Origin of the sequence: Bradyrhizobium daqingense (assembly GCF_021044685.1) — a bacterium.
GTDB lineage: Bacteria > Pseudomonadota > Alphaproteobacteria > Rhizobiales > Xanthobacteraceae > Bradyrhizobium > Bradyrhizobium daqingense.
This window is the reverse complement of record NZ_CP088014.1, coordinates 965,974-1,022,911: the sequence shown is the minus strand read 5'-3', so window position 1 is coordinate 1,022,911 and position 56,938 is coordinate 965,974. Positions and strand designations below refer to the sequence as shown.

At 64.5% G+C, this 56,938-nt stretch carries 49 protein-coding genes, 1 tRNA gene, 2 pseudogenes and 1 riboswitch (2 of these 53 running past the window's edge); of the genes and pseudogenes, 30 read left to right on the top strand and 22 right to left on the bottom strand.

Annotated elements, in window-relative coordinates:
- Nucleotides 1-554: the 5' portion of an adenylate/guanylate cyclase domain-containing protein gene (locus LPJ38_RS04690; RefSeq protein WP_167520332.1), read on the bottom strand. The gene continues 541 nt to the left of window position 1, outside the view; only the first 554 of its 1,095 coding nucleotides appear in the window; the start codon lies at nt 552-554; its stop codon lies off the left edge, out of view.
- Nucleotides 555-666: 112 nt separating this feature from the next.
- Here LPJ38_RS04690 and LPJ38_RS04685 point away from each other — a divergent pair.
- Nucleotides 667-1,113 (top strand): annotated as a pseudogene (locus LPJ38_RS04685) (SRPBCC family protein); the annotation flags it as partial.
- A gap of 14 nt (nt 1,114-1,127) precedes the next feature.
- On the opposite strand, the gene LPJ38_RS04680 reads toward LPJ38_RS04685, so the two are convergent.
- Nucleotides 1,128-2,294 carry a DNA topoisomerase IB gene (locus LPJ38_RS04680; RefSeq protein WP_145630338.1) on the bottom strand — a complete coding sequence of 389 codons (1,167 nt, stop codon included), beginning with the start codon at nt 2,292-2,294 and terminating at the stop codon, nt 1,128-1,130.
- 394 nt (nt 2,295-2,688) lie between these two features.
- Between LPJ38_RS04680 and acs the strand changes: the two genes are divergently transcribed.
- Both acs and LPJ38_RS04670 read left to right on the top strand, forming a co-directional pair.
- Nucleotides 2,689-4,635, top strand: coding sequence for an acetate--CoA ligase (gene acs / locus LPJ38_RS04675; RefSeq protein ID WP_167520333.1), 1,947 nt, complete (start codon nt 2,689-2,691; stop codon nt 4,633-4,635).
- 428 nt (nt 4,636-5,063) lie between these two features.
- The gene (locus LPJ38_RS04670; RefSeq protein ID WP_145630339.1) at nt 5,064-5,579 is read left to right on the top strand and encodes a L,D-transpeptidase; all 516 of its coding nucleotides are present in this window, start codon (nt 5,064-5,066) and stop codon (nt 5,577-5,579) included.
- A 53-nt stretch (nt 5,580-5,632) separates the two neighbouring features.
- Here LPJ38_RS04670 and LPJ38_RS04665 read toward each other — a convergent pair whose 3' ends face one another.
- Both LPJ38_RS04665 and LPJ38_RS04660 read right to left on the bottom strand, forming a co-directional pair.
- Nucleotides 5,633-6,232 carry a thermonuclease family protein gene (locus LPJ38_RS04665; RefSeq protein ID WP_145630340.1) on the bottom strand — a complete coding sequence of 200 codons (600 nt, stop codon included), beginning with the start codon at nt 6,230-6,232 and terminating at the stop codon, nt 5,633-5,635.
- 44 nt (nt 6,233-6,276) lie between these two features.
- The gene (locus LPJ38_RS04660) at nt 6,277-6,474 is read right to left on the bottom strand and encodes a DUF1674 domain-containing protein (RefSeq protein WP_145630341.1); all 198 of its coding nucleotides are present in this window, start codon (nt 6,472-6,474) and stop codon (nt 6,277-6,279) included.
- 187 nt (nt 6,475-6,661) lie between these two features.
- On the opposite strand from LPJ38_RS04660, the gene LPJ38_RS04655 reads away from it, so the two are divergent.
- The 3 genes from LPJ38_RS04655 (at nt 6,662) to purH (ending at nt 11,639) form a co-directional block, all read left to right on the top strand.
- Nucleotides 6,662-8,008: an RsmB/NOP family class I SAM-dependent RNA methyltransferase gene (locus LPJ38_RS04655; RefSeq protein ID WP_145630342.1), complete on the top strand. Its 1,347-nt coding sequence runs from the start codon at nt 6,662-6,664 to the stop codon at nt 8,006-8,008.
- 155 nt (nt 8,009-8,163) lie between these two features.
- Nucleotides 8,164-9,882, top strand: a complete 1,719-nt coding sequence (locus tag LPJ38_RS04650; protein ID WP_167520334.1) for a heparinase II/III family protein — start codon at nt 8,164-8,166, stop codon at nt 9,880-9,882.
- Between the two features lie 58 nt (nt 9,883-9,940).
- A riboswitch (ZMP/ZTP riboswitch) is annotated at nt 9,941-10,022 on the top strand.
- Between the two features lie 24 nt (nt 10,023-10,046).
- Entirely contained in the window at nt 10,047-11,639 is a 1,593-nt protein-coding gene (gene purH, locus LPJ38_RS04645; RefSeq protein ID WP_145630344.1) for a bifunctional phosphoribosylaminoimidazolecarboxamide formyltransferase/IMP cyclohydrolase, read from the top strand.
- 154 nt (nt 11,640-11,793) lie between these two features.
- Here the strand turns inward: purH and LPJ38_RS04640 are convergent, their stop codons facing one another.
- Entirely contained in the window at nt 11,794-13,179 is a 1,386-nt protein-coding gene (locus LPJ38_RS04640; RefSeq protein WP_145630345.1) for an MFS transporter, read from the bottom strand.
- Between the two features lie 116 nt (nt 13,180-13,295).
- Between LPJ38_RS04640 and ggt the strand changes: the two genes are divergently transcribed.
- Together ggt and LPJ38_RS04630 are read left to right on the top strand one after the other, a co-directional pair.
- Complete coding sequence (ggt, locus tag LPJ38_RS04635; protein WP_145630346.1) at nt 13,296-15,044, top strand: gamma-glutamyltransferase; 1,749 nt, start codon at nt 13,296-13,298, stop codon at nt 15,042-15,044.
- A gap of 98 nt (nt 15,045-15,142) precedes the next feature.
- Nucleotides 15,143-16,438, top strand: coding sequence for an MFS transporter (locus tag LPJ38_RS04630; RefSeq protein WP_145630347.1), 1,296 nt, complete (start codon nt 15,143-15,145; stop codon nt 16,436-16,438).
- A 1-nt stretch (nt 16,439) separates the two neighbouring features.
- Here LPJ38_RS04630 and LPJ38_RS04625 read toward each other — a convergent pair whose 3' ends face one another.
- Nucleotides 16,440-17,105: a glutathione S-transferase family protein gene (locus LPJ38_RS04625; protein ID WP_145630348.1), complete on the bottom strand. Its 666-nt coding sequence runs from the start codon at nt 17,103-17,105 to the stop codon at nt 16,440-16,442.
- Nucleotides 17,106-17,250: 145 nt separating this feature from the next.
- Between LPJ38_RS04625 and LPJ38_RS04620 the strand changes: the two genes are divergently transcribed.
- The 3 genes from LPJ38_RS04620 to panE all read left to right on the top strand — a co-directional run bounded on the left by LPJ38_RS04620 (nt 17,251) and on the right by panE (nt 19,677).
- On the top strand, nt 17,251-17,847 hold the full coding sequence (locus tag LPJ38_RS04620; RefSeq protein WP_145630349.1) for a DUF2239 family protein: 597 nt from the start codon (nt 17,251-17,253) through the stop codon (nt 17,845-17,847).
- A 199-nt stretch (nt 17,848-18,046) separates the two neighbouring features.
- Nucleotides 18,047-18,655, top strand: coding sequence for a 2-hydroxychromene-2-carboxylate isomerase (locus tag LPJ38_RS04615; protein WP_167520336.1), 609 nt, complete (start codon nt 18,047-18,049; stop codon nt 18,653-18,655).
- 98 nt (nt 18,656-18,753) lie between these two features.
- Complete coding sequence (gene panE, locus LPJ38_RS04610) at nt 18,754-19,677, top strand: 2-dehydropantoate 2-reductase (protein ID WP_145630351.1); 924 nt, start codon at nt 18,754-18,756, stop codon at nt 19,675-19,677.
- Between the two features lie 51 nt (nt 19,678-19,728).
- Here panE and LPJ38_RS04605 read toward each other — a convergent pair whose 3' ends face one another.
- The 4 genes and pseudogenes from LPJ38_RS04605 to LPJ38_RS04590 form a co-directional block, all read right to left on the bottom strand.
- Complete coding sequence (locus LPJ38_RS04605) at nt 19,729-20,322, bottom strand: c-type cytochrome (protein WP_145630352.1); 594 nt, start codon at nt 20,320-20,322, stop codon at nt 19,729-19,731.
- Nucleotides 20,323-20,514: 192 nt separating this feature from the next.
- On the bottom strand, nt 20,515-21,783 hold the full coding sequence (locus LPJ38_RS04600) for a PQQ-dependent sugar dehydrogenase (RefSeq protein ID WP_145630353.1): 1,269 nt from the start codon (nt 21,781-21,783) through the stop codon (nt 20,515-20,517).
- A 373-nt stretch (nt 21,784-22,156) separates the two neighbouring features.
- A pseudogene (locus tag LPJ38_RS04595) lies at nt 22,157-23,132 on the bottom strand (NAD-dependent epimerase/dehydratase family protein).
- Nucleotides 23,133-23,223: 91 nt separating this feature from the next.
- Nucleotides 23,224-23,298, bottom strand: a tRNA-Gly gene (locus tag LPJ38_RS04590).
- 271 nt (nt 23,299-23,569) lie between these two features.
- Here LPJ38_RS04590 and trxA point away from each other — a divergent pair.
- Together trxA and LPJ38_RS04580 are read left to right on the top strand one after the other, a co-directional pair.
- Entirely contained in the window at nt 23,570-24,493 is a 924-nt protein-coding gene (gene trxA, locus LPJ38_RS04585) for a thioredoxin (protein WP_145630355.1), read from the top strand.
- A gap of 86 nt (nt 24,494-24,579) precedes the next feature.
- Nucleotides 24,580-25,257: an LON peptidase substrate-binding domain-containing protein gene (locus LPJ38_RS04580; protein WP_008539506.1), complete on the top strand. Its 678-nt coding sequence runs from the start codon at nt 24,580-24,582 to the stop codon at nt 25,255-25,257.
- 4 nt (nt 25,258-25,261) lie between these two features.
- Here LPJ38_RS04580 and LPJ38_RS04575 read toward each other — a convergent pair whose 3' ends face one another.
- The 4 genes from LPJ38_RS04575 to LPJ38_RS37905 form a co-directional block, all read right to left on the bottom strand.
- On the bottom strand, nt 25,262-27,763 hold the full coding sequence (locus tag LPJ38_RS04575; RefSeq protein ID WP_145630356.1) for an EAL domain-containing protein: 2,502 nt from the start codon (nt 27,761-27,763) through the stop codon (nt 25,262-25,264).
- A 187-nt stretch (nt 27,764-27,950) separates the two neighbouring features.
- Nucleotides 27,951-28,541, bottom strand: a complete 591-nt coding sequence (locus tag LPJ38_RS04570; protein WP_167520362.1) for a cytochrome b/b6 domain-containing protein — start codon at nt 28,539-28,541, stop codon at nt 27,951-27,953.
- A gap of 64 nt (nt 28,542-28,605) precedes the next feature.
- Nucleotides 28,606-28,884, bottom strand: coding sequence for a PepSY domain-containing protein (locus tag LPJ38_RS04565; RefSeq protein WP_167520337.1), 279 nt, complete (start codon nt 28,882-28,884; stop codon nt 28,606-28,608).
- Nucleotides 28,885-29,089: 205 nt separating this feature from the next.
- Nucleotides 29,090-29,218 (bottom strand): hypothetical protein, encoded by a 129-nt coding sequence (locus LPJ38_RS37905; protein WP_283811459.1) that lies wholly within the window; start codon nt 29,216-29,218, stop codon nt 29,090-29,092.
- 121 nt (nt 29,219-29,339) lie between these two features.
- On the opposite strand from LPJ38_RS37905, the gene LPJ38_RS04560 reads away from it, so the two are divergent.
- A complete protein-coding gene (locus LPJ38_RS04560) occupies nt 29,340-29,537 on the top strand; it encodes a Trm112 family protein (RefSeq protein ID WP_007598651.1) in 198 nt (65 codons plus the stop codon).
- 68 nt (nt 29,538-29,605) lie between these two features.
- Here LPJ38_RS04560 and LPJ38_RS04555 read toward each other — a convergent pair whose 3' ends face one another.
- Nucleotides 29,606-30,826 carry a ubiquinone biosynthesis hydroxylase gene (locus LPJ38_RS04555; RefSeq protein ID WP_145630359.1) on the bottom strand — a complete coding sequence of 407 codons (1,221 nt, stop codon included), beginning with the start codon at nt 30,824-30,826 and terminating at the stop codon, nt 29,606-29,608.
- Between the two features lie 120 nt (nt 30,827-30,946).
- Here LPJ38_RS04555 and tesB point away from each other — a divergent pair, with 120 nt between their 5' ends.
- On the top strand, nt 30,947-31,810 hold the full coding sequence (tesB, locus tag LPJ38_RS04550; RefSeq protein WP_145630360.1) for an acyl-CoA thioesterase II: 864 nt from the start codon (nt 30,947-30,949) through the stop codon (nt 31,808-31,810).
- On the opposite strand, the gene LPJ38_RS04545 is transcribed toward tesB, so the two are convergent.
- Entirely contained in the window at nt 31,807-32,670 is an 864-nt protein-coding gene (locus LPJ38_RS04545; protein ID WP_145630361.1) for a DUF4339 domain-containing protein, read from the bottom strand. The genes tesB and LPJ38_RS04545 overlap by 4 nt on opposite strands.
- A 33-nt stretch (nt 32,671-32,703) precedes the next feature.
- On the bottom strand, nt 32,704-33,612 hold the full coding sequence (locus LPJ38_RS04540) for a DUF4339 domain-containing protein (protein ID WP_145630362.1): 909 nt from the start codon (nt 33,610-33,612) through the stop codon (nt 32,704-32,706).
- 246 nt (nt 33,613-33,858) lie between these two features.
- On the opposite strand from LPJ38_RS04540, the gene LPJ38_RS04535 reads away from it, so the two are divergent.
- From LPJ38_RS04535 to xth, 9 genes are all read left to right on the top strand, one after another.
- Complete coding sequence (locus LPJ38_RS04535) at nt 33,859-34,197, top strand: P-II family nitrogen regulator (RefSeq protein WP_060734419.1); 339 nt, start codon at nt 33,859-33,861, stop codon at nt 34,195-34,197.
- Between the two features lie 72 nt (nt 34,198-34,269).
- On the top strand, nt 34,270-35,571 hold the full coding sequence (locus LPJ38_RS04530; protein ID WP_145630363.1) for an ammonium transporter: 1,302 nt from the start codon (nt 34,270-34,272) through the stop codon (nt 35,569-35,571).
- A gap of 308 nt (nt 35,572-35,879) precedes the next feature.
- Complete coding sequence (locus LPJ38_RS04525) at nt 35,880-36,218, top strand: P-II family nitrogen regulator (protein ID WP_008142813.1); 339 nt, start codon at nt 35,880-35,882, stop codon at nt 36,216-36,218.
- Between the two features lie 38 nt (nt 36,219-36,256).
- Entirely contained in the window at nt 36,257-37,705 is a 1,449-nt protein-coding gene (locus LPJ38_RS04520) for an ammonium transporter (protein WP_145630364.1), read from the top strand.
- A 217-nt stretch (nt 37,706-37,922) separates the two neighbouring features.
- Nucleotides 37,923-39,521 (top strand): caspase family protein, encoded by a 1,599-nt coding sequence (locus tag LPJ38_RS04515; protein WP_145630365.1) that lies wholly within the window; start codon nt 37,923-37,925, stop codon nt 39,519-39,521.
- Between the two features lie 447 nt (nt 39,522-39,968).
- Nucleotides 39,969-41,183: an aminotransferase class I/II-fold pyridoxal phosphate-dependent enzyme gene (locus tag LPJ38_RS04510; RefSeq protein WP_145630366.1), complete on the top strand. Its 1,215-nt coding sequence runs from the start codon at nt 39,969-39,971 to the stop codon at nt 41,181-41,183.
- 9 nt (nt 41,184-41,192) lie between these two features.
- Nucleotides 41,193-43,673: a DNA translocase FtsK gene (locus tag LPJ38_RS04505; protein ID WP_145630367.1), complete on the top strand. Its 2,481-nt coding sequence runs from the start codon at nt 41,193-41,195 to the stop codon at nt 43,671-43,673.
- A gap of 156 nt (nt 43,674-43,829) precedes the next feature.
- Nucleotides 43,830-44,585 (top strand): outer membrane lipoprotein carrier protein LolA, encoded by a 756-nt coding sequence (locus LPJ38_RS04500; RefSeq protein WP_145630613.1) that lies wholly within the window; start codon nt 43,830-43,832, stop codon nt 44,583-44,585.
- A 130-nt stretch (nt 44,586-44,715) separates the two neighbouring features.
- A complete protein-coding gene (gene xth, locus LPJ38_RS04495; RefSeq protein WP_145630368.1) occupies nt 44,716-45,531 on the top strand; it encodes an exodeoxyribonuclease III in 816 nt (271 codons plus the stop codon).
- Between the two features lie 111 nt (nt 45,532-45,642).
- Here the strand turns inward: xth and LPJ38_RS04490 are convergent, their stop codons facing one another.
- Complete coding sequence (locus tag LPJ38_RS04490; RefSeq protein ID WP_145630369.1) at nt 45,643-46,086, bottom strand: cyclic nucleotide-binding domain-containing protein; 444 nt, start codon at nt 46,084-46,086, stop codon at nt 45,643-45,645.
- 58 nt (nt 46,087-46,144) lie between these two features.
- Entirely contained in the window at nt 46,145-46,831 is a 687-nt protein-coding gene (locus LPJ38_RS04485; RefSeq protein WP_007598630.1) for a response regulator transcription factor, read from the bottom strand.
- Between the two features lie 202 nt (nt 46,832-47,033).
- Between LPJ38_RS04485 and LPJ38_RS04480 the strand changes: the two genes are divergently transcribed.
- On the top strand, nt 47,034-47,603 hold the full coding sequence (locus LPJ38_RS04480; protein WP_167520363.1) for a L,D-transpeptidase family protein: 570 nt from the start codon (nt 47,034-47,036) through the stop codon (nt 47,601-47,603).
- A gap of 6 nt (nt 47,604-47,609) precedes the next feature.
- A complete protein-coding gene (locus LPJ38_RS04475; protein ID WP_145630371.1) occupies nt 47,610-48,395 on the top strand; it encodes a 2-keto-4-pentenoate hydratase in 786 nt (261 codons plus the stop codon).
- 146 nt (nt 48,396-48,541) lie between these two features.
- Here LPJ38_RS04475 and LPJ38_RS04470 read toward each other — a convergent pair whose 3' ends face one another.
- Nucleotides 48,542-49,231 carry a YggS family pyridoxal phosphate-dependent enzyme gene (locus tag LPJ38_RS04470; protein WP_145630372.1) on the bottom strand — a complete coding sequence of 230 codons (690 nt, stop codon included), beginning with the start codon at nt 49,229-49,231 and terminating at the stop codon, nt 48,542-48,544.
- A 109-nt stretch (nt 49,232-49,340) separates the two neighbouring features.
- Between LPJ38_RS04470 and LPJ38_RS04465 the strand changes: the two genes are divergently transcribed.
- Nucleotides 49,341-51,041: a diguanylate cyclase domain-containing protein gene (locus LPJ38_RS04465; protein WP_167520338.1), complete on the top strand. Its 1,701-nt coding sequence runs from the start codon at nt 49,341-49,343 to the stop codon at nt 51,039-51,041.
- Between the two features lie 36 nt (nt 51,042-51,077).
- Here the strand turns inward: LPJ38_RS04465 and LPJ38_RS04460 are convergent, their stop codons facing one another.
- Nucleotides 51,078-52,124 (bottom strand): GGDEF domain-containing protein, encoded by a 1,047-nt coding sequence (locus LPJ38_RS04460; protein WP_208750508.1) that lies wholly within the window; start codon nt 52,122-52,124, stop codon nt 51,078-51,080.
- Between the two features lie 185 nt (nt 52,125-52,309).
- Between LPJ38_RS04460 and leuS the strand changes: the two genes are divergently transcribed.
- The 3 genes from leuS (at nt 52,310) to holA (ending at nt 56,635) form a co-directional block, all read left to right on the top strand.
- Nucleotides 52,310-54,934, top strand: coding sequence for a leucine--tRNA ligase (gene leuS / locus LPJ38_RS04455; protein WP_145630373.1), 2,625 nt, complete (start codon nt 52,310-52,312; stop codon nt 54,932-54,934).
- Nucleotides 54,921-55,472, top strand: coding sequence for an LPS assembly lipoprotein LptE (lptE, locus tag LPJ38_RS04450; RefSeq protein WP_145630374.1), 552 nt, complete (start codon nt 54,921-54,923; stop codon nt 55,470-55,472). The genes leuS and lptE overlap by 14 nt, the downstream gene beginning before the upstream one ends.
- Before the next feature lie 134 nt (nt 55,473-55,606).
- Nucleotides 55,607-56,635: a DNA polymerase III subunit delta gene (holA, locus tag LPJ38_RS04445; RefSeq protein WP_145630375.1), complete on the top strand. Its 1,029-nt coding sequence runs from the start codon at nt 55,607-55,609 to the stop codon at nt 56,633-56,635.
- A 163-nt stretch (nt 56,636-56,798) separates the two neighbouring features.
- On the opposite strand, the gene LPJ38_RS04440 is transcribed toward holA, so the two are convergent.
- Nucleotides 56,799-56,938, bottom strand: the 3' end of a protein-coding gene (locus LPJ38_RS04440) for a ParB/RepB/Spo0J family partition protein (RefSeq protein ID WP_167520339.1). 748 nt of this gene lie beyond the right edge of the window; 140 of the gene's 888 nt are visible here — the last part of the coding sequence; its start codon lies off the right edge, out of view; it ends in the stop codon at nt 56,799-56,801.

Below are 56,938 nucleotides of genomic sequence, written 5' to 3'. Positions count from 1 at the left end.
AAATCGGCATAGAGCAGCGCCGCCTGAATGGTCTCGCCGAGATCGCGCCGCAGAGGCGCCGCGAGCACCCGTTCCGCGCTGCGCTTGCCGAGATAAGCATCCAGCGCCGCCCGCAACGTGGCGCGCCCGGCGAGCACCGCGAGGGGCGTTGCGGCAAATCGCGCCGCCTGACGCAACTGCTCGATCTCGCTTGCGGTGAACGGCCTCGGCCCGATCCAGCCGAGCTGCGGCCCGTCAGGTCGTCCGACGATGTCTTCGTGCACCTCGCCGCCCGCAATGTCGCGCAACCAACGACGGCCAGCATCGTCGGGCGGATCGGGCGCGGGGCCACCCGGTGCAAAGCCGAGCGCTTCGATCACCCGGCCGTTATCGGCACGCCACAACCAGGTCCGCTTTGCGATCAGCGGGTGCGGCACCTCCAGCGTCAAGGCGCCCGCCGCGAGCGGCACGCCGTCGGCGACCAGATGTGCGCCGAGTGCCGCAAGCAGACGGTCCGCCCCAGGACTGTCTGAGGCAGCATCGACAAGCCAGGCCAGCGTCGGAGAGAGCTGCATGGCCCGATCATGACGAAGGCACGCCGCCTTTGTCACGGGCAATCCTTGACGCGCCGCGCCACCACCGCCATGTCCGGGTGTCTGTTCAGGGATGATGGCCCAAGGATCGCAAATGACCGAACCCTTCATAGTGCGGCGCGAGACCCAGATTGCCGCCCCACGCGCCACCGTTTTCGCTTACCTGACCGACCCGGAGAAAATCCTGAGCTGGATGGGTTCCGACGCGACCACTGAGCCGCATCCCGGCGGACTGTACCTGCTCAAGGGCGTTGGCCCGCGCGGCCGCATCGCCCGCGGCGCTTTCCGCGAGGTCGTGCCGGTGCATCGCCTGGCCTACACATTCGGCTGGGAGGGTGGCCAGGAAGTGCCGCCCGGCTCGAGCTTGATCGAGATCGACCTGATCGAGCAGGACGGCGGCACGCTGCTGCGGATGACCCATAGCGGCCTGCCGACCGAGGAACAGGCCGCTGCGCATGCAAAGGGATGGGCGCATTATCTGGAACGGCTCACGAGCGCAGCCGCCGGCGGCGATCCCGGTCCCGACAGGGGCTTGTCAGACGTAGCAACGGGAGATCACACTGCCGCGGTCGCCACCACCTGCGCCAGCAGCTGCTCGCGCCGCGCTTGCGAGCGCTGGCCCTTCATGGTCGCGGCGAAGCGTTCGAGGATGCCGTCCTCGAAGGCGGTGACGATGGTGTCGTGGACGTAGCTCTTGCGGCAGATCGCCGGCGTGTTGGAGAGCTGGTCGGCGGCGGCACGGATCGCGTCCAGCACCTGCTTCTTGCGGCCGCGCTGGCTGGTCGCCGGCGTGATCCGCGACAGCGATTCCACGACGACGGCGGACGCCATCAGCGTGCGGAAATCCTTCAGCGAGATCTTGATGCCGGCGATCTCGCGCAAGAACGCGTTCACCTGCGTGGTGTTGACCGCGCGCACGATGCCGTAGGCGTCGCGATACTGGAACATGCGTTTGCCGGGCACGCCCTGCAAAATGCCGATTGCGCGCACCAGCTTGGCGGCATCGCACTCCTTGCGCACGGCCTTGCCGCCCTTCGCCTTGAAGGTCAGCACGAAGCAATCGTCTTCCAGCGTCACGTTGGACTTGAGCAGCGTGGTGGCGCCGCGGGTGCCGTTGAGACGAGCATAGGATTCATTGCCGGGGCGGATTGCCGTGCGGGCGATCAGCTCGATCACGGCCGAAAGCGCGAATTCACGCGTCGGCTCGTCACCCGACAGGAATGCCGAGACCTTGCGCCGGATCTTCGGCAACGCGCCCACGAGCTTCTCCAGGCGATGCGCCTTGCGATGCTCGCGAACCTTCTCCCAGTCGGCATGATAGCGATATTGCAGCCGGCCCGCGGCATCGCGTCCCACGGCCTGCAGATGCGAGCTCGGATCGGCGGAGTAGCGCACCTCGCGATAGGCCGGCGGCACCGCCATGGCGTGCAGCCGGCGGATGGTGCGGGCGTCGCGGATATGGGCGCCGTTGGGTCGCACGAAGGAATAGCCCTTGCCACGCCTGATGCGGCGAATGGTCAGCTCGTTCTGGTCGCCGAGCCGCAGGCCGAGCTCCTTGGCGAGCGCCTCGACCGTCGCCGGCGCCCCGTCGAAGGTTTTTTTGGGGCTGGGACGCCTGAAACCGGCCGGCTTGGGCCATTGTCCGAGGGCTTTGGCGAGGGCAATGGCCGCAGGATCGGCTGAAGCGGGCCGCATCGTCCCGAGATTCTGCTGATCCATCATAGTCTTATGCCTAGCCCTGTCTGTTACCGTTCAATGCCGCTGTTCTAATTTTTGTTCCAAGAGGTCTCTCCGGACCCGGGTTGGCCATTTAGGGTGTTCCGAACCGCATTGCGAGTCCCGAATCAGTGAGAGACGGTTTCTAAATACCGTTTCGGTCGCATGGGCCCCCTGCGGAGGCGAATCCGCCAATCTGGGTAAATTCCGACAGGGGCCCGCCCTGTTTCAGATCTGCGACAGTCGCGCCAGGCGGGCTCGATCCGCCGCATGGCCGGCAGCCCGCCGAAGGTCCAGCTTGTGCTCCTTGTCGGGTCCGGTTAGCCCGACGCATAATCGTTCGACGATCAAGTCGGTACGCCAGAAGCCTGTGCTGGGCTTGCCGTATGTGGAGGGAAACATGTCCGAGAAGATCTACGACGTACCCGCAGAGTGGGCGAAGCGCGCCTGGGTCGACCAAGCCAAGTACAAGGACATGTATGCGCGCTCGATCTCGGACCCGAGCCGTTTCTGGGCGGAGCAGGCCAAGCGCATCGACTGGATGCACGCGCCGACAAAGATCGAGAACGTCTCGTTCGCGCCCGGCAACATCTCGATCAAATGGTTCGAGGACGGCGTCCTCAACGTCGCCTGGAACTGCATCGACCGGCATCTCGCCAAGCGCGCCAACCAGACCGCAATCATCTGGGAGGGCGACGATCCCTCGCAGTCCAAGCACATCACCTATAAGGAACTGCACGACGAAGTATGCCGGATGGCCAACATCCTGCGCACCCGCAACGTCAAGAAGGGCGACCGCGTCACCATCTACCTGCCGATGATCCCGGAAGCCGCCTATGCGATGCTGGCCTGCGCGCGGATCGGCGCGATCCATTCCGTGGTGTTCGCCGGCTTCTCGCCCGACAGCCTCGCCCAGCGCATCAACGACTGCCAATCCAAGGTGATCATCACCGCGGATGAAGGCCTGCGCGGCGGCAAGAAGGTGCCGCTGAAGGCCAATGTCGACGCGGCGCTGGCAAAGGCAGACGGCGTCGATTGGGTCGTCGTGGTCAAGCGCACCGGCAGCAAGATCGACATGAACCCGACGCGCGACCTCTGGTATCATGAGGCAGCGAAGATGGTGACGACCGAATGCCCGGTCGAGCACATGCATGCCGAGGATCCGCTGTTCATCCTCTATACCTCGGGCTCCACCGGCCAGCCCAAGGGCGTGCTGCACACCTCCGGCGGCTATCTCGTGTTTGCCTCGATGACTCATCAATACGTCTTCGATTATCACGACGGCGACATCTACTGGTGCACCGCCGACGTCGGCTGGGTCACCGGCCACAGCTACATCCTCTATGGACCGCTGGCGAACGGCGCGACCACGCTGATGTTCGAAGGCGTGCCGAATTACCCCGATAATTCCAGATTCTGGAACGTCATCGACAAGCACAAGGTCAACATCTTCTACACCGCGCCGACCGCGATCCGCGCGCTGATGCAGGCCGGCGACGATCCCGTGAAGAAGACCTCGCGCGCCTCGCTCCGCCTGCTCGGCTCCGTCGGCGAGCCGATCAACCCGGAAGCCTGGGAGTGGTATCACCGCGTCGTCGGCGACGATCGCTGCCCGATCGTCGACACCTGGTGGCAGACCGAGACCGGCGGCATCCTGATCACGCCGCTGCCGGGCGCAACCAAGCTGAAGCCGGGCTCGGCAACGCAGCCGTTCTTCGGCGTCGTGCCCGAGATCGTCGATGCCGACGGCAAGGTGCTGGAAGGCGAGACATCAGGCAATCTCTGTCTCACGCGCTCATGGCCGGGCCAGATGCGCACGGTCTATGGCGATCACGCCCGCTTCGAGCAGACCTATTTCTCGACCTACAAGGGCAAGTATTTCACCGGCGACGGCTGCCGGCGCGACGCCGACGGTTATTACTGGATCACCGGCCGCGTCGACGACGTCATCAACGTCTCCGGCCACCGCATGGGTACCGCGGAGGTCGAGAGCGCGCTGGTCGCGCACGAGAAGGTGTCGGAAGCCGCCGTGGTCGGCTTCCCGCACGACATCAAGGGCCAGGGCATCTACGCCTATGTCACCCTGATGGCCGGCGTGCAGCCGACCGACGAGCTGCGCAAGGAGCTGGTGACCTGGGTGCGCAAGGAGATCGGTCCGATCGCCTCGCCCGACCAGATCCAGTTCGCCCCGGGCCTGCCCAAGACCCGTTCCGGCAAGATCATGCGCCGCATCCTGCGCAAGATCGCCGAGGACGAGCCGGGCAGCCTTGGCGATACCTCGACGCTCGCCGATCCCGCCGTGGTCGATGACCTCGTCAAGAACCGGCAGAACAAGAAGTCGGCGTAAGGCTCCGATCTCGTGCCCCGGACGCAGCGCAGCGCTACTTCAGCGGTGCACTGCTGAGTCGGGGCCCATCTAACGACAAAACGTGTGGCTTCTGGGTCCCGGCTCTGCGCAGCAGCGTTTCGCTGCAGCGCGTCCGGGACATGAGACCTGTCTTCGCGTCAGCGCTCCCCTACGACAACGGCCATTCACATCCTCACGCGTTTGTCAGCGGGCGCCTCGTCACGCCTGCATCTTTGCCGCCCAGTGTTGTTTTCAGGTCATTTACTTTATTACGAACATTTCCTTTGTTCCCCCTGCTGGCGGCCCCTTGGCGGCGCGCGTGGAAACCATCTGGTTAACGGGCGCGGTCAAGAATGTCGGGGTGCGCAGCGATTGCCGGGTTCTGCGTCAATTTTTGAACGATCCGTTTGGGGCGAGGGGAAGCATCGATGTCGATGAGGATTGCGGTGGCATTGGCCGCCACTATCGGAGCTGGGGTCTTGATGTCGACCGTCGCCGAGGCGCGGCCGGAGCTGGTGGGAGCGCACCTGGCCGACTATTCGCCGGGCACTATCGTGGTCAAGACGAGCGAGCGGCGGCTCTATCTCATCCTCGATAACGGCCATGCCGTGCGTTATCCGGTCGGCGTCGGCAAGTCCGGCAAGCAATGGGCCGGCACAACGAAGATCGACGGCAAGTATCTCAACCCGGCCTGGGCGCCACCCGCCGAGGTGAAGCGCGACAAGCCGAACATTCCCGACATGATCCCGGGGGGCTCGCCGCGCAACCCGATGGGCGTTGCGGCAATGACGCTGGCCGGCGGCGAATATGCGATCCACGGCACCAACGTGCCGGGCTCGATCGGCGGCTTCGTCTCCTATGGCTGCATCCGCATGCTCAACGACGACATCACCGATCTCTACGGCCGCGTCTCCGTTGGCACGACGGTGGTCGTGACACGCTGATCGCCGGGATCGCGAGGGGTGTGAAAGCTGCGTGTTGCCACGCGGCTTTTTTGTTACCAAAAGCGCCAGCCGCGTGCGCACCAGCCGTCGCGATGGCCGCCATTGTAGCTGCGCACGTAACCGCCTGCGAGCAGCGTGGCCGCGACATTGGGGGTGCGTTTGGTTGAAACGTCGGCAAGAACGCGGCCGTATTTGTCTTGACCAAGATTGTGTATCGTCACGCCTCCCTGGTTCAGCAAATTGTGCAAGGCATCGCCAGCGGCTTCGGCTTTCTCCAGCTCAGCCTGGCAGGATGCTTTCATCTCGGGCGCGTCGATGCCCCGCAGACGGATGCGCGCCACGAGGTCACGGCCGTCGCGCTGATGCACGCGAGCAAGGAACGTATCGCCGTCGACCGTGCGAACGACATCGACGGGTTGACGCACATCGGAATTGCCGGACTGCTGCAGGATGATTTCGGCATCGCGCGACTGGCCATCATCCGCATGCGGAATCGGCCAGTGGGTGCCGTGGCGAAAGCCGAGCACGATGGCCGTCACGACGCCGACCACGAATATCCATGGCAACAGACCGGAGAAGCGACGGCCAAACGGCGATCCGCTGTAGGAAAACCGATGTGGCCGAGAGGGATGGCTTGGGTCAAAGCGCGGCATCCCGCGCACGCTAGGGCTGAGTCGGCCGAACCTGCAAGAGAGCTTTAAAAGTCCGACGCGATGCCCTTGCGCTCCCAATCGCCGTAGCGGGTTGGCTCGGGCCCCTTTGGTCCCTGCAGTTCCCTGGGTGCCGCCTCGGCATGTGCTGCAGCCGCAGCCCGTCGCGCTTCGGCTTCAGCCAAGGCGCGCTGAGCGGCCGGCGGGAGCTGCTTGCGATCGGAAATAGTGGGCTGGTCACTCATGTCGGCGCTCCTAGCGCAAGATCATCCGTGGTGCGAGGTCCAATTTACGCATTGCTGAAATGGGCATGGCGGGCTGCAATCGCGAGAGGCCTTCTTACATTTGGCATATTCGCGTGCCACAAATGAGCCGGTTAAGGCATGCGCCCATCGCGGCGGAACTGCCGCTCGCTCAGAACCTTGCTTCCGCATGCCATCTCAACGTTTCGCTCCTCCATCCGAAGTGCCGGGTCTTGCGGCGCGCCGGATTGCCGCCGACATCGTCGACGGTGTGCTGCACAAGCACCGCACGCTTGACGATCAGCTCGACGGCGGCGGCGCCCATCCCGGATTGAAGACACTGGCCGACCGCGACCGCGCGCTGATGCGCCGCTTGGTCGCCACTGTGCTGCGCCGGCTCGGCACGCTCGGCCATGTGCTGTCCCGTCTGCTCGACAAGGGCATTCCCTCCGACGCTCCGCGCGCGCAGAGCGCGCTTCTGATCGGCGCTGCGCAGATCCTCTGGATGGACGTACCCGATCACGCCGCCGTCGATCTTTCCGTCCGCCTCGTGCAATCCGACCGGCGCGCCGCGCGTTATGCCGGCCTCGTCAATGCCGTGCTGCGCCGCTGCGCGCGCGAGGGCAAGGCCCTGGTCGAGGAAGTTGCCGCGCAATCGCTGGACCTGCCGCCATGGCTGCTCGCACGCTGGAGCACGCATTATGGCGAGGCGACCGCAAGAGACATGGCGCTCGCGCTCGGCCACGAGCCGTCGCTCGACCTCACCGTGAAGTCGGATGCTGCACAATGGGCCAGCCGCCTGCATGGCGAGACGTTGCCGACCGGAACGGTGCGGATGCTGCTGCACGGCTCGGTGACGATGCTGCCGGGCTTCGCCGAGGGACAATGGTGGGTGCAGGACGCGGCCGCCGCGCTGCCGGCCCGGCTGTTCGGCGACATCAAGGGCAAGTCCATCGCCGATCTCTGCGCCGCCCCGGGCGGCAAGACCGCGCAGCTGGCGCTGTCAGGCGCGCATGTCACGGCGATCGACCGCTCGCCCGCCCGGGTGGCGCGGCTGCGCGAAAACCTCGGGCGATTGTCGCTCCAGGCCGAGACTGCCGTCGCTGACGCCGTGGAATGGGCCGGCCCTGCCGAGGCTTTCGACGGTATCTTGATCGATGCGCCCTGCACCTCGACCGGCACGATTCGGCGTCATCCCGATGTGGCCTGGCTCCGGCAGGAATCCGACATCGCCGCCCTGACCGCGCTCCAGCAGCGGCTGCTGCAAAAATCCGTCTCGCTGCTCAAACCCGGAGGGACGCTGGTCTATTGCACCTGTTCGCTGGAACCCGAAGAGGGCGAGCACGCCATCGCCGCGCTGCTGGCGGCAGAGCCCGCGCTTCGCCGCGTCCCGATCGAGGCGTCGGAGGTCGCGGGTCTCGACGAAATCCTCACCAGAGAAGGCGATCTGCGTACCCTGCCCAGCCATCTGCCGAACGCCGATCCAAAGCTCGGCGGGCTCGACGGATTTTATGCGGCCCGGCTCGTTAAATCCTGATTTTGCACTGGATTTTGCAAGCGCGACGCTGATTCGCGCCGTTCAAGGTGGTGTCAGCCGTCCGATTTTGGGATTAATAAGGATTCGTCGGAATCCTCTCCCCATCAAGGCAAGGCGTGTCGGTCGCTCAACGCAGACGTATCTCGACGCTGGTCATGAACCGCTTCGCGCGGAACATGCTCGCGCGCGCGAGCGGCGGGTCCATCGCGGTGTCGCGGGTCTGGCCGAGCCGCACCGACCGGCTGATCATCGCACCGCATGATTTGCGCACCGCGGATGCGACCCGCGCCGCCGAGATCTATGCCGGCCGCTTCGTCTTCGCCGGCAAGATCGTCAATTGCCATGGCCGCTCGATCTTCGATCTCGAACCGCCGTCGGAGGATTGGGAGGTCGCACTGCTCGGCTTCGGCTGGCTGCGGCACCTTCGCGCCGCCGACACCGCGCTGACGCGGGCCAATGCGCGCGCGCTGGTCGAGGACTGGATCTCGAATCCCGCCAACAAGCGCCGTCCGGTCGCACGGCGCGCCGACGTGCTGGCACGGCGCGTGATCTCGCTGTTGTCCCAGGCACCTCTGGTGCTCAACGACACCGACAACAAGTTCTACCGCCGGTACCTGCGCGCGCTCGCACGCGAGATCCGCTTCCTGCGCTACACGATGGTCAACATTCCCGATGGCGTGCCGAAGCTGCAGGTGCTGATCGCGCTGTGCTACGCGGCGCTGTGCCTCGCCAACCAGGCGCGCCACATCCGCAGCGCCTCCAAGAAGCTCTCCGACGAATTGCAGCGGCAGATCCTGCCCGACGGCGGACACATCTCGCGCAACCCGGGCGCGCTGATCGACCTCCTGATCGACCTGTTGCCGCTGCGGCAGACCTTTGCCGCGCGCAACATCGCGCCGCCGCCGGCGCTGCTCAACGCGATCGACCGCATGATGCCGATGCTGCGCTTCTTCCGGCACGGCGACGGCAATTTCGCGCTGTTCAACGGCATGAGCGCGACGCCGTCCGACCTGCTCGCGACGCTGCTCGCCTATGACGACACCCACGGCGCGCCGATGGCGAACATGCCGCATACCGGCTTCCAGCGCCTCGATGCCGGCCAGACCACCGTGATCATCGACACCGGGCCGCCGCCGCCGGCCGGCGTCAGCCACGACGCCCATGCCGGCTGCCTGTCGTTCGAACTGTCCTCCGGAATCAGCCGCATCGTCACCAATTGCGGCATGCCGACCACGGGCCGCGACAATTGGAGGCCGTTCGCGCGCGGCACCGCGGCGCATTCGACGCTGACCTATCACGAGACCTCCTCATGCCAGTTCGTGGAGATGTCGGCGATGAAGCGGCTGCTGCACGGCGCGCCTGTCACAAGCGGTCCCGTCGAGGTCGAGAGCTATCGCGAAATCGTGCAGAACGGCACGCTGCTGACGGCCTCGCATGACGGCTATCTCTCGAAATTCGGCGCGATCCATCGCCGCGTGCTGATGATCGCCAATGACGGCGCGCGCATCGACGGTGAGGATACGCTGTCGCCCCCGCAGGGCGGGCGCTTCAAGGGTGCGGATGCCGATTTCGCTCTGCGCTTCCATCTGCATCCGGCGGTGAAGGCGAGCCGTCTCTCGGATGCCCGCGGCGTCATGCTGGTGCTGCCGAACCGTGACGTCTGGACCTTTGAAGCCTTGGACGACAAGGTCGACCTCGAGGACAGCGTGTTCCTGGCCGGCAATGACGGGCCGCGCCGCACCGCGCAGATCGTGATCCGGCAGGACGCGCGGCAGGCGCCCTCGATCCGCTGGAGCTTCGTGCGTTCCACGGCCTCGCCGGCGGTCACCAATGCCCGACGAAATGCGCGGCGCGAGCCGGAATTGCCGCTGTAGACGCAGGTCTGCCAATCTTGTCCGGCGTTGTGAAACCGGCCGAAAGCTGCTATCGAGCACGCGCTCGCGCGACTGGCGACCTTGGATGGAGCACCATCGGGAAGCGCGACACATATCCGCCGCGCGCCTGGGCATAGACACTCCCTTAGCAGAGGATCTTGCTCATGACTGACCATCCCCGCCGCGTCACCCGTGCCCTGCTTTCCGTTTCCGACAAGACCGGCCTGATCGAGTTCGCCAAGACGCTGGCCGCGCACGATGTCGAGCTGATCTCGACCGGCGGCACCGCGAAAGCGATCGCGGCGGCCGGCCTCAAGGTGAAGGACGTCTCCGACCTCACCGGCTTCCCCGAGATGATGGACGGCCGGGTCAAGACGCTGCATCCCAAGGTGCATGGTGGCCTGCTCGCGATCCGCGACAACAAGGAGCATGCCGAGGCGATGAAGGCGCACGGCATCGCGCCGATCGACCTGCTCGTCGTCAACCTCTATCCGTTCGAGGCGACCGTCGACAAAGGCGCCGGCTTCGAGGATTGCATCGAGAACATCGACATCGGCGGTCCCGCGATGATCCGCGCCGCCGCCAAGAACCATGACGATGTCACCGTCGTGGTCGAGGCAGAGGACTACAAGGCCGTGCTCGACGAACTTGCCGCCAACAACGGTGCGACGACGCTGAAGCTGCGCCGGCGGCTGGCCGCAAAGGCCTATGCCCGCACCGGCGCTTATGACGCTGCCATCTCGAACTGGTTCAGCCGCCAGCTCGAAATCGACGCGCCCGATTTCCGCGCCTTCGGCGGCCGGCTGATCCAATCGCTGCGGTACGGCGAGAACCCGCACCAGACCGCGGCGTTCTACGCGACGCCCGACAAGCGCCCGGGCGTCTCCACCGCGCGCCAGCTGCAGGGCAAGGAGCTGTCCTACAACAACATCAACGACACCGACGCGGCCTATGAATGTATCGGCGAGTTCGATGCCGCGCGCACCGCAGCCTGCGTCATCGTCAAGCACGCCAATCCCTGCGGCGTGGCAGAAGGCGCAAACCTCGTGGACGCCTATCGCAAGGCGCTCGCCTGCGATTCCACCTCCGCCTTCGGCGGGATCATCGCGATGAACCGTCCGCTCGACGCCGACACCGCGCGCGAGATCACGAAGATCTTCACCGAAGTGATCATCGCACCGGACGCCAGCGAAGAAGCCACCTCCATCATCGGAGGGAAGAAGAACCTGCGCCTGCTGCTCGCCGGCAGCCTGCCCGATCCGCGCGCGCCCGGCCTCACCGCCAAGACGGTCGCCGGCGGCCTGCTGGTGCAGAGCCGCGACAACGCCGTGGTCGACGACATGACCTTCAAGGTCGTGACCAAGCGGGCGCCCACGGATGCCGAGATGCGCGACCTGAAATTCGCGTTCCGTGTGGCAAAACACGTCAAGTCCAACACCATCATCTACGCCAAGGATCTCGCTACCGTCGGCATCGGCGCGGGCCAGATGAGCCGCGTCGACTCAGCGCGGATCGCGGCGCGCAAGGCACAGGATGCGGCGAGTGAGCTGAAGCTCGCCGAGCCCCTGACCAAGGGCTCGGTGGTAGCCTCGGATGCGTTCTTCCCCTTCGCCGACGGCATGCTCGCCTGCATCGAGGCCGGCGCCACCGCCGTGGTGCAGCCCGGCGGCTCGATGCGCGACGACGAGGTGATCAAGGCCGCCGACGAGCACGGCATCGCCATGGTGTTCACGGGAACGCGGCACTTCAGGCATTGAGCCGACCGGCTTAATGGCTGCAGAGCGATGTCGATCCCACCGACGTCGTCATGCGAGCGCAGCGAAGCAATCCAGAATCTTCCCGCAGACAAAGTCTGGATTGCTTCGTCCGCTTCGCTCCTCGCAATGACGGCGGCGAAACCGTGTAGTGCGGCTACTCCCGCACCCGCATCAACAGCCCCAATCCCGCAACGAAGAACACCACCAGCACGGCCATGCCGGCCTTCTGGCTCGCCGTTGCCGCGGTGATCATGCCGATCAGGAGCGGGCCGATGAAGGACGTCACCTTGCCGGTCAAGGCGAACAGGCCGAAGTACTGGGCAATGCGGTCCTTCGGTGCCAGCCGGATCAACAGCGTGCGAGAGGCGGCTTGCAATGGGCCGCCGGCCGCGCCGATCAGGCAGCCCAGCACGAGATAGGCGCGCTCCGCGGCGCTCGCGAACAGGCCTGCACCCGGCTGCGGCGGCGCGACCTTGACGAACAATACGCTGTCCTTGTCGACCAGCAGGATTGCCGCCACCGACAGCAGCAGGATCAGCAGGCTACCGGCGATCACACGCCGCGGCCCGAGACGGTCATCGATCTTGCCGCCGAGCCAGGCGCCGAACGCGCCGGCAATCGCGAGCATGATGCCGAACGTGCCGATCTGGATCGTGTGCCAGCCGAACGTGCCGGCGGCATAGATGCCGCCGAAGGCAAACAGCGACACCAGCCCGTCGGTGTAGATCATGTTGGCGAGCAGGAACGCCGCGAGCGACTTTTGCTTCGGCAGGCTGCTGATCGATTTCTTCAGCTCGGCCAGCCCTTCGCGCAGGGCCTTGCCCAGCGGACGCTTGGCCGGATAATCCGGCGTAAACAGGAACATCGGCGTCACGAAGATGATGAACCAGAGCGCGGTCAACGGCCCCGCGGCACGATCGCCCTGACGCGTGATGGGATCGAGCCCGAACAGCGGCGTGAAGCCGAGCAGCGTGCGGCCGGTCTCGGGATTGGCAGCGAGCAGTCCGAGCACGATGATCAGGCTGACGATGCCGCCGATGTAGCCCGTCGCCCAGCCAGTGCCGGAGAGGCGGCCGATCCGTTCCGGCGGCACCAGGGTCGGCATCATCGCATTGTTGAAGAGCGTGGCGAATTCCGCACCGACGCTGGCGAGCGCAACTGCGGTGAGCAGCAGCGGAATGATGGTGACATCGCCGGGCTTGCCGATCCACAGCGTGCATGACGCCAGCACCAGCACCGCGCCAAAACCCGCGATCCACGGTTTCCTGCGACCCGAAGCGTCCGCGATGGCGCCGAGCACCGGCGACAACAGCGCGATCGCAAGGCCCGCGGCCGCCATCGCAAAGCCCCACAAGGATTGGCCGGCGGCGGGATTTGGCGCGATGGCCGTCGCGAAGTAGGGCGCGAACACGAAGGTCGTGATCAGCGTGAAGTAGGGCTGCGCGGCCCAATCGAAGAAGATCCAGCTGACGACGGCGGCGCGCGGCGGATAAGTACGCCGCGCGCTAGCCATGCGCGCATCCGGGGCAATCGTCGTCATCACACAGTCCTCATCACGAACAGTTTTGCCTCTCTCGGGGCAAACCGTATAGCATTGCAGTGACGGCTGTGAACTGCCCCAAGGGACTGCCTGAAAGGCACGACGGGAATTTTGAAATGTCGTCATATTTGACACGGCGGACATTGTTGGCCGTCATCGCCACGCTGGCGCTCGGCCTCGTGCCCGCGACGGCCCAGGATGCACGGCGGGGCTATGTCCCGGCCGCGCGCGACGCGGTGCGTGCCGTCGCCGCCGAGCACGGCATGGTGGTGGCGCAGGAGAAGATTTCCGCACAGGTCGGCGCCGACATCCTGCGGCGGGGCGGAAATGCCGTCGACGCCGCCGTCGCCACCGGCTTTGCGATGGCCGTGACCTATCCGCGCGCCGGCAATATCGGCGGCGGCGGCTTCATGGTGATCCATTCCGCCGATCGTAACGAAGACATCACGATCGACTATCGCGAGACCGCACCGGCCGCGACCACGCCGCAAATCTTCCTCGGCCCCGATGGCAAGCCTGACGTGACGAAGTCGCGAGATTCTGCGCTCGGCATCGGCGTGCCCGGCACCGTCGCAGGTCTTGCGCTCGCACTGGAGAAATACGGCTCGGGCCGATTCACGCTGACGCAACTGCTCGAGCCCGCAATCGCGCTCGCCCGCGACGGCTTCGTCGTTAGCGATGACTTGGCCGATACGCTGCCGAGCTGGCACCGGCGGCTGGCGCGCTGGCCGTCCTCGGCCAAGATCTTCTCGCGCCCCGACGGCACGCCGCTTGTTCAAGGTGACAGGCTGGTGCAAGCCGATCTCGCTGCAACGCTGTCGGCCGTCGCCGCACAGGGGCCGCGCGGCTTCTACGAGGGACCGGTTGCGGAACAGCTCGCCAAGGCCGTGACTGACGCCGGCGGCATCATGACGCCGGCCGACCTCAAGACTTATCAAGCGGTGATCCGCGCACCGGTGCGCGGGACCTATCGCGGCTACGACATCGTCTCGATGCCGCTGCCCTCGTCCGGCGGCGTGGTGCTGGTGGAGACACTCAACATCCTCGAAGGCTTTCAGCTCGCCGATCTCAAGCAGGGATCGGCGGCCTCGCTACATCTTTTGATCGAGGCCATGAAGCGCGCCTATGCGGACCGCGCGCGCTATCTCGGCGATCCTGCCTTCGTCAAAGCACCGATCGAAACGCTGACCGCGAAGGACTATGCCGCCAAGCTGCGCGCCGGCATTTCCACAGATCGCGCCACGCCGTCGAAGGAGCTCGTATCTGCCGCCACCACGCCGCGCGAAGGCAGCAACACCACCCATTTCTCCGTCGTCGACGGCCGCGGCAACGCCGTCAGCAACACCTATACGCTGAACTTCAGCTATGGCGTCGGCCTCGTCGCGGACGGCACCGGCGTGCTGCTCAACAACGAGCTCGACGATTTCACCGCCGCGGTCGGCGCTTCCAATGCCTACGGCCTCGTCGGCTTCGAGGCCAATCTGCCTGGGCCCGGAAAACGCCCGCTGTCCTCGATGTCGCCGACCATCGTGCTGAGGGACGGCAAACCGGTACTGGTGACGGGCTCGCCCGGGGGCAGCCGCATCATCTCGACGGTGCTGCAGGTGATCGTGAACGTCCTCGACTACAGGATGGACGTTGCCGCCGCCGTCGCCACGCCGCGGCTGCATCACCAATGGCTGCCCGACGAGGTGCGGGTCGAGAGCGGTTTTCCCAGCGATGTGCTAGGCGAGCTGAAGGCGATGGGACACGTCATCGTCGAGCCAATGGGGCAGACCTCGGCCAATTCGATCCTCGTGACGTCAAGCGGGCCGCTCGGCGCGGCCGATCCGCGGACGCGCGGCGCGGAGGCTTCGGGACAGTAGCCGCGTTGTTTGCATGGCACGGGAGCGCGGGCCCGCTAGCTCTCGCCGCCACGCGTGCTACCAAAGCTCTCATAAGAAACTGCCGGGAAAAAAAGCACATGACCACAGCCGATCCGAACCAGCGCATCGAGCGCGCGGAGATCGAGGACACCAGCCTTCTCGCATTCTATCGCGACATGAACATGCCGGAGCGCCGGACGTTCTGGGCCTGCGCGGCGGGCTGGGCGCTCGACGGCATGGATTTCATGATCTACCCGCTGGTGATCGGCACCATCATCGCGCTTTGGAAGGTCGACGCCGCCTCGGCCGGTCTCGCCGGCACCGTGACGCTGCTGGCCTCCGCCATCGGCGGCTGGCTCGGCGGCTATCTCTCCGACCATATCGGACGGGTGAGGACGCTGCAGATCACCATCATCTGGTTCTCGTTCTTCTCGCTGGTCTGTGCGGTCGTGCAGAATTTCGACCAGCTCCTGATCGCGCGCGCCTTGCTCGGCCTCGGCTTCGGCGGAGAGTGGGCCGCCGGCGCGGTGCTGATGGGCGAGGCGATCCGGCCGCAATATCGCGGGCGCGCCGTCGGATCGGTGCAGTCGGGCTGGGCCGTCGGCTGGGGCCTTGCGGTGCTGTCGCAGGCGATCCTGTTCTCGGCCTTGCCGGCGGAATCGGCGTGGCGCTGGATGTTCGTGATCGGCGCATTGCCGGCGCTGCTCGTATTCTACATCCGCCGCTCGGTCACCGAGCCGGAAATCTCCGCCCAGGCCCGCGCCAAGCAGGCCGCGAGCGGCGATCGTCCGGCGCTCTGGGAGATCTTCTCCGGCCCGATCCTGAAGACCACGATCCTGGCGTCGCTGATGGCGACGGGCTGCCAGGGCGGCTATTACGCCGTCACCTTCTGGGTGCCGCAGTTCCTGACCAAGGAGCGGCACCTGTCGATCGTCGGCTCGACCGGCTATCTCGCGACGCTGATCATCGGCTCGTTCATCGGCTATCTCGTCGGCGCCTGGCTCGCCGACCGGATCGGCCGGCGCAATCTGTTCCTGATCTTCTCGATCGGCGCCATGGCCGTCGTGCTGCTGTACACGCAGCTGCCGCTCACCAACGAGATCCTCTGGGTGCTCGGCTTCCCGCTCGGCTTCTTCGCCTCAGGCTATTTCTCGGGAATCGGCGCCTTCCTCACCGAGCTCTATCCGACGCGGCTGCGCGGCTCGGGCCAGGGCTTCTGCTATAATTTCGGCCGCGGAATCGGCGCGCTGTTTCCGTTCCTGGTTGGTGCTCTGTCAGCGACGACGTCCCTTGCGAACGCCATCGCGATCTTCGCCGTGGTCGCCTATGCGGTGTTCTTCATCGCGGCCTTCGCCCTGCCGGAGACGCGCGGGCGCGTGCTGCACGCGGATTGACTCACCGTCCCACCTGATACGGCCCGCCCTTTTCGAGCGCTCTGGTATAGGCCGGGCGCGCGTGGATGCGCTCAAGAAATGCCATTGCCTTGGGATGGCCCTGTTCCAGCCCGCCGCGGGCCTGGGCTGCTTCCAACGGAAAGCTCATCTGGATGTCGGCGGCGGTGAACTCGTTGCCGGCGAACCACGCGCTCTTCGCGAGCTCGCCTTCCCAATAGTCCATGTGCTGCTTGAGCTGCGGATTGACCAACGCCGTGAGAGCCTGGTTGCAAACCTTGCGCACCAGCGGCCGAAGCAGCGCCGGCGCGCGCTTCGGCATCAGCGTAAACAGCAGCTTGAGGAGCAGCGGCTGCATCGCCGAGCCTTCTGCATAGTGCAGCCAGTAGGTGTAGCGCAGCCGCTCCGGCGTGTTCGGCGGCGGGATCAGCCGGCCGTTGCCGTAAGTTGCGATGAGATATTCGATGATCGCGCCCGACTCGGCGATGGTGTTGCCGTTGTCGGTGATGACGGGCGACTTGCCGAGCGGGTGGATCGCACGCAGCTCCTTCGGTGCGCGCATGTCCGGCTGGCGCTGATAGCGCACGATCTCATAGGGCACGCCCAACTCCTCGAGCAGCCACAGCACGCGCTGCGAGCGGGAATTGTTGAGGTGATGAACGGTCAGCATCGGTAGATCCCCAGATAGGCTTGGTCAGCCGCGCGTTGGTGCCAGCCCGGGAACGCAATGTCGAGCCATCGGTGCAGATATTTTCACCCGGGTATATTGACGTTTCAAATTTACCCGGGTATTAAGGGACTTTGCAACACTAAATATGGCAATGATTTCAATGCATAGAACATTCACCGCCTTCCAGGGACAGCGTCGCCTCGTGTCCGGGGCGGCCGGCGAGGTCGCGCTCATCGTCAAGCGGGTGGCGCCACGACCGGACGGGGCCATCATCATCTTCGAGGACGCCACGGGCCGATCGATCGATTTCGATCTGCGCGGCGGCGACCGCGAGGTGCTGGCGCGCCTGGCCACGCTTGTCCCGCCGCAGGTTGAAGAGAGCACGCCGCCGAGCGAGCCGCGCGGCCGCGGCCGGCCGAAGCTCGGCGTGGTCGCGCGCGAGGTGACCTTGCTGCCGCGGCACTGGGAGTGGCTCAACGCGCAGGCCGGCGGCGCCTCGGTGGCGCTGCGCAAGCTGGTCGACGAGGCCAGGCGCGCCAGCGGCGACAAGGACCGTGAGCGGCAGGCACGCGATGCGGCCTATCACTTCATGTCGACCATGGCCGGCAACTTGCCGCAGTTCGAGGAAGCCTCGCGCGCGCTGTTCGCAGACGACCGGCGGCGCTTCACCGGGCTGATCGCGGACTGGCCGACCGACATCCGCGATCACATCGTCAAGCTCGCCTACAGCGACCGCGCCTAGGCGCGCCTTCACACGACCCATCGAGAGCCGCGCATTGCGCGGCAACGATTTTGCACGCCTGATGAAAGGCAAAATTGGCGCAAGCATACGATCGCGCATCTGATCAGACCGTCAGAGTATTATGACCATCATTAAACGGTGGACCTATGACGCGCGCTGCGCCACAATGAGTGAAAAGCGCCGCAAGGGAGATTCCGACTTGACCCGCACCGCCCCGCAATTCCTGTTCGATTTCGGCAGCCCGAATGCCTATCTCAGCCATCTGGCGATCCCGGCAATCGAGCAGCGCATCGGCGTCAGGTTCGAGTATGTTCCAATCCTGCTCGGCGGCATCTTCAAATCCACCAACAACAAGTCGCCGGCCGAGTCGCTCGCCGGCATCAAGAACAAGCGCGAGTTCCAGCAGATCGAGACCGAACGCTTCATCAAGCGCTTCAAGGTTCAGCCCTATGTCTGGAACCCGCACTTCCCCGTCAACACGCTGAACCTGATGCGCACGGCGATCGCGGCGCAGATCGAGGGCGTATTCGAAAAATATGTCGAGGCCGCCTTCCATCACATGTGGCGCGAGCCCAAGAAGATGGACGATCCCGAGATCGCGGCTAAGGCGCTGGCGTCCTCCGGGCTCGATGCACAAAAGCTGTTCGCCCGCGCGCAGGAACCAGAGGTGAAGGGCAAGCTGATCAAGAACACCGAGGAAGCAGTGGCGCGCGGCGCCTTTGGCTCGCCGACCTTCTTCGTCGGTGACGAGATGTTCTTCGGCAAGGAGCAGCTCCGCGACGTCGAGGAGATGGTGTCGGGAAAGTGAAGCTCGCAAGTGGCGCGTAGCGAATAGCGAGTGGAAATCTTGCTTACTATTCGCTACTCCCTATTCGCCATTCGCCAGGATTAGAACGGAGCTTCTTCATGCGTATCCTCGTGGTCGGCGCCGGCGCCATCGGCGGCTATTTTGGTGGCAGGCTGTTGCAGGCCGGCCGCGACGTCACCTTCCTGGTCCGGCCGCGCCGCGCCGGCGAGCTGGCGAGCGCCGGCCTCGTCATCAAGAGCCCGAACGGCGATGTGACCTTGAAGAACCCGCCGACGCTTCAGGCCGACGCGATCAAGGACAAGTTCGACGTCGTGCTGCTCAGCTGCAAGGCGTTCGACCTCGACGACGCCATCACGTCGTTCGCAGCCGCGGTCGGGCCGAACACCGCGATCCTCCCCATGCTGAACGGCATGAAGCATCTCGACATCCTGGACGCCAAATTCGGCAACGAGCGCGTGCTGGGCGGGCTCTGCGCCATCGCCGCAACGCTCAACGAGCAGCGCGAGGTGGTGCAGTTGCAGCCGATGCAGTCGATCAATTACGGCGAACGCGATGGCAAGCTGTCCGACCGCGCCAAGGCCATCGACGAGGCCTTCAGGAGCGGCATCAATGGCGCCACCGCCAGCCAGAACATCATGCAGGACATGTGGGAGAAATGGGTCTTCCTGTCCTCGCTCGCGGCCAGCACCAGCCTGATGCGTACCTCGGTCGGCAACATCCTCGCGGCGCCCGGCGGCCGGGATTTCCTGCTGGGCATGCTGGACGAGACCAGCGCGATCGCAGCTGCGTCGGGCTATCCGCCGGGCGGACCGTTCTTCGAGCGGGTGAAGGGCAATCTGACCGCCGAGGGCTCGCCGATGACGGCGTCGATGTTCCGCGACATCAAAGCGGGCCTGCCGGTCGAAGCCGATCACGTCATCGGCGATCTCATCGCACGTGCGGACGCTGCCAAGGTGCCGGTGCCGAAGCTGCGCATCGCCTATACGCATCTGAAGGCGTATGAGAAGCAGCGGGCGGGGTAGCGGCCAGCTACATTCTCAGCTGTCGTCCCGGGGCGCGCACAGCACGGCGCGCTACTTCAGATGCGCCAGATAGTGCGAGACGGCGGTGATTTCCTCTTCGCTCATGTGATAGGCGACGTCGGCCATCGCCGCGACGCCGCCGCCCACGCGCTGGCCCGCCTTGTAGTCGCGCAGCGCCTTGACGAGATATTCCTCGCGCTGGCCCGCGAGCCGTGCAACCGCCTTGGTGCCGGCATAAGTGTCCAGATGGCACGATGCGCAGCGGCGACCGACGGCGACCTGCGCGCCCTTCTTCGACAGATCGGGGTCGTCGTCCTCCGGGCCCTTCGGCGGCGTCAGCTGCGCGAAGTAAGCGCCGAAATTGCGGATGTCCTCGTTGCTGATCCCTTCAACGATCGGCTGCATCTGGTCGTTCTTGCGCGAGCCGGCGCGGAAGAACACGAGCTGCCATTGCAGGAATTGATCGGGCTGGCCGGCCAGCGAGGGAATGTTTTCGGTCTGCGAGATGCCGTTCTCGCCGTGGCAGCCGGAACAGACGGAAGCCTTCTCCTTGATCGCGGCATTGTCGGCGGCCTGGGCTGGGATGGATGCGATCGCGGCGAGCGACAGCGCGCCGATTGCGTACGAAGAAAACTGCCGGCGCATGAGGAAAACCCGTTCTGTCGACTGCGTCATTCCGGAGCGCGCACCCTGCGCGAGCCCGCAATCCATAATCCCTGTTCGTGGTTATGGGTTCCGGACTTGCGCAAGTTGCGCGCAATCCGGAACGACAATGTGGAGCTTCAAAATGAAAAGGCTGCGGCCGTCACCCGGTCGCAGCCTCTTCGTTACGTCGCGTTACTTCTTGCTGTAGCTGATGCGATAGATCGCGCCGGCCCAGTCGTCGGCAACGAGGATCGATCCGTCCTTGTCGAGCAGGATGTCGTTGGGACGGCCGAGATAACCTTGGTCGCCTTCGAGCCAGCCGGAGGCGAAGACCTCCCGCTTGGGATTCTTGCCGTCGGGCCCGACGATCACGCGCACGATGCGCGCGCCCTGGTACTTGTGACGATTCCAGGAGCCGTGCTCGGCGATCAGGATGTTGTTCTTGTAATCGGCAGGGAATTGGTTGCCGGTGTAGAACTTCATGCCGAGCGGAGCGACATGCGCGCCGAGATTCAGCACTGGCGGCGTGAACTCGGAGCATTTGTGACCCATGGCGAACTTGTCGTCCGGCAGGTTGCCCTGATGGCAGTAGGGATAGCCGAAATGCTCGCCGATCCGGTTGATCATGTTCAGCTTGTCCGAGGGCAGGTCATCGCTGATCCAGTCTCGGGCATTCTCGGTGAACCAGAGCTTGCCAGTGCGCGGATCGACATCGCCGCCGACCGAGTTGCGAACGCCGAGCGCCCAGATTTCGGCGTTGCCGGTCTTGGGATCGACGCGCCTGATCTGCGACACGCTGGTCGGCGGAATGCCGATGTTGAAGGGCGGTCCGAACGGCAGGAAGAACCAGCCTTCCTTGTCGACCGCGATATACTTCCAGCCATGCGCGGCGTAGGACGGCATGTCGTCATAGACGACCTTGCCATCGCCAAGCTTGTCGAGGTTGGCTTCGGCGTTGTCGTAGCGGATCAGCTTGTCGACGGCGATGACGTAGAGCGCGCCGTCCCTGAAGGCGAGACCGGTGGGCATGTTGAGGCCCTTGAGGACGGTCTTGACCTCCTTCTTTCCGTTGTTGTCCTTGATGGCATAGACGTTGCCGAGGCCGAACGAACCGACGAACAGCGTGCCCTTGTCACCCCACGCCATCTGCCGCGCGGCCAGCACGCCCGAGGCGTAGACCTCGATCTTGAAGCCCGCCGGCAGCTTGATCTTCTTGACGATGTTGGCGAGCTCGGCGTCGGAAGCGCCGGTCGGCGGGCCCGAGGGCGGCGCCAGGCCCTTTTGCGCCTCGGTCTCGTCGCCGAGGAACCAGTCGTCCGGCGGATGGGTCCAGAACTCCTTGGTGCTGGAGTCGTACTTCTTCAGCGGCTTGCTCTTGTCCTGCGCATGGCCAGAGCTGGCCCCTGCGAGAAGGGCCACGGCTGCAAGCGCCAACACGGATCGATGGAACATCGATGTCATCGCGTCACTCCCCTAAGGCAGCCGTCAGGGCTGCGATTTATTCTATTTTGCTCGTCGAGAGGCGAGGTTGTATCCGTCGGGACGACGGACCCAAAAAGGTTAGCACATCCGCGCACCGTGAGAAGCGCCCCGCGTCCGTCGCGATTGCGCTCAATAAAAATTGAGACGGAACGTCAACGGGCGAGCGCGGTGACGACGGCGCTCTCGCTGCAACGCGGAATCAAATTCACGCGTGGATCGCTTTGGACGGCATGGGGCTCCAGACCAAAATGCGAAAACAACCCCATGCACAGTAGAACGGGCTCTCGCCGGCTTGCGCGCGGTGACGCGGGACAGGCACTTGATGCATCGAGCAAAATGACCGCAGCGACGCTCAACGAGCGACGGGGTAGGGCTCGTCGTCGAATGTCGTGTCGTGATAGCCCTTCGACCCGACCTCGCGCGCCAGCGTGCTGCGGAAATCTCGCCCGCCGCGAAGGCAGCTCAGCACATGCGCGAAGTCGAATTCGGGGCGCCAGCCCAGCTCGCACCGCGCCCGCGCATTGACATAGACACGGTCGATTGCGGGGAAGAGGTGCCAGCCGCGCAACGCATAGAGCTGCGCACAATCCGGATAGAGCTCGCGGACGACATCGGCGGCATCGCGCGCGAGCGCCGCAAGATGGCGCTGTTCGAACGGGCTCGTGGCCGAGACGATGTAGCGGGCGAACCCGATTCTCGGCGCGCGCTCGGCGGCGAGCAGATGGGCGCTCACCGCATCTGCGACGTCCAGCCGGCGATACAGCAGCTCGTTGGCCTGCGCGTTGTCCAGTGTGTAAGCGGACCGCATCGCGGGATCATCGTCATCCTCGGGAAAGAAGCGCGAGGTCCGCAGCACAACGATCGGCAAGGCGCGCTCGCGAAAGAACAGCTCGCAGAGCGTCTCGGCCATCAGCTTGGTCGTGCCGTAGATGTTCTTCGGTACTGACGAGAGCTCCTCGGTGACCCACACCGCCGCCTGTCCCGCTTGGGGGCGAAGCTGCGAGCCGAATGCGCTGGTCGTGCTGGTGAAGACGAAGCTCTTCACGCCGGCGGAAGCTGCAGCCTCGAGCAGATTGAGCGTCCCCGAAACGTTGGTGTCGACGAAATTGGGTCGCCACATGCGGCTTGTGCAGCGTGGCAGTGTGGATCACAGCCGTGACGCCCTCCATCTGGAGCCGCACGAAGCCGGGATCGACGATGGAGCCGACGGCGTCGGTGAAGGGCGAGGGCTTCAGATCGACCCCGCGTACAGGCGACCCGCGCCCATGCAGGGTGCGGATAATGGCTTCACCGAGATGGCCGGCACTGCCGGTGACCAGGATTGTCATTGCAGGCCCAGTAGAGGAGACGCGAACCAGCCGCCCGCGGCGTGGAAAACCACGACCCGATCCGGTTTGGCTGGATGCTCTGGGAAAAAACTGGAGCGGGCGAAGGGGCTCGAACCCTCGACCCCGACCTTGGCAAGGTCGTGCTCTACCACTGAGCTACACCCGCATCCTGTGTCGGTCGCGTGACGCGCCGGCAACGGCTGTCGTATGCCAAAAGCGGGAGGGGAATGCAACAGCTACCGGCAGCATCAATTCGTATTCGCAGGCCCCATATGGACCTGAATGCGACCAAATCGCCCGAAACGGCCCCGGAACAGGCGAATCGGCCGTGATGGATTGAAATTCGGCCCATTCGGCCCAATTTAGGAGCCGACACCAAGCATAGCCGGCACCGACGTGCTAAAGAGCCGCCATTCCAGACATGACGAGGGGATCCCGTGACGATCATCGACCAGGGTAACGGAGCAGCGGGCCCGGCCGCCGCCGATCTGATCAAGGACACCACCACCCAGTCCTTCATGAAGGACGTCATCGAGGAATCGAAGCGCCAGCCGGTGCTGATCGACTTCTGGGCGGAGTGGTGCGGACCCTGCAAGCAGCTCACCCCGATCCTTGAAAAGGCGGTCAAGGCCGCCAAGGGCAAGGTCAAGCTGGTCAAGATGAACATCGATCAGCACCCGGCGATCCCGGGTCAGATGGGCATCCAGTCGATCCCGGCCGTCATTGCCTTCGTCAATGGCCAGCCGGCCGACGGCTTCATGGGCGCGGTGCCGGAGAGCCAGCTCAACGCCTTCATCGATAAGCTGACCAAGGGCGTGACCGCGCCGGGCGAGCCCAACATCGCCGAGATCCTGCAAGAGGCCGAGGCCGTGCTCGCCGAGGGCGATCCGGCTGCGGCAGCCCAGATCTATGCCGAGGTGCTGCAGCATGATTCGACCAATATCGCGGCGCTGGCAGGCCTTGCGAAGTGCTACGCCGTCTCCGGCGCGATGGAGCAGGCCAAGCAGACGCTCGCCATGGTGCCGGAATCCAAGCGCAACGACCCCGCGGTGAAAGCTGTGCAGGCCGCGATCGACCTTGCCGAGCAGGCGGAGGCGCTGGGGCCGGTGGCCGAGCTGGAACAGAAAGTCGCCGCAAACCCGCTCGATCATCAGGCCCGATTCGACCTTGCCACCGCGCTCAACGCGCAAGGCAACCGCGCCGCAGCCACCGAGCAGCTGCTCGAGATCGTCAAGCGCGACCGCAAGTGGAACGACGATGGCGCCCGCAAGCAGCTGGTGCAGTTCTTCGAGGCCTGGGGCGGCACCGATGATGCAACCGTCGAGGGACGCAAGCGTTTGTCGACCATCCTGTTTTCGTAGAGGCCCTCTTTTGGGCATGATCTGTTCGGAAGATCGCTTCAGACCTTTCGGGATCATGCGCTAGCAAAGCCAGGGGGACCGGGCTGATGCCGATCAACATCGAATATCGCGGGCCCGCCGACCTGCCGGAGATCATTCCGGTGTTTCCGCTGCCGGGCGCGCTGCTGCTGCCCCGCGGCCAGATGCCGCTCAACATCTTCGAGCCGCGCTATCTGTCGATGGTCGACGATTCCTTCCGCGATGGCCATCGCCTGATCGGCATGATCCAGCCGGATGTGGCGCACTCGCCGAAGAATTCCGACAAGCCGGCGCTGTTTCGCGTCGGCTGCGTCGGCCGTATCACCCAGCTCGCCGAATCCGGCGACGGCCGCTACATCCTCGAGCTCACCGGCGTCTCACGCTTCAAGGTGGTCGAGGAGCTCGAGGTCCTCACCGCCTACCGGCAATGCAAGGTGGATTTCTTCGCTTTCGTCGACGATTTCACTGCGCGCATGGGCGAAGACCAGGTCGACCGCGAGGCGCTGCTGGCGGTGCTGGCAGACTTCCTGAAAGCCAACAATCTCAAGGTCGACTGGGAGGGCGTCGAGAGTGCGCCCAACGAGGCGCTGGTTAACGCGCTGGCGATGATGTCGCCCTATGGCCCCGCCGAGAAGCAGGCCATGCTGGAAGCGCCCGACTTGAAGACCCGCGCCGAGATCCTGATCGCGGTCACCGAGATGGATCTCGCCAAGAAACGCACCAGCGGCGATCCGCCGCTGCAGTAAGGATTCAAGCAGCACACACCGCGGCTTCAGCCTTCCGCTGCGCCTGTTGCGCGATACTGGAGGCCTGCATGGGCCGACTGAAATAGTAGCCCTGCGCCTCGACGCAGCCCTCTTCACGCAAAATGGCCAGCTGCTCGGCGGTTTCGACGCCTTCGGCGGTCGTCATCTTGCCGAGGCTGACGGCGAAGGCCACCACGGCACGGGCGATCCGACGCGCCTCTTCCCTTTTGCTGGCGAGCTCGCTGACGAAGCTGCGGTCGATCTTGACCTTGTCGAACGGGAATTTCTGCAAGAAGCTCAGCGACGAATAGCCCGTGCCGAAATCGTCTAGGGCAATTCGCACGCCGAGCTCGCGCAGCTGTCCGAGTGCTGCGAACACCGCTTCGCTGTCATGCATGATGACCGTCTCGGTGACCTCGAGTTCGAGCCTGTGCGGCTCGATCCCTGACGTCGCCAGGGCGCCGACAATGATGGAAACGAGCTCCTTGCTCCTGAACTGAGCGGGCGACAGGTTGATTGCGATGGTCAGATCGGACGGCCACTTGGCGGCCTCGGCGCAGGCTGCCCTCAAGACCCATTCGCCGATGGGCAGGATCAAGCCGGTTTCCTCCGCGAGCGGAATGAACTCGCCGGGCAGGACCATTCCGCGCTCGGGGTGGTGCCACCGCAATAGCGCCTCATAGCCGCTGGTTCGTCCGCCTTCCACACGCACGATCGGCTGGAAGTGAAGTTCGAATTCCCCTCGCGCCAGCGCTTTGCGCATATCCTTTTCCAGGTTGCGGCGGACATGCATGAGGTGGTCCAGCTCCGGCTCGAAGAAACGGAATGCGCCGCGTCCGCCGCCCTTTGCCGCATAGAGGGCGAGATCGGCGCTCTTGAGGATGAGGTCGGAATCGGCGCCATCGCAGGGCGCAATGGCGATGCCGATGCTGGCTCCCACCGTGACTTGATGATCGCCGAGGTCGAAGGGCTCGCAGAGTGAGGCCTTGATCGTCTCCGCGAGACACGTCGCCTCCACGATCGGATCCGTCACGTAATCCACGACGGCGAACTCGTCGCCGCCCAAACGGGCGATCAAAGTCATGTCCCTGCCGCATTCGCGCAGGCGCGTCGCGACCGCGCGCAGCAGCGCGTCGCCTGCTGGATGCCCAAGCGTGTCGTTGACCTCCTTGAAGCGATCGAGATCAAGCATGAGGACCGCCAGATGGAGGTCTCCATTGCGCGTATTGGCAAGGGCCTGATCCAGACGCGCCCTCAGCAGCACGCGATTCGGCAGCTCCGTCAGTGCATCGTGCTGCGCCATATAGGTGATCTTGGCCTCGGACAGTCGCTGCTCGGTGACGTCGAGATGCGTGGCTACCCAGCCACCGCCAGCCATCGGCTGTCTCGTCACGCAGATCAGCCGACCATCAGCGAACTCGTCGACCCGGCTCGAAACCGTATCGACGGACAGGGCGTCCAGCTTCGCGATCAGCTGTTCGGCGGCTATGTCGCTGGTGTCGCCCTTGAGCGTTCCGCTTGTGACACGATGCCTGATGATCTCGCAGTGCGACGTTCCTGCGCGCAGCAGTTCCGGCGGCAGACGATACAGATTGGCGTAGCGCTCGTTGCATATGACGAGCCGCTTATCGGCATCGAACATGCAAAGGCCTTCGACCATGTGGTTGATCGCCGTATCCAGCCGCAGCGTCTGCTCCTGCAATTCCTGCTGCGAACCTTCGAGCTGCCGCCTTGCATCCGAAAGCTGGCTGATGATCTCCTCGAACTTGGCGGTTCTGCTGGCCAGGCGGCGATCGGCCAGCACGCCGATCAGGCTCATCCCCAGCACGGACAGCGCGACACCTGCGATCGCAAGTGCGAGCACGGCCGGAGACAGCGACAGCGCGCCCGTTGCACGCGTTGGATCGGGCATGATCTGCACCGCACCCATCGCCGTGAAGTGGTGCGACACGATGGCAAGCGTCAGCAGCACTGCCGCCGCCAGCGTTCCGCGATAGGTCCGATGCTTGATCGCGACGGACAGGGCGGCATAGCCGAAGCACATGCCGAGAAGGATCGAGACCAGCACGAGATCCAGCGACCAGGCGACGCGGCCCGGCACTTCCAGTGCCCACATTCCGAGATAGTGCATGCTGGCGATGCCGCCGCCGATGATGACGCCGCCTGCGCCCGCGCGCCACGGGCCGTAATCGCCGACCGCAATGGCGAAGCCGCCCGACGTCAGAAGCATAGCCGTCGTGAGCGAAAGCGCCGTCAGCACGATATCGTAGCCGGTTGTCACGCCGGGCTCGTAGGCGAGCATGGCGACGAAATGCGTCGCCCAGATTCCATATCCGATGGCAGCGCCAGCAATCGCGATCCAGATCGACCGCGTCCTTGAGCGCGCCGCGATGGCGCGATGGAAGATGCTGACCGCGACAATACTCGCGACGAAGCAGACCAGGCCAGCGAGCGGCACGAGCCGCCAATCGTGCTCGACAGTAAGGCAGGAAAAAACGCGGAACATGCAATAAAGCTCCATCGTCAATGTGGTCGATCGTGGACGGGCCAAGCGTTCTTCGCGTTAATTTCGCGCAACGCCTGATTGCATGCTTACCGGCGCCTTAACGCCGCCTGCGCAATTCAATTTTGGGAACATTTGCAGTCGAGGTCGCGATGGTGGCGCGAACAACGTCTGCCGCGATCGGCAACGTCTAGGACCGATTGCGAATGCGCTTGCGTCCAGTGAACATCGCGCGGATCAGATCCTCGCGCTGGAGAATCCCCATCAGCAACACGCCGAGTATGTGCAGCACGACCAGGATGATGACCGCATCCGACGAATAATGGTGCGTGTCCTCGACCCACCAGACGCCGAAGAACGTGGTGGTGACCGACATCGCACCAGTGATCGTCGACACCGCGAGGGAGATCAGCAACGCCACCAGCATCAAGGTGCCGGCGGGGTTGAGCCCGATATAGCGGCCGGTGATGCCCCGGCGCAGGTTCCAGAGATAGTGTGGCGCAGCGCGCAGCCTGACGCCAACCATGCGGAAGCGCGAGTATCGGCTTCCCATGAAGCCCCAGACCAGGCGGAAGGCGAGAAGGCCGATAACCGTATAGCCGACGATACGGTGAAGTCCGTCGTAGGTGGGCGGCGTGAACCAAGCGATCAGAACTGCGATCGCGAGCAGCCAGTGCCAGAGACGCAGCGGGAGGTCCCAGACTGCGACCACCCGCGGAACCTTAGGGTTCGCGGGGCTCCTGTCGGACGCCCCGCGCGCTTGTCGCACTGCTTGTTCCATCAAGCCCGTTTCGCCTTGGCGCTCGCTTGCCGCAGCTTAGGTGCCGCCGTCACTTGGAGCGGTTTTACTTGGCGATCGTGTGCTTCAGGGTGAGGTCTTCGGGGCTGTAGAACAGCTCGTAGAGCTTGCCTTCCTTGACGCCATAGACCTCGTAGCACGAGCCTTCGATCTTGGAGCGCCGCACCTCATAGCCAGCCGCCTTGGCCTTGGCTTCGGCTTCGCTGGCCGGCTTCCACGACGCCTTGTCGAGCTTGGTGCAGTTCTTGAAACCGTCGGCCATGGCCGCCGATCCCATGCCAATCCCGATCGTCAGTGCCATGGCAACAACACGAATGACCTTCACGAACGTCTCCTCCTCTGTCGTGTGCGCTGTGTGCTCAGCGCAACGCGCAGCCGAAGGAAGCAAAGGCGGGGGTTAAGTCAATCCGCTGCGGGGGCGACTGTTTTTAGATTCGTTCTAATATCGCCAAGAGTTCGGCGCGCCGTAGGCGGTGCGCATATGAAGTACTGCTTTGACTTTGCGCTTCACGGGCCGACACTCCAGGCCGTTAGCAGCCGGCAACCGCAATCGCGACGGCGTTGGCGAGACCCGCGAAGCCAAATACGACGGCGAGGGTGACGATGATCCAGTGCCGGGCGAGGCTCGTCTGCATCCAGAGCGCGGCGAGCAGCAGCACGGCGGCGCCGGCGCGGCTGCAGCGCCTGGAGGACGAGATCCTACGGATGATCTCCGCCTGAACCTGCGATGGGCGCCCCCGATTTTCTATGCTAGAGGCAAGTCGATTGCCGGAGACCCCAATGAACGCGCCTACCGAACGTCCCGAAGCCAGCGTCGATCCCAAGCTGCTGGAGATTCTGGTCTGCCCGCTGACCAAAGGCCCGCTGGAGTTCGATTCCGCAAAGCAGGAGCTGATCTCGCGCAGCGCCAAGCTCGCTTATCCGATCCGCGATGGCATTCCGATCATGCTGCCGGAAGAGGCGCGCAAGATCGATTGAGGATGGCGAATAGGGAATGACGAGTAGCGAATAGGCCTACTCGCTATTTGCTACTCACCATTCGCTCCTTACAACGCCTCGCCCTTCAGCAGCCGCGGCACCTCGCCCGTCAATCCAGCGGCCTGGCGGATGAAGAGGTTCTTCAGCGGCGGCGCGCGATCGACGAGACCGAGGCCGATGTCACGCACGGTGCGCAGCAGCGTCGATTCATTGGAGAACAGGAAGTTCAGCGAGTTGGTGGCAACGCCCATCGCCATGGTGTCGAACCGGCGCCAGCGCTGGTAGCGTTCGAGCACGTCGGCGCCGCCGAGATCCATGCCGAGCCGCGCGGCGTCGACGACGACCTCGGCCAAGGCGGCGACATCCTTCAGCCCCATGTTGAGACCCTGGCCGGCAATGGGGTGGATGACATGGGCGGCATCGCCGACCAACGCCAGGCGCTCGGCGATGAACGAGCGCGCGACGAAATAGGACAGCGGAAACGCCCGCGGCTTGTCGAGCGCCTTGACCTCGCCGAGATGCAGGCCGAAGCGCTGCTCGAGCTCGCGGTGAAAGTCGTCTTCGCTCAGCGCGACGATGCGCGCGGCCTCAGCTCGGCGCTCGGTCCACACCAGCGAAGAGCGCTTGCCTGAGAGCGGCAGGATCGCAAAGGGACCCGCGGGCAGAAAATGCTCTTCGGCGCGGCCGTCGTGATCGCACTCGTGACCGACGGTGACGACGATGCCGGACTGGTCATATTCCCAGCCATGGGTAGCGATGCCGGCGCGCTCGCGCAGCTTCGACCTCGCGCCATCGGCAGCAACCAGCAAGCTCGCGGCCAACACGCTGCCATCGCCGAGCGTGACGTCGATACCTTCGGGACGCGCATCGTAGGACGACACGATGGTGGCGCGAAGATCGACGCCCTCGGCTTCGGCACGCGCGACCAGCGCATCGATCAGGCGGCGGTTCTCGACCATATGCGCGAAGGGCTCGCCAGGGGCGACATCGCCGGCAAAATTCAGGAACACCGGACGCGTGGCGTCCTCCAGCCTGGAATCGGTGACGACCATGTCGAGGATCGGCTGCGCCTCGCCCCTGACGTCGTCCCAGGCGCCGATCGCCTCGAACAGGCGGCGGCAGGCGGCCACGATCGCGGTGGCGCGTGGGTCGCGGCTCGGACGCGTGCTGAGCGCGGGATCGGCGACGATGACGGGAATCTCGGGTCCGAGCCCCTGGCGTAGCGCGAGCGCCAGCGCCAGCCCCGCAAACGCGCCGCCACCGATGACAATGCTACCCTGTACCGACATACTCGACTTCCCGGCCAACGCTTCGCCTTTTCTTAGTCTTGCTAGCAGACTTGAGGTGGGCGAAACAGTGCGGTGAAACAAGGGCGGAACGGTTTCGTTCCGTCATGCGAAAGCAACATCATGTCCAAAAGCCTGATCGACCTCATTTCGATCCTCGACCTCGAGCAGCTCGAGGTGAACCTGTTCCGCGGCAACAGCCCGAAGACGAGCTGGCAGCGGGTCTTTGGCGGCCAAGTGATCGGGCAGGCGATGGTTGCGGCCTGCCGCACCGTCGAGGGCCGGCTGCCGCATTCGCTGCATTGCTATTTCATCCTGCCGGGCGACCCGCAGATCCCGATCATCTACCAGGTCGAACGCCTGCGCGACGGCAAGAGCTATTCGACGCGCCGGGTCACCGCGATCCAGCACGGCAACGCGATCTTCTCGATCATGGTGTCGTTCCACACCGAGGAGGAGAGCGCGTTCGACCATCAGGACAAGATGCCCGACGTGCCGCCGCCGGAAAAGCTCACGGCGGAGGAGGTGGCGAAACAGCCGATGTTCAAGGAGATGCCGGAGTTCATCCGCCGCTACTATGAATCCGACCGTCCGATCGAATTGCGCCCGGTCGAGCTCGGCCGTTATTTCGGCCAGAAGATCGACGACGGCCGCATTCACGTCTGGATCAAGACTGCGGCGACGCTGCCGGACGATCCGGCACTGCACATGTGCGCGCTCGCCTACGCCTCGGACTTTTCGCTGCTGGATGCGATCATGGCGCGCTATGGCCGCACGCTGTTCGACAAGCGCATGATGCCGGCGAGCCTCGACCACGCGATGTGGTTTCACCGCCCGTTCCGCGCCGACGAATGGCTGCTCTACGCGCAGGATTCGCCGAGCGCCCGCGGCGGCCGCGGCCTGACCCGCGGCTCGATCTTCAAGCCCGATGGCACGCTGGTCGCCTCCGTCGCGCAGGAAGGCTCGGTGCGCGAGCGCAGGTCTTAGGCGCGTCCTGCCGCGCTGCGCTCGACAAGGCCGAACTGCGACGTGGTCCATGCGAAGTACCAGCGCAGCAGCCAGGGGATCGGAATGATCAGCAGACATCCGAGGCCAAAGGCCACGGTTCGCCACAGCAACTGAAGGCCCGTGCCGACGAAGATCATCTCGCGTCGTGTGCCGCCGATGTTTCGGCAAATCCAGCGCATCCATGCGGCCATGACCCAGGCCCAGCCGATGATCGTGAACATGGAGACGAACATCAGCAGCTGCCAACTAATGAAGGCCCAGACGCTGCCATTGAACGCCATCGGAATCGGCTGACCATTCGAGCTGAGATTGGCGATCACCCAGCGCACGATCATCCAGGACAGGGCGGCCTGGAGCGGTATCGTCGCGAGCTGGAAGATATCGTCAATGAAACCCGCGTAGCCCGTCAGTCCCATTCCGACGAAGACGTACCAGATGTCGCCGGCCTGACCGGTGAAGGTGATGTTCGGCCGCTGAGGAACGTGAATGCGCGGGAAGAGCCAGCGATAGTAGCCTGTCGCCGTCCAGGGCGCCGGGATCACCAGCAAATTGCCGATCACCAGCAGAATGCACCATCCCAGGAACGACCATAGCGGCAGGTCCACCGATAGCGGGCCTCCGCTGTAGCCGCTGCCATCGGACAGCAGAGACTGCGGCGCGGGGCCGCCGGATATGAGCCCTGGCACCTCGCCGGCCTTCTGCCAGCCTGCCATCCCTTCTGCCCAGACGAGCGTATCGGCGATTACGGTGCCCTGGGCGATGAGATCGCGGAATTGCGTCTCCGGAAACGGACCTTTCTGCTGGCCTTCGGATGCGTAGAACCAGATTCTGTTCGCCATCTTGTTCGCTCGCGACCCGAGGTCAGCGGCCCGTCACATGGCCGCCTGCGACCCTCGCGGCGCGAGCTCAGTCTGCGAGGCGAACCAGTTCATGATCCAGCGATAGACCCACGGGATCGGGATGATGAGCGTGCACAGGATCGCAGCCACGATGCCGCGCCAGAGGATGTCGAGGCCGCTGCCCCTGAACACGATCTCGCGCCGCGTGCCTTCGAGGTTGCGGCAGAACCAGCGCATCTGCGCCGCGGCAACCCAGGCCCAACCAATGATGGTGATGATCGAGATCGCGAACAGCAGATTCCAGCCGATATAGGCCCACACCGAACCCGTGAAGCTCAGGCCAAGCGGCTGATCGTTGGAGGCGAGGTTCGCAATCATCCATTTGATCAGGAGCCAGTAGAGAACGATCTGCACGATGAAAAGCAGATTGCTCAGGATCTCGCTGCCGACAAAGCCGAGCGCGATCGCGAGGACGATGAAGCCGAAAAACCAGGGCACCAGCGTCATTGCGCTGCCGGTGAAGCTGAGATTGGGGCGCCCGGGGACCTTGACGCAGGGCACGATCCATTTCGTGTACCAGACGAACAGCCACGGCACCGGGATGATGAAGCACGAGCCGATGATGAGGACGAGCGTGCGCCAGGTGAACTCGAGTATGCCGAAATCGACCGAGAGCGATCCGCCGCTAGTGGCCGCAGCGTAGCCGCCGGCACCGCCGTAGCTGCTTCCGCCCGTCATCGGCGGGCTGCCCGGCGGGACCTTCGGCGGCGCGCCGCCGCCGATCAGACCGGGGATTTCGGCGGCCTTTTGCCAGCCGGCCATGCCCTCGGTCCAGACCAGGGTATCCGGACGCACGACGCCTTGGGCGACGAGATCGCGAAATTGTCCCTCCGGAAAGGGCCCCTGCTGCTTGCCCTCGGATGCGTAGAACCAACTCGCCATGTAGCGCCCCCTCAACATACTTATGTACCGGCCGGGATGCCTGGGTTCACCGCATCCATGCCAAAAATGCATTGTGAAGGATGAACAGCTGCCCTGTACAGAGGCGGCTGTTCACATGGCCTCCCTTGGCCAAACGTTTTTCCGCTTCAATCTGCAAGTTTTTTGTGCCATTTGCCCGGAATGATGCCAGATTGACGCTGCGTCGGGGACATACGGCGCGGCGCATCCCGGGGAATAGGTTTGACCATGAAACTCGTCGTCGCGATCATCAAACCCTTCAAGCTCGATGAGGTCCGCCAGGCCCTGACGGCGATCGGCATCCACGGCATGACGGTGACCGAGGTGAAGGGCTATGGCCGTCAGAAGGGTCACACCGAGATCTATCGCGGCGCCGAATATGTCGTGAACTTCCTGCCGAAGCTGCGCATCGAGATCGCGGTCGCCTCCGACATCGCCGACAAGGCGGTCAGCGTGATCACCGCGACCGCGCGCACCGGCCAGATCGGCGACGGCAAGATCTTCGTTACGCCGATCGACCACGCGCTGCGCATCCGCACCGGCGAGACCGACAGCGACGCGCTCTAAAAAACTTTCTTCGATCGCACCGGGCAACGACGCCACAGCGTGCGACGTAATTTCTACGCTGGGGGAAACGACATGGCGGGATGTTTGCGCCGCGCAGCTGCCATGGCTGCGCCGATCGGATTTGCGTCGCTCATTGCTGCGCCGGCGCACGCCGCAGGCTCCGAGATCAACACCGCCGATACCGCCTGGATGATCGTCGCCACCGCGCTGGTGCTGATGATGACGATCCCGGGACTTGCGCTGTTCTACTCCGGCATGGTGCGCAAGAAGAACGTGTTGGCGACCATGGCGCAGAGTCTCGCCGCGGTGACGCTGATCTCGATCCTCTGGGTCGCGTTCGGCTATTCGCTGTGCTTCGTCGGCGACGGCCCCTGGATCGGCACGCTCGACCGCTGGTTCCTGGCGGGCATGACCATGGACAGCGTCAACCCGGCGGCGAAGACGATCCCCGAAGCGCTGTTCATGCTGTACCAGATGACGTTTGCGATCATCACCGTGGCGCTGGTCGCGGGCGCGGTCGCCGACCGCATGCGGTTTTCCGCCTACCTCCTGTTCTCCGTCGGCTGGTTCATCTTCGTCTACATTCCGCTGGCGCATTGGGTATGGGGCGGCGGCTTCCTCGCCGGCATGGGCGTACTCGACTTCGCGGGCGGACTCGTGGTGCATCTGTCGGCCGGCACCGCCGGCCTCGTCGCAGCCAAGGTGATGGGGCGCCGTCATGGCTATGGCAGCGAAAATCTCTCGCCGTTCGATCTGTCGCTCGCGGTAATGGGCACCGGTCTGTTGTGGGTCGGCTGGTTCGGCTTCAACGGCGGCTCGGCCGGCGCGGCCAATTCGCGCGCGGTGATGGCGATCATCGCGACCCATCTCGCCGCCTGCGCGGGCGCGCTGACCTGGGGCGCGATCGAATGGTCGACGCGGCGCAAGCCCTCGGTGCTCGGCATGATCTCCGGCGCGGTCGCCGGCCTCGGCACCATCACGCCGGCCTCCGGATTCGTCGCGCCCTGGCACGGCATCGTCATCGGCATCATCGCCGGTGCCGTCTGCTATTGGGCCTGCACCTGGCTGAAGCACCGCTTCAACTATGACGACTCCCTCGACGTGTTCGGCGTCCATGGCGTCGGCGGCCTCACCGGCACCCTGCTCGCCGGCGTGTTTGCAACCAGCGCCATCGGCGGCACCGCCGGCCTGATCGAGGGCCATCCGCAGCAGCTGCTGATCCAGCTCTACGGGGTCGCCGTCACCTTCGTCTGGGCCGCAGGGGTGAGCTTCATCCTGCTCAAGCTGGTCGGCCTGTTCGTGCCCTTACGCGTATCGCGTGAGCACGAGCTGGAGGGGCTGGATATTTCGCAGCACGGCGAAGCGCTGCAATAGGCCTTGCGCTACCTAATTACCCCTGAATTGCCCGACGCGTGAGCAACATTGTGTCGGCAGCCTGTCTTGCTCGCATTTTGAGCAGGCGTGATCAGTTTTTGAGCGCGACGTATTAGCGCACTGCAATGCGATACCCGTCAAACGCGAAAACACCCGCTTTCATAGTCCGTTAGGCAATACGCCCGATCTGGCACGGCATTTGATTCTACGGGTCCTGGCTGTGCCCGCGTAGTGAACTTCTCCCTCGTGGCGAACCAGTCGAGAACGCCCGGCCACGTCCGGACCGGGCCCAAGCGGGGATAGGACCCATGAAAATTGTTATGGCGATCATTAAGCCATTCAAGCTGGAAGAAGTCCGTGACGCCCTGACCGCCATCGGCGTTCACGGTCTCACAGTGACGGAAGTCAAGGGATATGGCCGCCAGAAGGGCCATACGGAAATCTACCGCGGCGCCGAATATGCCGTGAGCTTCTTGCCCAAGATCAAGATCGAGGTCGCTGTCGCCTCCGACCAGGTCGACAAGACCATCGACGCCATCACGTCTGCCGCGAAGACCGGCCAGATCGGCGACGGCAAGATCTTCGTCATCAACCTCGACCATGCGGTGCGCATCCGCACCGGCGAGGCCGACGCTGCGGCCCTTTGATTTCGCGCTCAACCTTTATCCAATCAGGAGTGAATACAATGACGTTTAAGCGTCCCTATGGCGCGGGACTGGCGGCTCTCGCAGTCGGCCTGTTCGCTGCGACCGCAGCCTATGCCGAGCCAACGGTAAACAAGGGAGACAACGCCTGGATGCTGACATCGACAGTGCTGGTGCTGTTGATGACCATCCCCGGCCTCGCGCTGTTCTACGGCGGCCTCGTCCGTTCCAAGAACATGCTCTCGGTCCTGATGCAGGTGTTCTACACCGTCTGCGTCGTCACCGTGATCTGGGCCGTGTACGGCTACAGCCTGACCTTCACCGGCGGCTCGGACTTCATCGGCGGCTTCTCCAAGGCCTTCATGATGGGCGTCACCACCGACACGAAGGCCGCGACCTTCTCGGTCGACGCCAACATCTCGGAGCTCATCTATGTGTGCTTCCAGATGACCTTCGCAGCGATCACGCCCGCCCTCATCGTCGGCGCGTTCGCCGAGCGCATGAAGTTTTCGGCGATCGCACTGTTCGTCCCGCTCTGGGTCACGCTGGTCTATTTCCCGATCGCGCACATGGTCTGGTACTGGCAGGGTCCGGACCTGATCCAGGATGCGGCCAAGGCGCTCGCTGCCGCCACTGACGCGGCGGCGAAGACCGCAGCGCAGGCCAAGCTCGACGAGCTCAATGCCGACGCCGGCTGGATCTTCAAGATGGGCGCGATCGACTTCGCAGGCGGCACCGTCGTGCACATCAACGCCGGCATCGCGGGCCTCATCGGCGCTCTCCTGATCGGCAAGCGCGTCGGCTATGGCAAGGAGCTGATGGCCCCGCACTCGCTGACCATGTCGATGATCGGCGCTTCGCTGCTCTGGGTCGGCTGGTTCGGCTTCAACGCCGGCTCCAACCTCGAAGCCAGCGGCGGCGCTGCGCTCGCCATGACCAACTCCTTCGTCGCCACCGCGGCCGCCGCGCTGTCGTGGATGTTCGCGGAGTGGATCATCAAGGGTCATCCCTCGGTGCTCGGCGTCATCTCCGGCGCTGTGGCGGGCCTCGTGGCCGTCACGCCTGCCGCCGGCTTCTCCGGCGTGATGGGTGCGATCGTCCTTGGCCTCGTGGTCGGCGTGGTCTGCCTGTTCTTCTGCACCGTCGTGAAGAACGCGCTCGGCTACGATGACTCGCTCGACGTGTTCGGCGTGCATTGCGTCGGCGGCATCGTCGGCGCCATCGGCACCGGCATTCTCGTCAACCCCGCCCTCGGCGGCGCCGGCATCATCGACTACACTGCGATCCCGCCGAAGGTTGCCGATTACGACTTCGCCGTGCAGATGCTGGCCCAGATCAAGGCCGTCGCCACCACGCTGGTGTGGTCGGGCATCGGTTCGGCGATCCTCTACAAGGTCGTCGACGTGATCGTTGGTCTGCGCACCAATGTCGAGAGCGAGCGTGAAGGTCTCGACATCACCGAGCACACCGAGCGCGCCTACAACATGTAACCTCTCCTCCCGGACGCGGTTTCTTCGGAGACCGCGTCCAGACCTACGGTTCGGGCACATACCCGGCAATGCCCCGACCGTTGAGGGGCTCCAGCGCAAGCTGGAGCCCCTTTCTTTTTGGCGCGCCGCATCGTCGCAGGGGCTGGGCCTGCATTAAGCCCAAATTGCATTGTCCCGAGACTGGTGAATATCATGCTCCCGTCCGGAGCACGGTTTCATGCGCCTGTTGCGTTACGTGACCTTGTGTTTGCTGTCGCTCGCCTTGTCTGCCCTCGACGCCAAGGCTGACAAGCGCGTCGCGCTGGTAATCGGCAACGGTGCCTACCGGAACGTTCCCACCCTTGCCAATCCGACCAATGATGCGGCCGACGTCGGCGCGGCCCTAAAGCGATCGGGATTCGAACCTCTGGTCGTGACCGATCTCGATCAGGCCGCCATGCAGGAAACCGTTCTTCGTTTTGCGCGCGCGGCTCGCGGCGCCGACGTGGCTCTGTTCTATTACAGCGGACACGCGCTTCAATTCGCAGGCGTCAACTATCTGGTGCCCATCGATGCTGTCGTGCGCGACGAGGTCGATCTGCGGCGCCTGGTGCGCGCCGACGAGATCCTGGCGGATCTGCAACAGGCCAAGAACCTGCGCATCCTCGTGCTCGACGCCTGCCGCGACAACCCATTCGCTGACGAGCTTCGGCGCAACATCGGACAGGGTCGCGGCGTGGCCGTCGGCCGCGGGCTGGCCAAGATGGAAAGCCCGGAAGGCACCATCATCTCCTATGCGACCCAGGCCGGTCGCACAGCCGACGACGGCAACGGCCGCAACAGTCCCTATACCGGTGCGTTCCTTGAGCACATCGGCGACAGGGACAACATAAACACGGTGTTCCAGACGATCGGCGCCGACGTCTATCAGCGCACCAGGGGATCACAGGTCCCGGAGCTGTCACTGTCGTTCTTCGGCGAATTTTACCTCAATGGCAAAGCCGAAACCGCAGCGCTGACACCATCGTCACCCCGGACTAACCCTTGTACAGAGGCCGCCGACCATTGGCGCGGCGCGGACGCGCTCGGCACCGTCGCGGCATTCAGGGATCATCTGCTTCGCTTCCCGTCCTGTGCCTTCGCAGACCTTGCGAAATACCGCATTGAGCTGTTGTCGAGACCCGTCGAAAGCGCGAAGCGCCCGACGACTTTCGACGGGGCCTGGATCGTCAACGAAAGTTGCGAAAGCAAGCCGCCTTTTCCGGAAGCGCATCGCCGATATGTGTTTCGCATCAAGGACGGAGTGTTGCACACCGTATTAGGGGACGCGGGCAAGCCCGGCTCTGTGATCCATGACGGCACGATCGAACCGGACGGCAGCAGTACCATCTCCGTCAACGGTATCATTGGCGACAAGGATCCGCTGAACCGCACTCGCGGATCGTCCTATCAGTACAAGATCGTGATCGAACTGAAGGATTCCAAAGGGGCAGGGGTCAGCACTGAAACCTATTGGCCGTGTCGCTACGACTTTTCGAAGGTATCAGCGCCGAGCGCAGAAGCCGATCGGAGGCAGCCCGATCCGAAGCGCGCCGCAAAGCGCAATGACAATGCGGCTGCTGCACCTTCCGATCGGCGCGAGGGCGGACAGGCTGCGCCGGGCGGCAACGTGATGAGTTGCTCCATCATGCGCAGAAATTGCGCGGTGGCTTGCGTCAGCTTTGGCGGTGCGCCGAATTGCGGCACCACATTTTGCGTGCGACAGGAAGCGGAATGCATGAGCAGCGGATGCTGGAGAAGTCGAGCTTTCAACGGCTGCGGCCTCGCCAAGCGATAGGCGCAAGGCAATATCCATGGCCTGAACATCAATCGCGCCGCATACGTTTGGCAGGCGCGACACGCAGGAGTTCCATGCCCGCCGGCATGAAGGCAATTGAGAAGCTGCCGTGCATTAAGCGCCCCGGGATCGCACAGCTCGTCATGCCCGGGCTTGTCCCGGGCATCCACGTTCTTGGACACGGCCGGAAAGGCCGTCGATGGCCGGGACAGGCCCGCCATGAAGTCGCTGAAACACCCAGTCCCCGGCAAGAACATGATCAAGCCCCGAAAGCCGCCTGGCGCCCGCCATGCACCCCTTGTTATCCGGCCTTATTATTCCCGCTCTGGACGGGCCGGGCGGTCGATGGTTAATCGCGTCTTAACCTCGCCCTATCTATGGTGAACTGAACCGCTTCCCGCCGGTGCCTTCGCGCGACCGGCTGTTCCAAGAGTGCTGGCGCCCAGAATGGTCATGACCGCTTCATCCCGTGCGCCGCAGGCCAGTGGAAGCTCCAGCAACGCACGCTCGCCTTTCGTCCGGCTGAACGAGCTGCTGGCGCCGCATCAGCCCAGCAAACCCTTGATTTCGCTTGCGGTCGGCGAACCGCAGCATCCCGTGCCCGATTTCGTCGGCCCCGTGCTGGCCAAGCACATCGCCGATTTCGGCCGTTACCCGATGAACCAGGGCACCGACCCGTTCCGCCAGGCCGCGAGCGCCTGGCTGTCGTCGCGTTTCAGGCTGCCGCGGCCGCTCGACCCCAAGAGCGAAATTCTCGTCCTCAATGGCAGCCGCGAGGGGCTGTTCCTCGCCGCGATCGCAGCAGCGCGCTATGTCGGCCCGCGCCCCGGCAAGCCCGCCATCCTGATGCCGAACCCGTTCTATCCGGTCTATGGCGCCGGCGCGCTCGCGGCCGCCTGCGAGCCGGTCTATCTGCCGACCACCGTCGAGAACGGCTTCCTGCCCGATCTAGACGCCATCGACGAAACGACGCTCGCGCGCACCGTGGCGTTCTATCTGGCCTCGCCCGCCAATCCGCAGGGGTCGGTCGCCTCACGCGATTACTTCACGCGCCTGAAAGGCCTCGCCGATCGCTACGGCTTCATGATCCTCAGCGACGAGTGCTATTCGGAGATCTACACCCGCGAAGCACCGGGCAGTGCCCTCGAATGTGCGGGTGCGGATTTCACCCGCGTGGCCGCGTTCCAATCGTTGTCGAAGCGCTCGAACCTTCCGGGGCTGCGCGTCGGTTTCGCCGCCGGCGACAAGACGTTCATCGGCATGTTCCTGGAGCTGCGCAACATCGCGGCGCCGCAGGTGCCGGTGCCGCTCCAGCACGTCGCGACCTTCGCCTATGGCGACGAGGCGCATGTCGAGGAGAATCGCAGGCTCTACCGGATCAAGTTCGATCTCGCCGACCAGATCATCGGCAACCGCTACGGCTATCGCCGGCCCGACGCCGGCTTCTGCGTCTGGCTCAACACGTCCGAGATCGGCGACGACGTCTCGGTGACGTTGAAACTCTTCAAGGAAGCCGGCGTGCGCGTGGTGCCCGGCAGCTTCCTGGCACGGCAGCAGCCTGACGGATTCAATCCCGGCGCGGGCTACATTCGCCTCGCGCTGGTGCAGGATAGCGAGACCACGGCGCAGGCGCTGCACCGGCTGGTCGAGACTCTGGGTTAGGCGGGGCCCATGAGCATGTCGGCAATCGAACGTGTCATTCCACTGGTCGGCCATCTGCCGCCCTCGATCCGCGAGGGACTGGCGCGCCGGATGCGCGAGCTCACCGGGCTCGGCCTGATCGGGCTGTCGGGCGTCGCCGCCGCGGCGCTGATGACCTGGTCGGTGCAGGATCCCAGCCTCAGCCACGCCACCTCGCGGCCGATCCGCAACATCCTCGGTTACGCCGGCGCGATCGGCGCCGACCTTGCGATGCAGATTCTCGGGCTCGGCGCGATCATGCTGGTCCTGACGGTCGCAGTCTGGGGCTGGCGCATGATGACGCATCGCCCGTTCGACCGTGAAGCGCTGCGGCTGGGCTCCTGGATTCTCTGCACGGTGATCGCTGCGGGCTTCGTCAGCTGCTTTCAGCATGGCGGCGCCTGGCCGTTGCCGACCGGCCTCGGCGGCGTGGTCGGCGATGCCCTGGTGCGCGCGCCTGCCGTCATCTTCGGGCCGGCCGGCACGATCTATCGCATCGTGCTGGGCACGATCCTGTTCGCCGCGATGGCTGCGACCTTCCTGATCGCCTGCGGTCTCGGTGCACGCGAGCACGATGAAGAACTCGCGGCAATCGAGGACGACGACAAGCCGCTCGACGAAGACGAGGAGGGCGATCGTGGTTCGGTGTCGCTAGGCTGGCTGTTCCATGCGCTGATGAGCACCAAGGCGCGGCTGGGTTGGCTGCTTGGCGCCGCCTACCGCTCGCTGGTCTCGAGCGGACCCAAGACCAAGGCCGCCGCGTTCAGCCGCCAGGAGCCGAATCTCGGCGGCGGACGCGCCGCGCCTCCGATCTCGCCGCAATCGGAAGACGAGGACTACGAGGACGAGCACGAGGAAGAAGAGACCGAGGAGGAAGAGGAAGAAGAGGAGCCGGCCGCGCGCGCCCCGCGCAAGAAGGCTGCGCCGAAAACTCCTGCCAAGAAATCGTCCGACAAGTTCGATCTTCCCTCCGTCTCGATGCTGGCCGCGCCGAAGGCCGGCGACCGCCAGCCGCTCAGCAAGGCCGAGCTGGAGACCAATTCGCGTTCGCTCGAGGGCGTGCTGCAGGATTTCGGTGTGCGCGGCGAGATCGTGAAGGCCAATCCGGGTCCGGTGGTCACGCTGTACGAGCTGGAGCCGGCGCCCGGCATCAAGTCCTCGCGCGTGATCGGACTTGCCGACGACATCGCCCGCTCGATGAGCGCGCTGTCGGCGCGCGTCGCGGTCGTGCCCGGCCGCAACGCCATCGGCATCGAATTGCCGAACGCGCATCGCGAGAAGGTTTATCTGCGCGAATTGCTGGTGGCGAAGGAAGCGACCGACACCGTCGCCAAGCTGCCCCTCTGCCTCGGCAAGACCATCGGCGGCGACCCTGTCATCATCGACCTCGCGCGCACGCCGCATATGCTGATCGCCGGTACCACCGGCTCGGGCAAGTCGGTCGCCATCAACACCATGATCCTCAGCCTGGTCTACAGGTTGCGCCCGGATCAGTGCCGGCTGATCATGGTCGATCCGAAAATGCTCGAACTCTCCGTCTATGACGGCATTCCCCATCTGCTCACGCCCGTCGTGACCGACCCGAAGAAGGCCGTGGTCGCGCTGAAATGGGCCGTGCGCGAGATGGAAGAGCGCTACAAGAACATGGCCAAACTCGGTGTGCGCAACATCGACGGCTACAACACGCGCCTGCTCGAACTGAAAGCCAAGGGCGAGGAGCCGACGCGCACGGTGCATACCGGCTTCGACAAGGAAACCGGCAAGGCGATCTACGAGGAAGAGAAGCTCTCGCTGGATCCGCTGCCCTACATCGTCATCATCGTCGACGAAATGGCCGACCTGATGATGGTGGCCGGCAAGGACATCGAAGGCGCGGTGCAGCGTCTGGCGCAGATGGCACGCGCCGCCGGCCTGCACGTGATCCTGGCGACGCAGCGTCCGTCGGTCGACGTCATCACCGGTACCATCAAGGCGAACTTCCCGACCCGCATCGCCTTCCAGGTGACGTCGAAGATCGACAGCCGCACCATCCTCGGCGAAATGGGCGCCGAGCAGCTGCTCGGCCAGGGCGACATGCTCTACATGGCGGGCGGCGGCCGCATCAGCCGCGTGCACGGACCTTTCGCCTCCGACGAGGAGGTCGAGAAGGTGGTGCGCCACCTGAAGACGCAGGGGCAGCCGGAATATCTCGAAGCCGTCACCGCCGAGGAGCCGACCGAGGACGAGGACGGCGCGGTGTTCGACGCAACCGGCATGGGCGCCGATGGCGGCGGCGATCTGTTCGCGCAGGCCGTTGCGATCGTCAAACGCGACCGCAAGGCCTCGACCAGCTACATCCAGCGCCGCCTGCAGATCGGCTATAACCGCGCCGCATCGCTGATGGAGCGCATGGAACTGGAAGGCATCGTCGGCCCCGCCAATCACGCCGGCAAGCGCGAGATCCTGGTCGAGGAAGAAGACAGCCATATGTGAGGCAGGGAGCCTCCAAACATTATTATTTCACGCAAAATCGATATCTGCTTTTGCCCGAAATCACGCTAAATAGGGCGCCAGCCCCGTTAGGAAGACGCGTTGATCAGACATCCGGACATCCGATTCGCTGCCACCATCGCTGCGCATGGCGCGCGCGTGGCCGGCGTGGTTCTCGTCACCGCCGCGATCGTGACTGCGACGTCTTTCGCGCAAACCGTGCCCGTGCCGAAGCCTGCGCCGAAGGGCCGAGAGGGCGGTCCGGCCCCCGGCGGGCCCACAATCACCGGCGCGACGCAGACGCCGCCGAATCCGGTCATTCCGGATCCGCGCCGCAACGTGCCCAGCAGCATCTTCCAGACCTTCGATGCCAACCAGAAGGCGCAGGCCGCCAAAGTCAGCGCCTATCTGTCGTCGCTGCAGACGCTGGTCGGGAATTTCGTCCAGGTCGGGCCCGACGGCAGCAAGACGCAGGGCGATTTCTACATCCAGAAGCCGGGCAAGGTGCGCTTCGAATACAACGCACCGAGTCCGATCGACATCGTCGCCGACGGATCATCCCTCGTGGTGCGCGACCGCAAGCTCGCGACCCAGGACGTCTATCCGCTGTCGCAGACGCCGCTGCGCTTCCTGCTCTCCGACCGCATCGACCTGATGAAGGACACCAATGTCGTCAACGTCTCGGCCGACGACGTCTTCATCAGCGTCACCATCGAGGAGAAGCAGGCGCTGGTCGGCACCAGCCGCCTTCTCCTGATGTTCGGCGCCAAGGACGGCCAGCTGAAGCAATGGACCGTCACCGACCCGCAGGGCTACGACACCACGATCGCGGTCTACAATCTGGATTCGAGCAAGAAGCTCGATCCCAGCATGTTCAAGATCGATTTCACCAATTACGGCCCATCGCCGGGATAGACTTGCCGGCTGTTCCGCTGACCGTCATGCCCGGGCTTGTCCCGGGCATCCACGTTTCGGCTTCCGAAAAAGGCGTGGATGGCCGGGTCAAGCCCGGCCATGACGGATGGAGTTTTGTTAGATCGTCCCCATGCGTTTTTCCCTGACAACCTGGAACATCAATTCGGTGCGGCTGCGCATCGATCTGGTCGCGAAATTCCTCAAGAGCGCGCGGCCGGACGTGCTGTGCCTCCAGGAAACCAAATGCATCGACGACGCCTTTCCGCTGAAGCGCTTCAAGCGGCTCGGCTATGAGCACGTCGCGCTGAATGGGCAGAAGGGCTATCACGGCGTCGCCATCGTCTCGAAGATTCCGTTCGAATCGAAGGACATCCGAACCTTCTGCGACAAGGTGGATTCGCGCCACATCTCGGTGTCGTTTGGCGAGAAGGCGCAGATCACAAAGCCGCTGGTGCTGCATAATTTCTACGTGCCGGCCGGCGGCGACATTCCCGATCCCGCGCTGAACGAGAAATTCGACCACAAGCTTCGCTTTCTCGACGAGATGAAAGCGTGCGAGCCGCTGCATCCGCGCGGTGATGACAGGCACATCCTGGTCGGCGACCTCAATGTCGCGCCGCACGAGAACGACGTGTGGTCGCACAAGCAGCTGCTGAAAGTGGTCTCACACACGCCTGTCGAAACCGAGAAGCTGAAGGCCGCGCTCGAGGCCGGCGAATGGATCGATGTCGCGCGCGAGCGCATCCCGATGTCGGAGAAGGTCTATACGTGGTGGAGCTACCGCTCCGCCGACTGGACCGTCGGCGATCGCGGCCGCAGGCTCGACCACATCTGGATCTCGCGCGCGCTGAAGGACGCGGTCCAGGATTTCAGGATCTTGCGCGATGCGCGGAGCTGGGAGCGGCCGTCGGACCATGTGCCTGTGACGGTGACCTTGGACGTCTAATCTCGGAAAGTTCGTAGCCCGGATGGAGCGCAGCGAAATCCCGGACAATATTTCCGTAGGCGCGATTCCCGGATTGCGCTTCGCTCCATCCGGGCTACCGGCTACGACCGCTCACGACGTCAGCTTGGCTCCGGCCATCAAGATATCGCTGGCGAGCTGGCTGGAGCGCACCGCGAATTCGTCGCGCAGGCGCACCGCGGCGGCGGGATCGCTTTCGAGCACGCGCTGAAACAGGCTGCGTGCGACGCGGATGACGGAGGCGTGCTCCAGCGCGACCGCGCTCGAGGGCCGCTTCATCGGCACCACCAGCGCGAGCTCGCCGATCAGCGCGCCGGGACCGGCGATCATCTCCGCGCCGGCGCCGTCTTCGACGCGGAAGGCGCCGCGCTGGACCACGAAGCCGGCATCGGCATCGTCGCCGAGATTGAACAGGATGTCGCCGCGGACGAAGTTGCGCTGCTCGGAGCCGATCGCCAGCATGCGCAACGAGGCGTCTCCCAACAGGCGCAATGTCGGGACACGCTCGAGAAGCGCTACATCATCGTCGATTGACATTCAGGTCCGAGGCTCAAGGGCATGCGATCTCAAACGATTCGCACGCCCTTCAAGCGTATCACGGCACCAGCTTGTAGCCACCGGCTTCCGTGACCAGGATTTCCGGGTTGGCGGCGTCCTTCTCGATCTTCTGGCGGAGGCGGTAGATGTGGGTTTCCAGCGTGTGGGTGGTGACGCCGGAATTATAGCCCCAGACCTCCTGCAGCAGGGTCTCGCGCGAGACCGGCATCTGGCCGGCCCGGTAGAGGAAGCGGAGGATGGCGGTCTCCTTCTCGGTGAGACGGACCTTGCGGGCATTCGCCGCGGTCAGCATCTTCGAGCCCGGGCGGAAGGAGTAGGGGCCGACCGAGAACACCGCGTCCTCGCTGGCCTCGTGCTGGCGCAGCTGGGCGCGGATGCGGGCGAGCAGCACGGCGAAGCGGAAGGGTTTTGCCACATAGTCGTTGGCGCCGGATTCCAGCCCCAAAATCGTGTCGGAATCGGTGTCGTGGCCGGTCAGCATGATGATCGGGGCCTTGAAGCCGCCCTTGCGCAAGGAGCGAACCACTTCGCGGCCATCGGTGTCGGGAAGGCCGACATCCATCAGAACGAGATCGGGGGCATTGGCCTTTGCGGCGCTCGCGCCCTTGGCGCCGGTGTCGACGGCGGAGGCTTCAAATTCTTCGTGCAGCGATAATTGCTCCACCAACGTGTCACGCAGATCGGTATCGTCATCCACGATCAGGATCTTGCGGGCATTGGCCATAGGGGATCATCCTTTTGGGTCCGGCTCGGCGCGCATCCATGCCGCACCCAGCCGCGAGGGGAAGTTTAGGGGTCGCCGTTATTATTGTTGTTCGTGTTGAAGTAGTGGGCTGTTACCGATTCACAAGCCAGAACCACTCTAACCCAAAATAGCAGGGCGTTTTGATGAATGTCCTGTAATGAATTCGACATTGCACGTTCACATGAAAAACAAAGCCGGGTCAGCTAGTTACACCATGAATCAGAGTGCCAGGCCGCTGTCCGCGATCCGCATTAAGCCTGCTGCCGGTAATCGGCGGCGGGGCTGGCTGACGGCCGGCGCCATGACGATACCGGTGGCGCTGGGGCGGGGTGGCATCCTCGCCAACAAGCGTGAGGGTGATGGCGGCACGCCGCGCGGCAGCTTTCGTCCCCGGCGCTTGTGGTGGCGGGGCGACCGGCACAGCCGCCCGCAGACGTTCCTGCCGGCCCGGATCATCACTGCCGCAGACGCCTGGTGCGAGGACCCCAAGGACCGGCATTACAATCAGGGCGTCCGGCTCGCCGAGGGGCAGGGCGGTGACCGGCTCAAGCGGGCCGACCACCTCTACGATTTCATCGTCGAGATCGACCACAACACCCGGCCGCGGATCGCCGGACGCGGCAGCGCGGTGTTCCTGCATCTGGCCCGCGACAATTTCGGCCCGACCGCGGGCTGCGTCTCCATGACCAAATCTGCGATGCTGCAATTGCTGCGACGACTGGGACCACGAACAAAAATCATCATCGGGTGAGGACGCATGCTCGACAAGGATCAGATCGCCGCGGCTTCGCAGGTTCTGGTGACGCATTGGCGTGACGGCACCAAGCTGGAGGCGCTGGACGCGCACTTGCGGCCGCAGAGCCGCGCCGAGGGTTATGCCATCCAGGCAGCGCTCGAGACGACGTCGCCGGGAAAGCTGTTCGGCTGGAAGATCGCGGCGACGAGCGAGGCCGGGCAGAAGCACATCAACGTCGCGGGACCGCTGGCCGGTCGCATCATGAGCGACACCGTGATCGCCGATGGCGGCACTGCGTCGATGAAGGGCAATGAGATGCGCGTCGGCGAGCCGGAATTCGCCTTCCGCATCGGACGCGACCTGCCGCCGCGCGCGGCGCCATACGCTGTCGACGAAGTGCTCGCCGCCGTTGCGACCCTGCATCCCGCGATCGAGCTCCCCGACTCGCGCTTTGTCGATTTCGTCAGCGCCGGCGAGGCGCAGCTCATCGCCGACAATGCGTACGCGCATCTATTCGTGCTGGGTGCGGCGACATCAGCGGATTGGCGCGCGCTGGATCTCGTCGAGGAACGGCCGCAGATCACGCTGCGTGGCGAGCGCTATCTCGGTCACGGCAAAAACGTGCTCGGCGATCCCCGCGCAGCACTCGCCTGGCTTGCCAACGAGCTCCGCGGGATCGGCATCACCTTGCGGGCAGGGGAGGTGGTGACCACGGGCACATGCCATCTGCCGCTGCCGATCCAGGCCGGCGATCACTTCACCGCGGATTTTGGCGTGCTGGGGAAGGTGTCGGTGGGGTTTGTGTAGGCGCGTCACATACCGCCGTCATTGCGAGGAGCCCTTGCGACGAAGCAATCCAGAATCCTTCCGCGGAAAGATTCTGGAGTGCTTCGCTGCGCTCGCAATGACGAAATCGAGAGCCGTTATCAGGCACTGCCCTTCGCCAACGGCTCTCACCGATGCCCGAAGATTGCGCTGCCCACGCGGACATGGGTGGCGCCCAGCATGATCGCGGTGGCGAAGTCTGCGCTCATGCCCATCGAGAGATTCTTCAGTCCGTTGCGCGCGGCGATCTTGGCGGTGAGCGCAAAATGCGCCGCCGGCGGTTCGTCGACGGGCGGAATGCACATCAAGCCGGAGATCGTCAGCCCATAGGTGTCGCGGCAGCTCGCGAGGAAGGCATCAGCCTCGCCGGGCGCGACGCCGGCCTTCTGCGGTTCCTCGCCGGTGTTGATCTGGACGAAGAGCTGCGGGTGCTTGTTCTGGGATTCGATTTCCTTGGCTAACGCCTGGCAAATGCTCGGACGGTCGACCGAATGGATGGCGTCGAACAGCGCGACCGCCTCTTTCGCCTTGTTGGATTGCAGCGGTCCGATCAGATGCAGCGCGATGTCGGGGTAAACAGACGTTAACGCAGGCCACTTGCCTTTGGCCTCCTGCACCCGATTCTCGCCGAATACACGCTGTCCGGCCTCTATCACGGGCGTAATCGCAGCCGCGTCGAAGGTCTTGGACACCGCGATCAGCGTGACGGAGGCGCGATCGCGCTGTGCGTCCTTGCAGGCGCGTGCAATTTCGGCCTCGACGGCGGCAAGGGCGTTTGGTGAATGGCCGGTTACCGGCGCGGCATTGGCGTCTGTCATGGTGTCGATTGGCTGTGGTCGTGACCGAGGTAAGTCCAATTTTACCGAGTTCAAGAAAGAGTTTTTGAACCCTTCGCTTTACCTTGGCTCATTGGGGTGGGTAGCGAAGATGGCAAGCGTCAGTCTCAACCGCAAACGGGCGAAACTCAAGCAGGTTCTCGGAATCCGGGCGCGGCTCGCTTTGCTCGCGGTGATTCTGGTGGCCCCCTTGATGCTCGAGCGCATCCGCTCGTTCGAAGACACGCGCGCGCGGCAGATCGCGCAGGCCGCGGCTGAATTCACCACCGTCGCGAGGCACAGCGCCGATGCGCAGCGCCAAGTGATCTCGTCGGTCGAGACCATCCTGAAGTCGGAGGCCTTCATCCGGGCGTCCGCTGGCGGCATCAGCAAGAGCTGCGACGTGCTGCGCGCGAGCCTGCCGTCGAGCCTGCCCTGGATCCGTACGCTTCTGATCGCCGGGCAGGACGGACGCATTCAGTGCGCCACAAACAACATGTATGTCGGCCTCGATCTCAGCGACCGGCCTTACGTCCTGAAAGCACAGGAGACCGGCCGCTTCGTGCTGAGCGACTTCATCCTGTCACGGCCCGCGTCGACGCCGACCGTCATGGCGGTCTATCCGGTGTCAGCCTTCAGCGGCGTCCCGGACGCCGTCGTGCTCGCCACCGTCAACCTGGACTGGATGTCGAAGGTCATGAGCAATCTCGGCGGTCGCGCCGGCATCACGGCCGTGCTGGTCGACAGCGCCGGCACCGTGCTGGCCGCACCCGCCGACCAGCACAGCGCGGTCGGCCGCCCCCTCGACAACATGCCGCTGATGTCGGCGATCGCCGATCGCGCCTTGCGCTCGGACCAAGACGAAGGCTCGCTGTCGTTTCTTGCGGCCGACGGCTCGCGCCGCGCAGTGAGCTACATCCGTATCGCCGGCACCAATGCCCGGCTGATCGCGAGCATCGACGAGGACAAGGTGTCCGCTGCGGTCAACCGCGACATCCGCACCGCCTATCTCCAGCTCGCCTTCGTCGTCGTGTTCGTCCTGCTCGGCGCGCTGATCGCCGCCGAGAAGCTGGTGATCAAGCCGATCGAGATGCTGGCCGACATGGCCAAGCGGCTCGGCGAAGGCGACCTGTCGGCGCGGGCGGCGCGCAACCGCTTGCCCGCCGAGTTCGTGCCGCTGGCCCGCGCCTTCAATGCGATGGCCGCGCAGCTCAGCCAGCGGGAGCGCGAGCTGATCGCGAGCAACGATCGCCTCACGGTGATGGCCTCGATCGACATGCTGTCCGGCCTCGCCAACCGCCGCGGCTTCCAGAGCCGGCTCGATTTCGAATGGATGCGCGCGCAGCAATATGGCAGCGACCTCGCGCTGCTGATGATCGACGTTGACCACTTCAAGCTCTTCAACGACACCTATGGCCATCTCGAAGGCGATTCCTGCCTGACCCGGCTCGGGGAATCGCTGTCCGGCATTGCCGCCGACACGATGGGGTTCGCGGCCCGTTATGGCGGCGAGGAATTCTGCCTGCTCTTGCCGAACACGGACGTGAACCGCGCCGTCGAGATCGGCGAACTGGTGCGTGCGGCCGTGCTGAAATTGTGCCTTCCGCACATCACCTCGAACCACATGATCGTCACGGTCTCGATCGGCGTTGCCGCAGCCAAGCCGAACGAGGCCTTGCGTCCCGGCGATCTCATCGAAGCCGCCGACGCCGCGCTCTACGCCGCGAAACACCGCGGCCGCAACAACGTCGTCGAGCACGGCGTGCAGGCGATCGGGACCGGCGCGACGGAAATGATGCTGGCGGCGGGCTGAGCAAGCGCATCAAAAGATCCGCCGCAGGGGAATTCGCTAGCCGGCAGCTCCCGCACGATCGAGCTCGATCTCCGTCACCACGCGATTACGGCCGCCGCCCTTGGCGAGATAGAGCGCGCGGTCGCAGCGCTCGATGAGATCGGTAACCGCTTCGCCTTGCCGGTGCTGCGCGACGCCGATCGACACGCTGATATTGGGCAGGGTCTCGCCGGTCGAGCGGCGGGTGATCCTGGCGTCGGCGATCGCGCGCCTGATCCGCTCGGCGATCTCGGCAGCGGCGGCAAGGTCGGCGTCCGGCAGCACCGCCATGAGCTCCTCGCCACCATAGCGGGCCGGCAGATCCTGCGCGCGGACCTTTTCGCGCAACACTTTTGCAATCAACCGCAACACCTGGTCGCCGACGCCGTGGCCGAAATTGTCGTTGAAGAACTTGAAGTGGTCGATGTCGAGCAGGAGCACGCTGAGCGGCTCGCCCCATTCCGCCGTCGCCTGCACCTTGCGCAGGAATTCATCGAGCGCCCGCCGGTTTGCAAGGCCCGTCAGCGTATCGGTCCGGGCGCGCTCCTCGGACTTGGAAAGCGAGTCGCGGATCACGTCGAGCTCGCGGGTCTTTTCCGCAAAGCCTGCCTCGAGCCGCGTCGTCCTGGTGGCAGCCCGCGCCAGCTCGTTCATGAGCTGAGCGACCAGCGCCTTCGGATCGACGCCGGCCTTGCCTTGGTCTGCGACTTCGCTGATCGCCTGCATCTGGGAGCGATTGTCGGCAATCGCGGTCGCCAGAAACTCCTTTGCCGCGCCCATCAGGGTATGCAGCCGCTCGGAGGTATGAACGACGATGGCGCTCACCTGGGGCGCGATATAGGTCTCGAACAGGTCCTGATTGGTTCTGGCGTCGAAGGGGCGGTTATGGTCGATCAGAAGATCGATCGCGTTGCGCAGATCGTCGTGGCCCCCTGCGAAATATTGGTACCAAACCGCGAAGTTGGTCGGGGTCGGCGCGATGCGCTGCTTGGCCATGGCCTGCATCGCCCGTCCGGCGATGGACGCGGCATAGTCGTAATCGGGATCGTCGAAGCTGGAATTCATCGTAATGCGGCCTTGTCGGCCGCAAATTGGCATCGCCGCCTTAATCACACCCCAACGACGGCCTCGGTAGTTATGCGGAGGACTCCCGGCTGGTTCCAGAATGGGGCAACCCATTGACCCCTTACGGACTTCTATGGCCTAGTCCGCCGTCTTCAGCCGGCCGAAACCACGAAAAACAACGATTCATGACCTCCGAACGCTACAACGCCCGCGACGCCGAACCGCGCTGGCAACGTCTCTGGGACGAACAGGCCATCTTCGTTTCCAAGAACGACGATCCGCGGCCGAAATACTATGTCCTCGAGATGTTCCCCTACCCCTCGGGGCGCATCCATATCGGCCATGTCCGCAATTATACGCTCGGCGACGTGCTGGCCCGCTTCATGCGCGCCAAGGGGTTCAACGTGCTGCACCCGATGGGCTGGGATGCGTTCGGCTTGCCCGCGGAGAACGCCGCGATCGAGCGCAAGGTGGCGCCGAAGGCCTGGACCTACGACAACATCGCCGCGATGAAGAAGCAGCTTCGCTCGATCGGGCTGTCGCTCGACTGGTCGCGGGAGATCGCGACCTGCGATCCCTCCTACTACAAGCACCAGCAGAAGATGTTTCTGGACTTCCTGCGCGAAGGCCTTGCCGAGCGCGAGAAGCGCAAGGTGAACTGGGATCCCGTCGACATGACCGTGCTCGCCAACGAGCAGGTGATCGACGGCCGCGGCTGGCGCTCCGGCGCCGTCGTCGAGCAGCGCGAGATGAACCAGTGGGTCTTCAAGATCACGAAGTACTCGCAGGAGCTGTTGAGCGCGCTGGACGGGCTCGATCGCTGGCCCGACAAGGTGCGGCTGATGCAGCGCAACTGGATCGGGCGCTCGGAAGGCTTGCTGATCCGCTTCGCGCTGGATGCGGCGACGACGCCCGCCGGCGAGAGCGAGCTGAAAATTTTCACGACGCGCCCGGACACGTTGTTCGGCGCCAAGTTCATGGCGATCTCGGCGGATCATCCGCTGGCGCAGGCAGCGGCCGCGAAGAACCCTGAGCTTGCGGCGTTCATCGGCGAGATCAAGAAGATCGGGACGGCGCAGGAGGTGATCGACACCGCGGAGAAGCAGGGATTCGACACCGGCATCCGCGCGGTGCATCCGTTCGATCCGTCCTGGAAGCTGCCGGTCTATGTCGCCAATTTCGTGCTGATGGAGTACGGCACCGGCGCGATCTTCGGCTGCCCCGCGCACGACCAGCGCGACCTCGACTTCGTCAACAAGTACAATCTCGGCAACACGCCGGTGGTCTGCCCCGAAGGGCAGGATCCGAACAGCTTCGTCATCACCGACACCGCCTATGACGGTGACGGGCGCATGATCAATTCGCGCTTCCTCGACGGCATGACCATCGATGCGGCGAAGGAAGAGGTCGCAAAACGGCTGGAAGGCGAACTGCGCGGCAACGCGCCGGTCGGCGAGCGTCAGGTCAATTTCCGCCTGCGTGACTGGGGCATCTCGCGCCAGCGCTATTGGGGCTGCCCGATTCCCGTGATCCATTGCCCGAAATGCGATGTGGTGCCGGTGCCGGATGCCGATCTGCCGGTGAAGCTGCCGGATGATGCGACCTTCGACAAACCAGGCAACGCGCTCGATCACCACCCGACCTGGAAGCACGTCACCTGCCCCCAATGCGGTGGCAAGGCGCAGCGCGAAACCGACACCATGGACACCTTCGTGGATTCGTCTTGGTACTTTGCCCGCTTCACTGATCCCTGGAACGAGAACGCGCCGACGACGCCCGCTGTCGCCAACCGGATGCTGCCGGTCGACCAATATATCGGCGGCGTCGAGCACGCGATCCTGCATCTGCTCTACAGCCGCTTCTTCACCCGCGCCATGAAGGCGACGGGGCACATCGCGCTCGACGAGCCGTTCGCCGGCATGTTCACGCAAGGAATGGTGGTGCACGAGACCTACCAGAAGGCCGACGGCACCTACGTGCAGCCGGTGGAGGTGAAGGTCGAGGTCGCCGGCAATGGCCGTCGCGCGACGCTGCTGGCCTCGGGTGAAGACGTCCAGATCGGCCCGATCGAGAAGATGTCGAAGTCGAAGAAGAACACGGTCGATCCCGACGACATCATCGCGACCTACGGCGCCGACGTCGCCCGCTGGTTCATGCTGTCGGACTCCCCGCCCGAGCGCGACGTGATCTGGAGCGACGAACGCGTCCAGGGCGCCTCTCGCTTCGTGCAGCGGCTATGGCGGCTGGTGAACGACAGCGTGGAGCTTGGTAAGGCCGCGCCGGCGGCCCGGCCGGCCTCGTTCGGCCCGGATGCCACCGCCTTGCGCAAGGCTGCCCACGGCGCCTTGGACAAGGTCACGACCGGCATCGAGCGGCTGCACTTCAACGTCTGCCTCGCCCATATCCGCGAATTCACCAATGCGCTGTCCGAGGTGCTTCAGCGGCCCGGCCAGCCCACCCCGGACCTTGCCTGGGCGATCCGGGAGGCCGGCCAGATCCTGGTCCAGCTGTTCTCCCCGATGATGCCGCATCTGGCTGAGGAGTGCTGGCAGGCCTTGGGCCAGAGCGGGCTGGTTTCGGAGGCCAATTGGCCCCAAATCGAACGTGATTTGCTGGTTGAAGACAGCGTGACCCTGGTGGTCCAGGTCAACGGCAAGAAGCGGGGTGAGGTCACAGTTGCAACACTGGCCCAGAATCCGGAAATCGAGGCTGCCGTTTTGGCCCTCGATGCGGTAAAGCTGGCCCTGGACGGCAAGCCCGTCCGCAAGGTGATCATCGTCCCCAAGAGGATCGTGAATGTTGTCGGCTAGGTTCCGCATCGCAGCCCGCTTGCTGGCGGTCGCCGCCCTGGCGGCGCTGACGGCCGCCTGCTTCCAGCCGATGTATGCCGAACGTGGCGACGGCACCCCCGGCCTGCGCGAGAAGCTGATGGGGGTCGAGCTCCCGCAGATCAACAAGCCCAACGCCTCCCGCGACGCGCGCATCGGGGTCGAGGTCCGCAACGCCCTCGCCTTCAAGCTTTACGGCACCGCGACCGGCATGCCGCCGACGCACCGCCTGGACATCCGCTTCAACTCCACCCGCTCGTCCCTGATCGTCGATCCCAACACCGGCCTGCCGAGCACCGAGAATTACGGCATCGACTGCCAGTACAATCTGGTCGAGGTCGTCAGCGGCAAGTCGGTGATGACCGGCACCACGTTCGCCCGCGTGTCCTATGACATGCCTGGCTCCTACCAGCGCTTCTCCCGCAACCGCGCGCTGCGCGACGCGGAAGACCGCGCCGCCAACGAGATCGCCGAGAACATCAATACCCGGCTCGCCGCGTTCTTCACCGCGGGCACCTGACCCTCGCGGTCATTCCGGGGCCTGCGAAGCATGAACCCGGAATCCAGACATTGCGGATCGAGATTCTCAGGTGCGCAGTTGCGCATCGTAATTCGGCTGTTCGAGCCGCCCCAGAATGACGCCGTTGAGGCAACATGGTCGCGCTGCGCGGAAAAGAGATCGACGCCTTCCTCGCCCGCCCCGATGCGGGCCGACCGATCATCCTGCTCTATGGTCCTGATGCGGGCCTCGTACGCGAGCGCGCCGACGCGCTGATCGCATCGGCTGTCGACGATCCCAATGATCCGTTCGCGATGGTGAAGATCGACGGCGACGAGCTCTCCGCCGAGCCGTCACGCCTCGTCGACGAAGCCATGACCGTGCCGCTGTTCGGCGGCCGCCGCGCGATCCGCATCCGTGCCGGTTCCCGCAGCTTTGCCAGCGGCATCGACACCCTGGCCGAGATGAATGTGAGGGATTGCCGCATCGTGATCGAGGCCGGCGAGCTGCGCCCGGAATCACCGCTGCGCAAGGCCTGCGAGAAAGCCAAGACCGCGGTCGCGATCGGCTGCTATCCCGACACCGAACGCGACCTGGCCAAGCTGATGGACGACGAGCTCCGCATCGCCAATCTGCGTATCGCGCAGGACGCGCGCGCGGCGCTGATGACGTTCCTCGGCGGCGACCGCCAGGCCTCCCGCAACGAGCTGCGCAAGCTCACGCTCTATGCGCACGGCAAAGGCGAGATCACGCTGGACGACGTGATGGCCGTCGTCGCCGATGCCTCCGAGCTGAAGCTCGATCCTATCGTCGACGGCGCCTTCGCCGGGCGGCCGGACATCGTCGAGACCGAATTCGCCAAGGCCATGATCGCCGGCACCTATCCCGGCGTGATCATCTCGGCGGCGCAGCGCCAGGCCGCGTGGTTGCACAAATCGGCGCTCGCGATCGCCGACGGCACGCCGGCTTCGGCCGTGCTCGACGGCGGCTATCCGCGCCTGCATTTTTCGCGAAAGCCGGCGGTCGAGACCGCGCTGCGCAACTTCAGCCCGGCCCGGCTCGCTGCCATCATCGAGCAGCTCGCGACCGCCGCGCTCGACACCCGCAAGCAAGCCGCCCTCGCTCCGGCCATCGCCCAGCGCACGCTGATGGCGATCGCGGCGAATGCAAAGCGGCGGGGGTAAGTGTCGTCACGTCATTGCGAGGAGCGTAAGCGACGAGGCAATCCAGATTCCCTCTGCGGAAATATCTGGATTGCTTCGCTGCGCTCGCAATGACGATGCTGATGCAGATGCGCGCCATACACTCAGCCGTCATCCCGGCCTTCGCGGGGACGACACTGATGATTCAAATCCCGCCCTTGGCCAGCCGCTTCATCACCTCATCGAGCTGATCGAGGTTGCTATAATTGATCTGCACGGAGCCACCGGGATCGCGGTGGTTGACGGTGACCTTGAGGCCGAGCGCGTCGCTGACGCGCTTTTCGA

Excerpts from the sequence above, each read along its gene's own strand:
- LPJ38_RS04680 (WP_145630338.1), bottom strand. The coding sequence starts at position 2,294 with ATGATGGATCAGCAGAATCTCGGGACGATGCGGCCCGCTTCAGCCGAT.
- acs (WP_167520333.1), top strand. The coding sequence starts at position 2,689 with ATGTCCGAGAAGATCTACGACGTACCCGCAGAGTGGGCGAAGCGCGCC.
- LPJ38_RS04670 (WP_145630339.1), top strand. The coding sequence starts at position 5,064 with ATGTCGATGAGGATTGCGGTGGCATTGGCCGCCACTATCGGAGCTGGG.
- LPJ38_RS04665 (WP_145630340.1), bottom strand. The coding sequence starts at position 6,232 with ATGCCGCGCTTTGACCCAAGCCATCCCTCTCGGCCACATCGGTTTTCC.
- LPJ38_RS04660 (WP_145630341.1), bottom strand. The coding sequence starts at position 6,474 with ATGAGTGACCAGCCCACTATTTCCGATCGCAAGCAGCTCCCGCCGGCC.
- LPJ38_RS04655 (WP_145630342.1), top strand. The coding sequence starts at position 6,662 with ATGCCATCTCAACGTTTCGCTCCTCCATCCGAAGTGCCGGGTCTTGCG.
- LPJ38_RS04650 (WP_167520334.1), top strand. The coding sequence starts at position 8,164 with ATGAACCGCTTCGCGCGGAACATGCTCGCGCGCGCGAGCGGCGGGTCC.
- purH (WP_145630344.1), top strand. The coding sequence starts at position 10,047 with ATGACTGACCATCCCCGCCGCGTCACCCGTGCCCTGCTTTCCGTTTCC.
- LPJ38_RS04640 (WP_145630345.1), bottom strand. The coding sequence starts at position 13,179 with ATGACGACGATTGCCCCGGATGCGCGCATGGCTAGCGCGCGGCGTACT.
- ggt (WP_145630346.1), top strand. The coding sequence starts at position 13,296 with ATGTCGTCATATTTGACACGGCGGACATTGTTGGCCGTCATCGCCACG.
- LPJ38_RS04630 (WP_145630347.1), top strand. The coding sequence starts at position 15,143 with ATGACCACAGCCGATCCGAACCAGCGCATCGAGCGCGCGGAGATCGAG.
- LPJ38_RS04625 (WP_145630348.1), bottom strand. The coding sequence starts at position 17,105 with ATGCTGACCGTTCATCACCTCAACAATTCCCGCTCGCAGCGCGTGCTG.
- LPJ38_RS04620 (WP_145630349.1), top strand. The coding sequence starts at position 17,251 with ATGGCAATGATTTCAATGCATAGAACATTCACCGCCTTCCAGGGACAG.
- panE (WP_145630351.1), top strand. The coding sequence starts at position 18,754 with ATGCGTATCCTCGTGGTCGGCGCCGGCGCCATCGGCGGCTATTTTGGT.
- LPJ38_RS04605 (WP_145630352.1), bottom strand. The coding sequence starts at position 20,322 with ATGCGCCGGCAGTTTTCTTCGTACGCAATCGGCGCGCTGTCGCTCGCC.
- LPJ38_RS04600 (WP_145630353.1), bottom strand. The coding sequence starts at position 21,783 with ATGACATCGATGTTCCATCGATCCGTGTTGGCGCTTGCAGCCGTGGCC.
- LPJ38_RS04580 (WP_008539506.1), top strand. The coding sequence starts at position 24,580 with ATGCCGATCAACATCGAATATCGCGGGCCCGCCGACCTGCCGGAGATC.
- LPJ38_RS04575 (WP_145630356.1), bottom strand. The coding sequence starts at position 27,763 with ATGTTCCGCGTTTTTTCCTGCCTTACTGTCGAGCACGATTGGCGGCTC.
- LPJ38_RS04570 (WP_167520362.1), bottom strand. The coding sequence starts at position 28,541 with ATGGAACAAGCAGTGCGACAAGCGCGCGGGGCGTCCGACAGGAGCCCC.
- LPJ38_RS04560 (WP_007598651.1), top strand. The coding sequence starts at position 29,340 with ATGAACGCGCCTACCGAACGTCCCGAAGCCAGCGTCGATCCCAAGCTG.
- LPJ38_RS04555 (WP_145630359.1), bottom strand. The coding sequence starts at position 30,826 with ATGTCGGTACAGGGTAGCATTGTCATCGGTGGCGGCGCGTTTGCGGGG.
- tesB (WP_145630360.1), top strand. The coding sequence starts at position 30,947 with ATGTCCAAAAGCCTGATCGACCTCATTTCGATCCTCGACCTCGAGCAG.
- LPJ38_RS04545 (WP_145630361.1), bottom strand. The coding sequence starts at position 32,670 with ATGGCGAACAGAATCTGGTTCTACGCATCCGAAGGCCAGCAGAAAGGT.
- LPJ38_RS04540 (WP_145630362.1), bottom strand. The coding sequence starts at position 33,612 with ATGGCGAGTTGGTTCTACGCATCCGAGGGCAAGCAGCAGGGGCCCTTT.
- LPJ38_RS04535 (WP_060734419.1), top strand. The coding sequence starts at position 33,859 with ATGAAACTCGTCGTCGCGATCATCAAACCCTTCAAGCTCGATGAGGTC.
- LPJ38_RS04530 (WP_145630363.1), top strand. The coding sequence starts at position 34,270 with ATGGCGGGATGTTTGCGCCGCGCAGCTGCCATGGCTGCGCCGATCGGA.
- LPJ38_RS04525 (WP_008142813.1), top strand. The coding sequence starts at position 35,880 with ATGAAAATTGTTATGGCGATCATTAAGCCATTCAAGCTGGAAGAAGTC.
- LPJ38_RS04520 (WP_145630364.1), top strand. The coding sequence starts at position 36,257 with ATGACGTTTAAGCGTCCCTATGGCGCGGGACTGGCGGCTCTCGCAGTC.
- LPJ38_RS04515 (WP_145630365.1), top strand. The coding sequence starts at position 37,923 with ATGCGCCTGTTGCGTTACGTGACCTTGTGTTTGCTGTCGCTCGCCTTG.
- LPJ38_RS04510 (WP_145630366.1), top strand. The coding sequence starts at position 39,969 with ATGGTCATGACCGCTTCATCCCGTGCGCCGCAGGCCAGTGGAAGCTCC.
- LPJ38_RS04505 (WP_145630367.1), top strand. The coding sequence starts at position 41,193 with ATGAGCATGTCGGCAATCGAACGTGTCATTCCACTGGTCGGCCATCTG.
- xth (WP_145630368.1), top strand. The coding sequence starts at position 44,716 with ATGCGTTTTTCCCTGACAACCTGGAACATCAATTCGGTGCGGCTGCGC.
- LPJ38_RS04490 (WP_145630369.1), bottom strand. The coding sequence starts at position 46,086 with ATGTCAATCGACGATGATGTAGCGCTTCTCGAGCGTGTCCCGACATTG.
- LPJ38_RS04485 (WP_007598630.1), bottom strand. The coding sequence starts at position 46,831 with ATGGCCAATGCCCGCAAGATCCTGATCGTGGATGACGATACCGATCTG.
- LPJ38_RS04480 (WP_167520363.1), top strand. The coding sequence starts at position 47,034 with ATGAAAAACAAAGCCGGGTCAGCTAGTTACACCATGAATCAGAGTGCC.
- LPJ38_RS04475 (WP_145630371.1), top strand. The coding sequence starts at position 47,610 with ATGCTCGACAAGGATCAGATCGCCGCGGCTTCGCAGGTTCTGGTGACG.
- LPJ38_RS04470 (WP_145630372.1), bottom strand. The coding sequence starts at position 49,231 with ATGACAGACGCCAATGCCGCGCCGGTAACCGGCCATTCACCAAACGCC.
- LPJ38_RS04465 (WP_167520338.1), top strand. The coding sequence starts at position 49,341 with ATGGCAAGCGTCAGTCTCAACCGCAAACGGGCGAAACTCAAGCAGGTT.
- LPJ38_RS04460 (WP_208750508.1), bottom strand. The coding sequence starts at position 52,124 with ATGAATTCCAGCTTCGACGATCCCGATTACGACTATGCCGCGTCCATC.
- leuS (WP_145630373.1), top strand. The coding sequence starts at position 52,310 with ATGACCTCCGAACGCTACAACGCCCGCGACGCCGAACCGCGCTGGCAA.
- lptE (WP_145630374.1), top strand. The coding sequence starts at position 54,921 with ATGTTGTCGGCTAGGTTCCGCATCGCAGCCCGCTTGCTGGCGGTCGCC.
- holA (WP_145630375.1), top strand. The coding sequence starts at position 55,607 with ATGGTCGCGCTGCGCGGAAAAGAGATCGACGCCTTCCTCGCCCGCCCC.